Origin of the sequence: Mumia sp. Pv4-285, assembly GCF_041320275.1 — a bacterium.
Taxonomy (GTDB): Bacteria; Actinomycetota; Actinomycetes; order Propionibacteriales; family Nocardioidaceae; genus Mumia; species Mumia qirimensis.
The window spans coordinates 1,466,735-1,521,661 of record NZ_CP162023.1 but is presented as its reverse complement, the minus strand read 5'-3'; the positions used below and the strand labels follow the sequence as shown (position 1 = coordinate 1,521,661).

Sequence of the window (54,927 nt, the reverse complement as noted above, 5' to 3'; positions counted from 1 at the left end):
GAGCCCGACGGCAGCGTCCACGAGCGGCGCATCGACTCCGTCCGCCCGCGCGAAGAACCCCGTCGGGCGATGGCGCAACCGAGAGCTGCAGTGGGTCCTCCGGATCAAGGCGAGCGGCCGCTTCGTCGACGACTTCGCCGGCGTGAAGAACGTCAGGTCCGGCAAGTGGCGGCTCAGGGGCACCAGGACCATCGTCCTCGTCGGCGGCGACGGGGTCACCACCCGCGGGAAGCTGGCGGGCGACACGATCACGATCCGTGGGACCGTCCTCAAGCGCGTGCGCTGACGGTCGCTAGCCTGTCCGGGTGCGCCTCGTCATCGCTCGTTGCCAGGTCGACTACGCCGGACGGCTGTCCGCGCATCTGCCGATGGCCACCCGCCTCATCCTCGTCAAGTCGGACGGCTCCGTGTCGATCCACTCCGACGACCGCGCATACAAGCCGCTCAACTGGATGAGCCCGCCCGCCGTGATGCGCGAAGGCGTGACCGACGAGGGCACCGTCGAGTGGACCGTGTCGGCGACCAAGACCGACGACACCCTGCGGATCCTCATCGAGGAGCTCCTCCACGACTCCAGCCACGACCTCGGGGTCGACCCCGGGCTCCAGAAGGACGGCGTCGAGAAGCACCTGCAGGAGCTGCTCGCCGAGCACCCCACCAGCCTCGGCGACGGGATGTCGCTCGTCCGGCGGGAGTACATGACGGCGATCGGCCCCGTCGACCTGCTCTGCCGAGACGCCAGAGGAGCCTCGGTCGCGGTCGAGGTCAAGCGGCGCGGCGAGATCGACGGAGTCGAGCAGCTGACCCGCTACCTCGAGCTGATGAACCGCGACCCGCTGCTCGCCCCGGTCCGCGGCATCTTCGCCGCACAGGAGATCAAGCCGCAGGCCCGTACGCTCGCCGCCGACCGCGGGATCGAGTGCCGTCTGGTCGACTACGACGCCCTCCGTGGGATCGACGACCCGAGCCTGCGGCTGTTCTGACCTCGCTCAGGCGCTCGGCCAGTGGAAGGCGGGGTCGCGGGCGTACTCGTCCCGCCGCCACGCCAGCGCAGTCGCCACCATGTCGTGCGCTCCCGCACCGATGATCGCGCGGCGCGGCGGTGCCGGTTCGTCCACGATCGCCAGGATCGCCGCGGCAGCGACCTCCGGTTGCTCGTCAGTGGACTCCCCCTCGGCAGCGGCAGCGGCCATGGCAGCGTCGGGATAGCCGGGCATCCCGAGCACCGCCTCACGGACGGTGCCGTAGGCCGGCTCGGGCGACGCGGCGAACCGCATGCTCGACCCCGCCCAGTCCGTGGCGAAGCCGCCCAGCTCGGCGAGCGTCACGTGGATGCCGAACCCGGCGACCTCGTCGGCCATCGCGCCGCTGAAGCCCTCGAGCGCCCACTTGCTCGCGTTGTAGGCGCCGAACAGCGGCAGCGTCCCGACCGCGCCGACGGTCGAGATCTGCACGATGTGGCCCGATCCCTGCGCGCGCAGGAACGGCAACGCCGCCTGCGACACCCAGATCGCGCCCAGGAGGTTGGTGTCGATCTGGGCCCGCACCTCGTCCTCGTCGAGCTCCTCTATCGCGCCGATCTGCCCGTAGCCGGCGTTGTTGACGATCACGTCGAGCCGGCCGAACCGTCCGTGAGCCTCGGCCACCACCGCGCGTACGGCGCTTCGGTCGGTGACGTCGAGCTCGACGACCGCGAGCGCGCTGCCGTACGCCTCGGTCAGGTCGTCGAGAGCGCCGGGCGTGCGGACGGTGGCGGCAACATGGTCGCCTGCCGCCAGCGCCGCCTCGGCGAACGCCCGCCCGAGGCCTCGTCCCGCTCCCGTGATGAACCAGGTCCTGGCAGTCGTCATACAGTTCCTCCTCGTCTAAACGAGACGGTGCGTCTCGTCTCGTCAGAGAGTACACTAGTGGCGTGCCCGAACGCGAGCCTGATTCCACGCCACCGCGACGCCGCAGCGAGCGCGCTCGAACGGCGGTGCTGAACGCCACTGCAGCGCTGATCGAAGAAGTCCCCTACCCCAGGCTGACCATCGAGGCGATCGCGGCGCGCGCCGGCGTCGGCAAGCAGACGATCTACCGTTGGTGGCCGTCGCGGGGCGCGATCGTCTTCGACAGCCTCCTCGAGCGTTCCGGCGGGGCGGACGCGTCCCTCCCTGACAGCGGCGACTTGCAAGCGGACCTGTCGGCCTTCCTCCGCGCGTCGGCGGACGAGATGGCGTCACCCTCGACCGGCGCCTTCCTGCGCGCCGTGACCGTCGAGATCCTTCAGGACGACGGCGTGGCCCAGCAGTACCGTGACCGGCTGCTGACACCGCAGAGGTCGGCGGTGCGGCGCCGGCTCGCGGTCTCCCAGGACGCCGGCATGCTCCGCGACGACCTCGATCTGGACGTGCTCGTGGAGTGCCTGCTCGGGCCGCTGGTCGGTCGGTGGCTTCTCGGCCCGGGCCCGCTCGAGGTCGACTTCGCCGACGCCGTCGTCGACGTGGCCCTCCGGGGCGCGATCAGGTAAGCAGGAAGCATGCTCCGCATCGAGGTCGTCCAGGGCGACATCACGACGGTCCGGGCCGACGCGATCGTCAATGCCGCCAACAGCTCGTTGCTCGGCGGAGGAGGCGTCGACGGCGCCATCCACCGGGCCGGAGGTCCAGAGATCCTCGACGCGTGCCGCGAGCTGCGCGCGACGAGTCACCCCGAGGGCCTCCCGACCGGCGACGCCGTCGCCACCTCGGGTGGTCGCCTCCCTGCCCGCTGGGTCATCCACGCGGTCGGCCCGGTCTGGTCGCCGCACGAGGACCGGACTGATCTGCTGCGCTCGGCGTACACCCGCAGCCTCGCTGTCGCCGACGAGCTCGAAGCGCGCGTGGTGGCGTTTCCCCTGATCTCGGCCGGAGCGTACGGGTGGCCCCTCGAGGAGGCGGTGGCCGTCGCCGTCACGACGTTGCACGCGGCCGACAGCGCGGTCGAGCGCGCCCTCATGGTCGCGTACGGAGAAGCCCCCGACCGGCTGCTCCGCGCAGCGGTCGGCTGAGGCGCACGGCGCCCGCTCAGCCTCCGGAACCGGGCCCCTGCTCGCGGACCCGCCGGACGTTCTCCAAGGACTCGCGCAGCTCGTCCAGCCACGTGTCCTCGTGGCGCTGCACCAGGCGCACGCACCATGCCAAGGCGTCGCTGCGGCTGCGTGCGACGCCTGCCGCGATCAGGGTGTCGAGGACCTGACGCTCGGGCTGGCGCAGGCGGGTCATCACCGGCGACGCGAGATGCGTGAACAGGGCCTGCTCGCCGTCACACTCGACGCCCCACGACACCGTGCGCCCGAACCGGTGCTGAGCTTCGCGAGCGACCGCCATCCGAGTCTCTCGCGTCCGCTCGCGGAACTCCTGCACGCGACCCTGCACCGCGCCGCGTCGCTCGGCCTCGGACACTCCGTCCGCAAGGCTCGGCGGCGCGATACAACCGATGACGACGATCTCCTCGCGATCGACCGTCACGCTCTCAAGCGCGTCGAACAGGCCCTCGGGGAGACGACCGGTGAACCATCCTCTGATCTCGTCCACATCGTTTGTAATCATGTAATTAGGCTTACGCGCATTCACCCACCTTCGCAAGGGCGTACGCTCCCAGCGAATCCGCGACCACTCTGACCGCAGCATGGGACGACCTCGCAAATCGCGTCCCCTCCGCCGCTGGTGTCGCTAGCATCCGACTCCGTGTGGACCTATCGCGGCAACGAGCCGACCGTTCTCCAGTGGCTCGACGCCATCAGCGTCGGCCACGAAGCCCACCAGCTCGCCGCCCGCGTCCGACGCCGTCGTTCTCGGGCGCTCGGCGCGGCGACCGTCATCCTCGCCGCGCTCTCCGCCGCGTCCGCGTTCGCCGCCACCTCGGTCGACGACGGCAGGTGGCTCACGGTCGCAGCCGGCGTGCTCGCCGGCTTCGCTGCCGCTGTCGCCCTCCTTCAGACGGTCGCCGATCCCGCTGACGTCATCGCCGCGCACCAGCGCGCCGCCGCCGAGTACGGCACGCTCCGCCGAGAGCTCGAGCAGGCGATCCTGTCCGAGCGCATCACCGACGACCGCCTCGCGGAGATCCGGCAGGAGTGGACCCGGGTCGAGAGTGCCGCTCCGAGCCTGTCGGCACGCGCCTCGCGCGCGGTCGCGTACGCGCGCACGGCTCCGACGGTCACCGCCGACGCGTCTGTCCCCGTGGCCGCTCCCATCGTCGACCAGGAGCCCGAGACGACTCCCCCGGCGATCGAGACCACCGACGACACGGTCAAGGAGCTCACCGCGAGGTGAGCCCGTCACGGAGCTCACCACCGAGTGACCTCGGTCAGCCTTGCGCCTCCAGCAGCGAGGCGACCTCGTCGGCGCAGCCCCACGACGTCGTGATCCCCGCACCACCGTGGCCGTAGCAGTGGACCACGGGACTCGCGTCCGTGCGCGCCTCCCGCTCGAGCCGGACCATCGGCCTCGCCGGACGGAGCCCGACCCGGACGCCGAGCACCGGGGCACCCTCCAGCTCGGGGACGATGCGGATCGCACGCGTGAGGATGGCGGCCGTGTCGGCGTCGCGGGGTGCAAGGTCCCACACCCCGGACTCGCTCGTGCCGCCGACGATCACGTCGTCTCCCCGCGGGATCACGTAGGTCGTGGTGTCGGCGTCGTCCGCGAGCACCACGTCGTCGACCCCGGCGATCGCGGGGAGCCTCAGGACCTGGCCGCGGACAGGAGTCGTCGACGCGTCGCCGGCGAGCAGACGGCTCCCGAGTCCTGAGGCGTTGACGACGACGTCGGCACCGACGGGGAGCGTCGAAAGTGCCATACGCGTCAGCGTGCCGCCCGAGGAGGCCAGCCGGCGTACGAGGTAGTCGAGGTACGTCGGCATGTGGGCGACCGGCGCCTCGAACACCCGCCCGGCGTGGAAGCCGGCCGGGACCTCCCGCAACGCCTCGAGCGAGCGCACCGCTCCTGACCACCAGGGTTCCGGAGACGGCTCGGCGAGCAGCTCGACCGAGCGCCGCATCGTCACGCCCGCGCCTGTCTCGGAGTCGGAGAGGTCGGCCAGCACCTCGTACGTCCTCCGAGACCATCCGAGGACGCGGTCCACAGGCTCGGCGAGGTACGGGTACCACCAGGCGGCGGCGACCGCCGACGTCGTCTCGAGCGGGAGGTCACGCGCGAGCACGTCGACGTGGTGGCCGCGCTCAGCGGCCACCACGGCGCACGTCAGACCGGTGACGCCGGCGCCGACGACCAGCACACGCACGGGCCCGGCTCTCGCTCAGGCGCCGGCGATCGGAGGCGCCGTCGGGTCCGCCGCCTCGCCCCGCTCCTCGCGCGCGATCCAGTGCTCGATCGCCTCGAGGTCCTCAGACGAGCGCGAGACGACGGCGAGGAGGTCGCTCATCTTGGAGACCTCCTCGACCTGCTCCTTGATGAACCACTGCATGAACTGGTCCGAGGCGAAGTCGTTCGCGTCGCGGGCGACGCGGGTCAGCTCGTTGATCTGGTCGGTGACCCGCTTCTCCTGCGTCACGGCCAGCTCGACCGGGGCGACAACGTCACTGAAGTCGTTGATCGGGTCCGCGACGCCTGGGATGCGGACCGAGACACCCGCGTCGAGGAGGTACTGCACCATCATCATCGCGTGGTCGCGCTCCTCGACCGCCTGGTTGAAGAACAGCGCCGCCATGCGCGGCATGGTGAGGGCGTCGTAGTAGCACGCGATCGCGACGTACTGCTGGTGGGCGGCGAACTCGTGACCCACCTGCTCGTTGAGCAGCGTCGCAAACTTCTCCGATGCCATGGCTGACTCCTTAGCTGCGGGACTCACCCGCCATCGATGTCCGTGCCCCCGACGCTAGTCGGCGGCACGGGCGCCCACCACCAAGGAGTGGCTAGCCTTCGGGTGCCGTGATGACGGTCAGTCGAGGTCGTTCGCGCGCCGGATCACGCTGACGATGTCGTCCATGATCTGCGTCATGCCGTAGTCCTTCGGCGTGTAGACCGCCGCCACGCCGTCGTCGAGAAGGCGCCGCGCATCCGACTCGGGGATGATCCCGCCGACGACGACCGGGACGTCTCCGATCCCGGCCGCACGCAGCTGCGCCAGCACCTCCGGCACCAGCTCCATGTGCGAGCCGGACAGGATCGAGAGGCCGATGCAGTCGACGTCCTCGTCCACGGCGGCGGCGACGATCTGGGTCGGAGTCAGACGGATGCCCTGGTAGACGACCTCGAAGCCCGCGTCGCGTGCACGGACTGCGATCTGCTCAGCGCCGTTGGAGTGGCCGTCGAGCCCCGGCTTGCCCACCAGCAGCCGCAGGCGGCCACCGAGCTCCTCCCCCGTCAGGCGGACGCGCTCGCGCACCCCGGCGAGCTCTGCTCCTGCTTCGGCCACACCGACCACTCCCGTCACACCGGTCGGCGCACGGAACTCGCCGAAGACCTCGCGCAGCGCGCCTGCCCACTCGCCCGTCGTCGCACCCGCCCGGACGCAGGCGAGCGTCGCCTGCATCAGGTTGGCATCCGTCTTCGCGTCCGCCCGGAGGCGGTCGAGCGCCTCGGCGACCTCGGCCTCGCTCCGCTGCCCGCGCCAGACGACGACACGCTCGATCGCGCTCGCCTCGGCCAGCGGGTCCGCCGTCTGGATCGCGCCGTCGAGATCGGCGGTCAGCGGCGAGTCCTCGGACTCCGTGTACGCGTTCACGCCCACGACCAGCTGCTCACCGGCCTCGATCTGCGCGCGACGAGCCGCGTGCGACGCCACCAGCGCCTGCTTCATGTATCCGGACTCGACAGCGGCGACCGCGCCGCCCATGGCCTGGACCCGGTCGATCTCCTCCTTGGCACCTTCAACGAGCTCGGCGACCTTCGCCTCGATGACGTGGCTGCCGTCGAAGATGTCGCCGTACTCGAGGAGGTCGGACTCGAACGCCAGGACCTGCTGCAGCCGCAGCGACCACTGCTGATCCCAGGGCCGCGGCAGGCCGAGGGCCTCGTTCCAGGCGGGAAGCTGGATGGCGCGGGCTCGGGCGTTCTTGCTCAGGCTCACGCCGAGCATCTCGAGGACGATCCGCTGCACGTTGTTCTCAGGCTGTGCCTCGGTCAGGCCGAGCGAGTTCACCTGGACGCCGTAACGGAAGCGACGCATCTTCGGGTCCTGCACGCCGTAGCGTTCGCGGGTGATCTCGTCCCACAGCCGGCCGAAGGCGCGCATCTTGCACGTCTCCTCGATGAAGCGGACGCCGGCGTTCACGAAGAACGAGATGCGCCCGACGACCTTCTCGAACTCCTCCGGCGGGACCTGGCCCGCATCGCGGACGGCGTCGAGGACGGTGATCGCGGTCGAGAGGGCGTACGCGAGCTCCTGGACCGGCGTCGCGCCCGCCTCCTGGAGGTGGTAGCTGCAGATGTTGAGCGGGTTCCACTTCGGCATGTTGACGACCGTGTAGGCGATCATGTCGGTCGTCAGCCGGATCGACGCCTCGGGCGGGAAGACGTACGTCCCGCGCGAGAGGTACTCCTTGATGATGTCGTTCTGGGTCGTGCCGGTGAGCTCACCGACCCAGTCGCCCGGGTCCTCACCGGCGTCCCGGGCCTGCTCCTCGGCGACGACCTGGTACATCGCGAGCAGCCACATCGCGGTCGCGTTGATCGTCATGGAGGTGTTCATCGTCTTCAGCGGGATGCCGTCGAAGAGCCGACGCATCTCGCCCAGGTCCGGCACCGGGACACCGACCTTGCCCACCTCGCCCTTGCTGAGCTGGTGATCGGGGTCGTAGCCGGTCTGGGTCGGCAGATCGAACGCCACCGAGAGCCCGGTCTGGCCCTTGGAGAGGTTGCGACGGTAGAGCGCGTTGGAGTCAGACGCCGAGGAGTGCCCGGCGTAGGTGCGCATCACCCAGGGGCGATCGCGGTGAGTCGAGTCGGCCATGCGCACAGGTTAGTTCCTTGTGACCGTCGGGTAACAGGCACGTGAGCGGAGTCACGTTGGTCACATTCGGGCCGCGCAGGTGCACACTGGAGAGATGACAGGAGGTGGTTCGACGGTGGGATACCTCTTCGTACCCTTGGTCAGCGCGCTCGCCATCATCGGGCTCGCGCTCATCCTCCGCTGGGCGCACTCCCCCGGCAAGCGCATCACGCTGCCGTCGTACGGGATGCTCGTGCCGGTCGCCCGGTGCAAGGACCAGCACGGCGCCGAGATCACGGCGGCACGGCTGCGCGCCGACGGTATCCGCGCCTCCGTCACCCACGACGTACGCGGCTGGCTGGTGCTGGCGTGGTCGGCACAGGCGGACGTCGCGAGGGCCTGGGTCGCCTCACGACAGACACCTCACCAGCCCTGACCGCGAGTCACCTCTCGCCGCCGGGCACCCACAGCACGTCGCCGTTCTCGCGGTTCGAGTAGCGGGCGAGGATGAACAGCAGGTCCGAGAGCCGGTTGAGGTACTTCGCCGTCAGCACGTTCATCGAGTCGCCGTGCTCCTCGATCGCCGCCCAGGCGCTGCGCTCCGACCGCCGGCACACGGTCCGCGCGATGTGCAGCACCGACGCCGACGGCGTACCGCCCGGCAGGATGAACGACCGCAGCGGCTCGATCGCGGCGTTGTAGTGGTCGCACCACGCTTCGAGGCGATCCACGTACGACGGCTCGACACGCAGCTGCGGGTGCTCGGGGTTCTCGACGACCGGCGCGCCCAGATCAGCGCCGACGTCGAAGAGGTCGTTCTGGATCCGTGCGATCACCGCATCGACGTCCTCGTCGAGCGCCCCGAGCGACCTCGCGTAGCCGAGATGGCTGTTGAGCTCGTCGGTGTCGGCGTACGCGGCCAGGCGCAGGTCGAGCTTCGACGTCTTGCTCATGTCGACCAGGCGGGTCGTGCCGTCGTCGCCGGTACGCGTGTAGATGCGGGTGAGGTTGACCATGGCGTCACCCTAGATGACGTTGTTGACCTCGCGGCCGGGCGGAGACGACTCCAGCCAGGCGAGCAGCCCGGTCAGCGCCTGAGGGCTCAGGGCGAGCTGGATGCGAGCGCCGTCGTCGAGCGAGCACTCGACGATCGTGTTGCCCGCGTGGAGCGCGTACGTCTCGGAGCCGACCGGCTTGCGGCGACGCTCGACCTCGACGTGACCGCGCTCGAAGCGCAGGACCGGGCGGGGCGAGAACGAGAACGTGCGGAACCACTCGAGGTGGCTCGCGTTGTAGCGACCGACGCCGAGCGTCCATCCCCGCGGGTCGCCCTCCTCGCGGGGCGGATCGACGCGGCGGTTGACGCTGAGGTCGAAGGTGCTCCCGCCGCGCGCGAGGTAGCGCCGGCGGCCGCCCAGACCGAGGACCGCGAGGACCGCCAGGAGCAGAAGCACGCCGAGGGAGTCGAGCACCCACAACCAGATCGGCATGTGTGCCCTCCTCCCTCGACGTAGCGTTCGACGTTCTGTGAACGACCTAGGACGACGCGAGCTCGACGGCGCGGATGCGAGCCTCGAGGCGGCGTACCTCGTCAGCTGCCTCCACGTCGTCAGCGCCTTCAGCCTTGACCCGCGCCAGATCTTGCTTCGCCCGCTCGAGGTCGATGTCGTGCGACATCTCCGCGCTCTCGGACAGGATCGACACGCGATCCTTCGCGACCGAGAGGAATCCCGAGTCGACAGCGGCGACCCAGGTCTCGTTGTCCTCGGTGTCGATCTCCACCACGCCCTCGGCGAGCAGCGACATCACCGGGGCGTGCCCCGGCAGGATGCCGATGTCACCGTCGAGGGTGCGCGCGAGCAGCGACGTGGCCTCGCCCGACCACAGCAACCGATCAGCGCTCACGAGCTCGACGTGCAGTGTGCCTGCCATCAGACGACTCCTTCTCTCCGCGGTCGCTCGATCAGGAGCTCTTCTGGATCTCGGCCCACTTCTTCTCGACGTCGTCCAGACCGCCGCACATGAAGAACGCCTGCTCGGCCACGTGGTCGTACTCGCCGTCCGCGATCTTCTTGAACGCGTCCACGGTCTCGTCGAGCGGAACAGTGGAGCCCTCGATGCCGGTGAACTGCTTCGCGACGTAGGTGTTCTGCGACAGGAAGCGCTGGATGCGACGGGCGCGCGACACGACCGTCTTGTCCTCCTCCGACAGCTCGTCGACACCGAGGATCGCGATGATGTCCTGCAGCTCCTTGTTGCGCTGGAGGATCTGCTTGACGCGCGTCGCGACCGCGTAGTGGTCGGCGGCGATGTAGCGCGGGTCGAGGATGCGCGACGTCGAGGTCAGCGGATCCACGGCCGGGTAGATGCCCTGCGACGCGATCTCACGGCTGAGCTCGGTCGTGGCGTCCAGGTGCGCGAACGTCGTCGCCGGCGCCGGGTCGGTGTAGTCGTCGGCAGGCACGTAGATCGCCTGCATCGAGGTGATCGAGTGACCACGGGTCGACGTGATGCGCTCCTGGAGGACGCCCATCTCGTCGGCCAGCGTCGGCTGGTAGCCCACCGCGGACGGCATGCGGCCGAGCAGCGTCGAGACCTCCGAGCCGGCCTGCGTGAACCGGAAGATGTTGTCGATGAAGAGGAGCACGTCCTGCTTCTGGACATCGCGGAAGTACTCCGCCATCGTCAGCGCCGACAGGGCGACGCGCAGACGCGCGCCCGGCGGCTCGTCCATCTGGCCGAAGACCAGCGCGGTCTGGCCGAGGACGCCCGACTCGTCCATCTCGACGATGAGGTCGTTGCCCTCACGGGTGCGCTCGCCGACACCGGCGAACACCGACACACCACCGTGGTCGCGTGCGACTCGGGCGATCATCTCCTGGATGAGGACGGTCTTGCCGACGCCCGCACCACCGAAGAGGCCGATCTTGCCGCCGAGGACGTACGGGGTCAGCAGGTCGATGACCTTGATGCCCGTCTGGAACATCTCGGTCTTAGGCTCGAGCGAGTCGAACGACGGCGCCTTGCGGTGGATGCCCCACCGCTCCTTGATGTCGAGCACCTCGCCCTCTTCGAGGTTCAGGCACTCGCCGATCGTGTTGAACACGTGGCCGAGCGTGACGTCGCCGACGGGGACCGAGATCGGCTCCCCGGTGTCGCGCACCTCCGCACCACGGGTCAGGCCGTCGGTGGGCTGCATGGAGATCGCACGCACCATGCCGTCACCGATGTGCTGCGCGACCTCGAGCGTCAGAGGACGCCCGTCGGCGTCCAGCGCCGAGTTCACGTGGAGCGCGCTGTAGATGTCGGGCATCTGGTCCGTCGGGAACTCGACGTCGATGACCGGACCGATGACGCGGGCGATACGACCCGTCGTCGTGGTCTCGTTGACAGTGGCAGTCATGGTTTCACTCACTCCCGGCGTTCGCGTCGGCAAGGGCGTTCGCGCCACCGACGATCTCACTGATTTCCTGGGTAATACCGGCCTGGCGGGCCTGGTTGGCGACTCGCGTGTACTTCTGGATCAGATCCTCGGCGTTGTCCGTGGCGTTCTTCATCGCCTGCTGGCGCGCCGCGAGCTCCGAGGCCGCCGCCTGGAGGAAGCAGAAGTAGAGCCGGTGGTTCACGTACTTCGGCAGGAGAGCGTCGAGGACCTCCGACGCCGACGGCTCGAACTCGTACAGGGGCAGGACGTCACCGTTGTCAGGCGCTTCCTCACCCTCGACGACCTCGAGCGGCAGCAGCCGGATGACCTCGGGCGTCTGGCTGATCATCGACCGGAACCGGGTGAAGACCACGTGCAGCTCGTCGACCTCGCGCGCCGGGTCACCCGTCTCGGGATCCTCCGGATCGACGAGGAACGCCGCCGTCAGCACGTCGCCCACCTCGCGGGCATCCGCGTACGTCGGCCGGTCGGAGAAGCCCGTCCAGGACTGGACGACCGGACGCTGGCGGAAGCGGAAGTAGGCCTCGGCCTTGCGGCCGGTGACGTACATGTCCACCTCCTTGCCCTCGGCACGGAGCTTCTCGATGAGACGCTCCGACTCCTTGAGGACCGCCGACGAGTAGGACCCGGCGAGACCCCGGTCGCTGGCGATCACCAGAACCGCGGCGCGCTTCGGCTCCGGGTTCTCGGTGAGCAGCTTGTGGTCGACGGCACCGAAGGTCGCGAGGGCCGACACCGCGCGCGTGAGCTCGCGGGCGTACGGCGTCGCCGCCGCGGCCTGCTGCTGCGCCTTGATGATGCGAGACGCAGCGATGAGCTCCATGGCGCGCGTGATCTTCTTCATCGACTGTGTCGACTTGATCTTCGCGCGGTACTCGCGCAGTGAGGTTGCCATGAGAGGTCAGCCTCGCTTCTGCGCGACGATCTGCTCCTGCGAGACGTCCTCGTCCGCGAGAGCCTCGTGCTCTTCCTTGCCCGGCTTGATCGAACCGCCGGTGCTCGTCTCGAACTGGTCGGTGAACGTGTCGTACGCCGACTCGAGCGAGGATGCGGTGTCGTCGCCGAACTTGCTCGTCTCACGGATGGAGTCGAGGATGCCGGGCTCGCTGCGACGCAGGTAGTCGAGGAACTCCGACTCGAAGCGCGAGACGTCCTCCACCGGCACCGGGTCGAGCTTGCCGGTCGTACCGGTCCAGAGCGAGACGACCTGCTCCTCGACCGGGAACGGCTGGTACTGACCCTGCTTGAAGAGCGCCATCAGGCGCTCGCCGCGAGCGAGCTGCTGCTTGGAGGCCGCGTCGAGGTCGGACGCGAACATCGCGAACGCCTCCATGGCGCGGTACTGGGCGAGCTCGACCTTGATCGAACCGGTGACGGCCTTCATCGACTTCAGCATCGCCGAGCCGCCGACGCGCGACACCGAGATGCCGACGTCGACCGCGGGACGCTGGTTGGCGTTGAAGAGGTCCGACTGCAAGAAGATCTGACCGTCGGTGATCGAGATGACGTTGGTCGGGATGTAGGCCGAGACGTCGTTGGCCTTGGTCTCGACGATCGGCAGGCCGGTCATCGAGCCGGCACCCAGCTCGTCGGACAGCTTCGCGCAACGCTCGAGCAGCCGGCTGTGGAGGTAGAAGACGTCACCCGGGTAGGCTTCGCGGCCCGGCGGGCGACGGAGCAGCAGCGACACGGCGCGGTAGGCCTCGGCCTGCTTGCTCAGGTCGTCGAACACGATGAGGACGTGCTTGCCCTCGTACATCCACTGCTGGCCGATGGCCGAGCCGGTGTAGGGAGCGAGGTACTTGAAGCCGGCAGAGTCGGACGCGGGGGCCGCGACGATCGAGGTGTACTCGAGGGCGCCTGCCTCCTCGAGCGCCGAGCGCACCGACGCGATGGTCGAGCCCTTCTGGCCGATCGCGACGTAGATGCAGCGGACCTGCTGCGTCGGGTCGCCACTCGCCCAGGCCTGCTTCTGGTTGATGATCGTGTCGATCGCGATGGCGGTCTTGCCGGTCTGGCGGTCACCGATGATCAGCTGGCGCTGGCCGCGGCCGATCGGGGTCATCGAGTCGATGGCCTTGATGCCGGTCATCATCGGCTCGTGCACGCTCTTGCGCTCGACGACGCTGGGCGCCTGGAGCTCGAGCGCACGACGCCCGCTGGTCTCGACCTCGCCGAGGCCGTCGATCGGGTTGCCGAGCGGGTCGACGACACGGCCGAGGTATCCGTCACCCACGGGGACGGACAGGACCTGGCCGGTCCGCTTGACCGGCTGGCCCTCCTCGATGCCGGCGAAGTCACCGAGGATGACCACGCCGATCTCGCGCACGTCGAGGTTCAGGGCGAGGCCGAGCGTGCCGTCCTCGAACTCGAGCAGCTCGTTGGCCATCGCGGACGGCAGGCCCTCGACACGGGCGATTCCGTCCATCGCCTCCGCGACGGTGCCGATCTCCTCGGTCGTCGCCTGCGGCTTGTAGTCGCTGACGAACTGCTGGAGCGCGTCGCGAATCTCGTCGGGACGGATCGTGAGCTCCGCCATGTCAGTGCCTGCCTTCTTCTCGATCGTGCTGGGGAAGTTCTCGGGAGGGGGTTGTGGGAGCCATCGTCAGCCGGCGAGGGCCCGTCGGGCGTCTGCGAGGCGGGTCGAGACCGTGGAGTCGATCCGCTCGCCGGCGATCTCGACGGAGATGCCGCCGATCACGTTCGGGTCCACGGTGACGTCCACGTGCACGTCTCGACCGTACTTGCGGGCCAAGGCTCCGGCCAAACGCTGCTTCTCGTCGTCGCCGAGCGCGTACGCCGAGACGACGCGAGCCTGGAGCCGGCCCTCTCGGGCGATGGCGTCCTGCGCGAACGCGGCGATCGCCGTCTCGTAGCTGCGCCCGCGTGACGCGACCGCCTGGCGAGCCAGCGCGAGCACGACGTCGTCGGCCTGGTCGCCGAGGAGACGGGAGACCAGCACCTGACGCCCCTCGACCGACGCGGTCCGGTCGTTGAGCGTCTGACGCAGCTCGGGGTCGCTGGTGGTGACGCGTGCGAACGCGAACAGGGTGTCGGCGACCGTGTCGAGCGAGCCTGCACTGTCGGCGGCGCTGAGGACCGCCTGGACACCGGCCTGCTCGAGCGCGTCGGACAGGTCGCGCCCGGCGCTCCACCGCCCGCGGGCAGCCGCGACGACGACGTCGACGGCGCCCGAGCCGATCTTGTCGCCGAACAGCGTGCCGACGAGACCTGCCTTCGCGTCCGACTCCGTGGCGGGGTCGGACAGGACCCGGCGAAGCACCGGGTTGGCGTCGAGCGCACCCACGACCGCGAACACGTCCGTGCCCACGGCGACGCCCTGTGCACCGTCCGCGGTCACGCCGCCGACGGTGTCCAGGACCTGGGCGAGCGAGGTCGCCGAGACGCCGCGCATCAGTTCGCCGATCCGTTCGACGAACCCTCGAGGTCGACGATGAAGCGATCGACCGTACGGCGCTGACGCGCCTCGTCCTCGAGCGACTCACCGACGATGCGCGAGGCCAGCTCGGTCGAGAGCTGACCGACCTCGCGGCGCAGGGACTGCACCGCCTGAGCGCGCTCGGCCTCGATCTGCTGGTGCGCGGCCGTGACGATGCGCTGCGCCTCTTCCTGCGCCTGCGTACGGAGCTCGGCCGTGATCTGCGCGCCCTGCTCGCGGGCTTCCTCGCGGATCCGCGCGGCCTCGTGGCGTGCCTCGGCGAGCTGAGCGTTGTACTGCTCGAGCGCCGCCTTGGCCTCCTCCTGCGCCTGTGCGGCTTCCTTCATGCCGCCCTCGATCGCGGACGTACGCTCGGCGTAGGCCTTCTCGAAGTTGGGCACGACGAACTTCCTGATCATGAAGACCAGGATGAGGAAGACGACGACACCGAGGATGATCTCGGGGACGTGCGGGACGAGCGGGTTGAGCTCCTCTGCCGCCAGGTTGGTGCTACTCATGGGCTGACCTCGTCATCGAAAGATGGTCGGTGGAACGCGTCGGCGTGCGTCAGAGGACGAACGCGAGCGCGATGCCGATGATCGCCAGCGCCTCGGCGAGCGCGAAGCCGAGGATCGCGATGGTCTGCAGGCGCGACTGCGCCTCGGGCTGACGTGCGACGCCGTTGATGTACGCGGCGAAGATCAGGCCGATGCCGACGCCCGGGCCGATCGCAGCCAGGCCGTAACCGATCATGTTGAGGGAGCCGTCCACGGCTGTTCCTTTCGTCGTGACGCGAGGTGCGTCGCTGTGGTGAACCTTGGTGGGTTCGCTACGGGGGCGGTATGAAGTTGTCGGTCGTGGAGCTGGTGGATCAGTGCTCGTCGGCGAGCGCGCCGCCGATGTACTGAGCCGTCAGCAGGGTGAAGACGTAGGCCTGCAGGAACATGACCAGCGCCTCGAGGAAGCTCACCGCGATGGCGAGGATCCAGGCGATGACACCGATCGGGGCGTACCAGAGGTTGCCCGAGTCGAACACCAGGTAGCTGCCGCCGAGGGTGAAGAGGATCAGCAGCAGGTGGCCGGCGAACATGTTGGCGAAGAGTCGAAGTGCCAGCGTGACCGGCCGGACCAGGATGTTCGACATGAACTCCAGCGGCACGATCAGCACGAGGATCACGCCGGTGACTCCGCTGGGGACCGACTGCAGCTTGAAGTAGCCGAGGAAGCCGTGCTTCGCGATGCCGACCCCGTTGTAGAGGATCCAGGTGAGCGCGGCGAGGGCGTAGGCGTATCCCGAGTGCGAGAACGTCGGGAACTGCAGCAACGGGACGAGCCCGTAGAAGTTGTTCACGAGGATCAGGAAGAACAGTGCCGTGAGGTACGGGACGAACTTCATGAAGTCGTGCGACCCGATCGAGTCGCGGGCGATGCTGTTGCGCACGAAGTTGTACGCGTACTCACCGGCGAACTGCATCTTGCCCGGGACGACCGCCGCGCGGCGCGAGGCGGCGTAGAAGAGACCGAAGATCAGCACGGCCGACAGCACGTACAGCACCATCGGCTTGGTGACGTCGCCGAAGATCGGCGGCAGATCGAAGTCGGCGGGTCCCGGCGGGTGGAACTCGGCGAGGACGGTCCGTCCTTCGGTGGTCACTCGATCACCTCATCTTGGGCACGGTCGCACCGTGGATCCACGGGCGTAGCGGGTACGTCGGGCATGGTGGCGGAGAGTGACTCGGTGGTCAGGACTTGTCCTGCAACGCTGCGAACACGGTGTAGATGCCGAGCGCCGCTCCGAGGACGATGCCGATCACCACCATGAACGAGGTGTGCCACCAAAGGTCCAACAGATAGCCGAGGGCTCCGTAGACCAGAACCCCACCGCCGATCCTCCCCACAGCGACCCAGGGGTCGTGGGAGGTGGGGGACGGTGAGGAGTCGCTCATTGCCATCCGAACGGTAGCACGTCTGATTCATCGTCCATCCCCCAGGTCCGAGGGGGTTCCGAGGTCGTACAGCGGGCGCCTGCTGGAGGTCGCGGCGACGATCTCGAGGGCCGTCACGACGAGCGTGCAGACGATGACGGTGACGCCGAGAGCTCCCCCGTCGATCGCGTCTCCGACGAGACCGGACTCCGCCAGGACGACCGCGGCAGCCACCAGGAGGAGGATCTTGGTGCCGTAGAGCATCAGCGCGACGAGCATCGTCCCGCCGGTGGCCGGACGGGTCAGCGGCCGGAGCACGGCGAAGGTCGCTCCGAAGAAGGCGAACACCACGCCGGCGCCGATCAGGGCACCGAGAGCCCCGGGCCATCCAGCGACGACAGCGGCCGTCACCACGCACACGGCACCGGCCGCGAGCGCGACGCCGACGAGCACGCGCGTGGTGCGAGCGCTGTGGCGATCGGATCGCTGGGTGGTCGTCATGGGGCGGCCGTCCAAACGTGCGGGGTGGATGTTTGTGAAAAGTAGCACAAGGTCTCCGACGCGCCCAAATCCGGGGGCAGCGCTACGGATTGGCACCGCTCGGACGGCCGACGCGAGGCAGCCAGAAGACCACGAACGCCGTCACGCCCACCATCACCAGTACCCCGATCACCGCACGCCATCCGCCGACGAGCCCGAGGGCTACGGCGCCGAAGGCGACGACCCCGGCGATCATGTACATCGCCAGCACGGCACGACGGTGCGAGTGCCCGATCTCGAGCAGCCGGTGGTGCAGGTGCAGCTTGTCCGGTGCGAACGGTGACCGGCCCGCGCGGGTCCGGCGTACGACGGCCATCAGCAGGTCGACGAAGGGCACCAGCAGGACCGCGAAGGGCAGCAGCAGAGGCAGCAGCGCAGGGAAGAGGGACGCTTCCGCGCCACCGAGGCCCTGGATCGCCTCCGCCGCCGAGAACCGGCCGGACAGCGAGATCGCCGAGCACGCCAGCACGAAACCGATCAGCATCGCGCCCGCGTCGCCGATGAACATGCGTGCAGGGTTGAAGTTGTGCGGCAGGATCCCGACGCAGACGCCGGCGAGCGCTGCGCAGAGCATGGCCGAGGCGATCGCGTTGGTCTGCCGGTTCTCGGCGACCAGCACGAAGGCGTAGATGAAGAACGCGATGGCGCCGATGCCGACGACGCCTGCAGCCAGGCCGTCGAGGCCGTCGACGAAGTTCACGGCATTGACGCAGATGACGATCGTGAGGACCGAGAAGAGGATCGACTGGATCGGGTCGATGGCCCAGGTCGAGCCCGGCAGAGGCAGGTAGACGAGCTGGACGCCCATCGAGACCGTGATGACGGCGGCGAGGACCTGGCCCGCGAACTTCGTCAGGGCGTCGAGCTCGTACACGTCGTCGATCACCCCGACGAGAGTGATCACCGAGGCGCCGACCATCACCGCGCCCGCATCGGCGAGGACGGCGTCCTCCGAACGCGACAGGAACGGCATCTGCGATGCCACCAGGTACGCGGCGAGCAGGCCGAAGAGCATGGCCAGCCCACCCAGGTACGGGATGGGGACCGCGTGGACGTCGCGGTCGCGCACCGGCGCGTACGCCCCGACCTTCATCGCGCCCTCCCGGGCCAGGACGGCCAGGAGGTAGGTGACCGCGACGGCGACCAGGAAGACGACGAGGTACTCGCGCACGGGTCAGTCGACCTCGACCCCGAGCTCGGCGATGCGGGTTGCCGTGATCGCGCCGGTACGGACGATCCGCGGACGCTCGCCGGTGCAGTCCACGATCGTCGAGGGAAGACCGCTGCCGGCCGGCCCGCCGTCGAGGTAGACGGCGACGCTGTCGCCGAGCTGCTCCTCCGCCTCCTCGATCGTGGTGGCGGCCGGATGGCCGGTGAGGTTGGCGCTGGAGACGGCGAGCGGGCCCGTACGACGCAGCAGGTCGAGGGCCGTCTCGTCGGCGGGCATCCGGATGGCGACGGTCCCCCGGGTCTCCCCGAGGTCCCACACCAGCGACTCCTGCTGACGGCAGATCACGGTGAGAGGTCCGGGCCACAGGGCGTCGGTCAACGTGTGGACGTACGGCTCGACCCGCGCGGCGAGGGCGTCCAGGGTGGTGTTCGAGGCGACGAGGACCGGCGGTGGCATGTGGCGACCGCGTCCCTTCGCCGACAGGAGCGCGGCGACCGCGGTCGGCTCGAAGGCGTCGGCCGCGATGCCGTACACCGTGTCGGTCGGCATCACGACCAGGGCACCGTCGCGCAGGGCCTCCCGCGCAGCCTCGAGGCCGGTCTCGCGTTCGTCGGGGTCGAGGCTGGAGAACCGTTCACTCACAGGGGCCATCGTGCCAGCCCGCTTCTCGGCACGAGCGCCGGACTCACCGGCGGACGCGGCGGGCGGTCACGAACCGTGGCCTGCCGGCAAGATCCAGCCGGTCGCGCACCTCGTCGAAGGCGCCGTTCGTGACGAACACCGCCGGCGCCGACTCCCCCTGCACGTCCGCGTGCTCCGCACCGACGGCACCGCCGTCACGCAGCAGCCGCGCGGCGGTGGCCGCAACGTCGTGCATCGCGTCGAGGCCGTCCTCGCCCGACCAGAGCGCGAGGGCCGGGTCGTGGTCGCGTGCCTCGACGGCCACGGACTCCCAGGCGGTCAGCGGGATGTAGGGCGGGTTGGAGAGCACCAGGTCGACCGTGCCGTCGAGGTCGGCGAACGCGTCGGCGAGGTCTCCGTGCCGAAGGTCGACGTCGAGCCCCGAAAGATTGCGCTCGGCGTAGGCGAAGGCCGCCTCGCCCAGCTCGACCGCGTGCACCCGGGCGTGCGGACGCTCCGACGCGACCGCGCCGGCGATCGCTCCCGAACCGGTCCCGAGGTCGACGACGACCGGGTGCGAGACCTCCAGGGCGTCGATCACGGACAACCCCCAGTCGACCAGCGACTCGGTCTCGGGCCGTGGCACGAACACGCCGGGCCCGACCGCCAGCTCCCGGTAGCGGAACGCCGCCGTCGTGGTCAGGTGCTGCAGGGGCTCGCGGGTCTCGCGCCGGGCGACGAGCGACTCGTACGCCGCCGCCTGCGCGTCGTCGAGCGCGTCCACGACCAGGAGCCCGGTCCGTGACGTGCCGAGGACGTGGACCAGCAGGAGCTCGGCGTCGATGCGCGGCGACGCGACCCCCGCGGCGTCGAACCGGCGCGTGGCCTGCGCCAGCGCCGTACGGACGTCGGTCACGCCCCGTCCTCGGTCGCAGAGCCCTCGACCGCGGCGAGACGGGCAGCGAGATCGGCCTCGACGCACGCCGTGACGACGTCGTCGAGGGCGCCGTCCATCACCTGGTCGAGGTTGTACGCCTTGAAGCCCACGCGGTGGTCGGAGATGCGGTTCTCGGGGAAGTTGTAAGTGCGGATGCGCTCCGAACGGTCGACCGTGCGGACCTGCGACCGGCGTGCGTCGGACGCCTCGGCGTGGGCGGCGTCCTGGGCCGCCTGGAGCAGCCGCGACCGGAGGATGCGCATCGCCGACTCCTTGTTCTGGAGCTGGCTCTTCTCGTTCTGGCAGCTCACGACGATGCCGGTGGGCAGGTGCGTGATGCGGACGGCCGAGTCGGTCGTGTTGACGCTCTGACCACCAGGCCCCGACGACCGGAAGACGTCGATGCGGAGGTCGTTGTCGTTGATCGCGACGTCGACCGCCTCCGCCTCGGGCAGCACCAGGACGCCGGCCGCCGACGTGTGCACGCGGCCCTGGGACTCGGTCACCGGCACTCGCTGCACGCGGTGGACCCCACCCTCGAACTTGAGCTTCGCGTAGGGCGCGTCGCCGGGGTCGGGCGTGCCCTTCGCCTTCACTCCCACCGTGACGGACTTGTAGCCGCCGAGGTCCGAGGCGTTCTCGTCGATCAGCTCGGTCTTCCAGCCCTGGGTCTCAGCCCACCGCAGATACATCCGGAGCAGGTCGCCCGCGAACAGGGCCGACTCCTCGCCGCCCTCGCCTGCCTTGATCTCGAGGATCGCGTCCTTGGAGTCGGCGGGGTCGCGTGGGACGAGCAGCCGCTCGAGCCGTTCGGCGAGCTGGTGCTCGCGGACGGACAGGGTCTCGACCTCGGCCGCGAAGTCGGGGTCCTCACCGGCGAGCTCGCGGGCCGCCTCGAGGTCGTCGACCGTCTGCTGCCAGTCGCGATAGGTGCGGACGACGTTGGTCAGCTCCGCGTACCTCTGGCCCAGCCGCTTCGCGAGCGCTGGGTCGGTGTGGACCGAGGGGTCGGCCATCTGCGTCTCGAGGTCGGAGTGCTCACGCACCAACGACTCGACGGCATCGAACCGCGTGCTCATCAACCCCTCCTCGTTCCGCTGGTCTCGCCTGCCGAGACCTGACACGACAACGGCGCCGGTCCACGCAGGGAGCGTGGCCGGCGCCGGGAGGTCGTTACTTCTTGCCGTAGCGCTTCTCGAAGCGGGCGACGCGGCCGCCCGTGTCCAGGATGCGCTGCTTGCCCGTGTAGAACGGGTGGCATGCCGCGCAGGTCTCGACGCGGATCACTCCGCCGGTCGCGGTGCTGCGGGTGGTGAACGTGTTGCCGCAGGTGCAGGAGACCTCGGTCGCCACGTACGTGGGGTGGATGTCGTTCTTCATGGTGTCCTCTCGATCGGCCGCTGGGTCGTCCCGCGGGTCGGGGCGTGAACCAGAGCCTTGTCCATTGTGCCATCGACGTTCTGTCAAACACGAATCGCCCGCCGCGCATTCCCGTGGACGACGGCGCCGGTCACGCCGTGATCATCGACCCGGCCACCAGGATGATCGACAGCCCGAGCAGTCCGACGCTCACCGTCAGGAACACGCCGAGCTCCGAGATCGGGACCCCTTTGTTGGCCTCGGTGAGCGCGAAGAGCACGGAGGCCGCGGCGAGTGCGTTGAGCAGCACCACCGTGACCAGCAGCGGGTTCACGTCAGGAGCTTCTCGATGTCGCCGGCGATGTCCTCGGGCTTCGTGGTGGGCGCGTAGCGGTCCACGACCTGGCCGTCGGCGTCGACGAGGAACTTCGTGAAGTTCCACTTGATCCGGTCGCCGAGCACTCCCGACTTCTGGTCCCGCAGCCACTGGTAGAGCGGGTGGGCGTCGGCGCCGTTCACGTCGATCTTGGAGAACATCGGGAACGTCACGTCGTACGTCAGGGAGCAGAACTCCTTGATCTCCGCGTCGTGGCCCGGCTCCTGGTTGCGGAACTGGTCGCACGGGAAACCGAGCACGACGAGGCCCTCGTCCTGGTACTTGCGGTAGAGCTCCTCGAGCCCCTCGTACTGCGGCGTGAAGCCGCACTTGCTCGCGGTGTTGACGACGAGGACGGCCTTGCCACGGAACTCGTCCAGGCTGCGCTCGTTGCCGTCGATGTCGACGGCACGGAAGTCGTATGCGGAGGTCATGGCGACAGAGTACGGCCACGACGAAGGCGGCCGGACCCTCCCGGGTTCAGCCGCCTCCGTGCCGTGCTCGTGATCAGTCGTCGTCGCTGCCGCGGCGCCCCGTCGACGGGGTCGACTGGTTGATCTGCATGAGGAACTCGACGTTGCTCTTGGTCGACTTCAGCTTCTCGAGCATCAGCTCGAGGGCCTGCTGACCGTCCAGCGCCGACAGCACGCGCCGGAGCTTCCAGATGATCGCGAGCTCCTCGCGGCTCATCAGCAGCTCCTCGCGGCGGGTGCCCGACGACTCGACGTCGATCGCCGGGAAGATGCGCTTGTCGGCGAACTCGCGGCGCAGGCGCAGCTCCATGTTGCCGGTGCCCTTGAACTCCTCGAAGATCACCTCGTCCATCCGCGACCCGGTCTCGACCAGGGCCGTGGCGAGGATCGTCAGGGATCCGCCGTCCTCGATGTTGCGCGCCGCGCCGAAGAACTTCTTGGGCGGGTACAGCGCCGACGAGTCGACGCCGCCGGACAGGATGCGTCCGCTCGCGGGAGCCGCCAGGTTGTAGGCCCGGCCGAGGCGGGTGATGCCGTCGAGCAGGACGACCACGTCGTGACCGAGCTCGACGAGACGCTTGGCCCGCTCGATCGCCAGCTCGGCGACCGTCGTGTGGTCGGTGGCGGGACGGTCGAACGTCGAGGCGATGACCTCGCCCTTGACCGTGCGCTGGAAGTCGGTGACCTCCTCCGGACGCTCGTCCACGAGGACGACCATCAGGTGGCACTCGGGGTTGTTCGTGGTGATCGCGTTGGCGATCTGCTGCATGACCATCGTCTTGCCGGCCTTGGGCGGCGACACGATCAGGCCGCGCTGGCCCTTGCCGATCGGCGCGACGATGTCCATGATCCGGCCGGTCATCTGGGTCGGCTCGGTCTCGAGGCGCAGCCGCTCAGAGGCGTAGAGCGGGGTGAGCTTGGCGAACTCGACGCGCTGCTTGGCCTCGTCGATCGTCATCCCGTTGACCGACTCGATCTTGACGAGCGGGTTGAACTTCTCCTTGCGCTCGCCCTCACGGGGCTGGCGCACCTGGCCGACGATCGCGTCGCCCTTGCGCAGGCCCCACTTGCGGACCATCGACAGGGAGACGTAGACGTCGTTCTCGCCAGGCAGGTAGCCACTCGTGCGGACGAACGCGTAGTTGTCGAGGACGTCGAGGATGCCCGCTGCCGGGATCAGGACGTCGTCCTCGCTCACGATCGGCTCGGACTCGCGGGACCCGCGCTCGGGCCGCTCGCTGCGCTGCTCCCGGTCGCCGCGGTTGCGGTTGCGGTTGCGGTTGCGGTTGCGGCGGCGACCGCCGCCCTCACCGTCGCGATCAGCGTCGTTGGCATCGCCACGGTTGGCATCGCCACGGTTGGCATCGCCACGGTTGCCGTCGCCGCGCTCGGTGCGCGCATCGCGCTCGGTGCGGTCGTTGCGCTCGGTGCGGTTGGCATCGCGCTCGCCACGCTCGTTGCGCTCGTTGCGGTTGTCGTTCTTCTTCTCGCCGCGGTCGCCGCGGCTTTCCTTCTTCTCACCGCGGTCGTCGCCGCGGTTGTCGTTCTTCTTCTCGCCGCGGTCACCGCGGGGCTTCTCCGCGCGGTCCTCGCGGGGAGCGTCGGCCTTCTCGCGGGGCTGCTCGCCGCCGCGGTCCGCGCGCGACTGCTGCACGCGCTCCTCGCGCGGCGCTTCGACACGGGGAGCGGGCTCGCGAGTGGGCTCGGCCGTCGCCGGCGCAGGGGCCGCGGCGGGGGCGGAAGCGGCCTGCGCGGCCGGAGCCGCGGTGCTCCCGCCGGCAGCGGGGCCGCCGCCCTGAGCGGCCTGGATGGCCTCGATCAGGGCGCCCTTGCGCATCTTGCCTACGCCCTTGATGCCCAGACCGGAGGCGATCTGCTGCAGCTCGGGGAGCACCATCCCGTTGAGGCCGGTGCCGCGTCGACGCGGGGTCTTGGCAGCCGCGGTCTCGACCGCGGGCTCGCCGGCGCCGCCGAGCAGGGTGGGTGTTTCGGTCACGTGAGGTCCTTCCCACGTCAGGCGGCGCTCAGGCACCGCTCGTTGTCAGCGGTCCGTACGATGTCGCGGACCACCAAGGCTCGACCTCGTGCCACGAGGCCGAACGAAGCATTGCGATTCCCACGCGGGTCCTGGAACTCTGAGCGTCGAGCGACGTCAGGAGGATGCGGGGATGAACGGAGATCGAGGGGGTTCGATCGAGTCGGACCCTCTCGGATCACCTGATCGACCATAACATCCGTCACCGTCCATCTGTTCCACGTGGGTGCAGCGAGTCACACAATCGTGACCTAACGCGCGGTCGCCGCGGGACGTGTCCCCCACTGGTCGACCTGCAGCGGAAGCACCGCCCACCCTGCCGGCGCCTGCGAGACCAGGCGCGCCTGGTCGTACGCGTCGGTGACGAACGCGAGCACCGTCGGCCCCGCGCCGGAGATGATCGCGGGGACCCCGGCGGCGCGCATCGCCTCGACGAGGGCGAACGAGTCCGGCATCGCGGGCGCGCGGTAGCGCTGGTGCAACCGGTCGTCGGTCGCTTCGAGGAGAAGCTCGGGATGCGCCCCGAACGCGGCGACGAGCAGTGCTGCTCGGCCGGCGTTGCGTGCCGCGTCCGCGTGGGGGACGGACTCGGGCAGCAGTCCGCGCGCGACCTCCGTCTTGACGCCCTCGCTCGGGACGAACGCCACGGCGGAGACCGGTGCCTCGAGCCGGACGGCGCGTCCGCCCTGGTCGTCCATCCACGCGATCGTCAACCCGCCGAGGAGCGCGGCCGCGACGTTGTCGGGGTGTCCTTCGATGTCGGTGGCGAGCCGGAGCGCTGCGGCGTCGTCGAACGCGACCTCCGGCGACGGCTCGTCGACGGCGAGCAGGGCACGGGCAGCGGAGATGCCGCCGACGATCGCCGCGGAGCTGGATCCGAGGCCGCGGGCGTGCGGGATGCGGTTGACGCAGTGCACGCGCAGGCCCGGCTGCGAGAGGCCGAGCCGCTCGAAGACCGCGCGCAGCGAGCGGACCACCAGGTGGGACTCGTCGAGAGGCACCTCGTCGGCACCCACACCGGTGACCGTGACCTCGACGCCGTCTCCGCCGACGACCTCGGCGGTCACCTCGTCGTACAGGGTGAGTCCGAGACCGAGGGCGTCGAAGCCGGGACCGAGGTTCGCGGACGACGCCGGGGTCACGACGGTGACCGGCCCGTCGACGAACCGGGTCGTGCTCTCGCTCATGCGAGACCGGCGAGCTCGGCCGCCTTGCTGACGTCGGCGTCGATGACGTTCTCCGGGATGACCCCGAGGTGCGCGAGTGCCGTGTCGATGTCCTTCAGGCCGTTGCCGGTGACGACCACGGCGATCGTCGCGCCACGTGGCGCCTCGCCCGCGGCGGCGGCCTTGAGGAGGCCGGCGACACCAGCGGCCGAGGCCGGCTCGACGAAGACTCCGTCACGACGGGCGAGCTCTCGCTGCGCGGTCAGGATCTCGTCGTCGCTGACGGCCGCGATCCTCCCCCTGGACTCGTCGCGGGCGGCGATGGCCAGGTCCCACGACGCGGGGTTGCCGATCCGGATCGCGCTGGCGACGGTCTCGGGGTCCGGCACCGGTGAACCGATGACGAGCGGCGCCGCACCCGCGGCCTGGAAGCCCCACATCTCCGGGGTGCGCGTGGCGACACCGTCGGCGGCGTACTCGCCGTAGCCGAGCCAGTACGCCGAGATGTTGCCGGCGTTGCCGACCGGCATGACGTGCAGGTCGGGTGCGTCGCCGAGGACGTCGACGATCTCGAACGCGCCGGTCTTCTGGCCCTGAAGCCGGACCGGGTTGACCGAGTTGACGAGCGCGACCGGGTACGCGTCGGCCATCCCGCGGGCCATCGCCAGGCAGTCGTCGAAGTTGCCGCGCACCTGAACGACGAGCGAGTCGAACATCAGTGCCTGGGCCATCTTGCCGGCGGCGATCTTGCCCTGGGGCACGAGCACGACGGGCTTGAGGCCGGCGCGGACCGCGTAGGCGGCCATCGACGCCGACGTGTTGCCGGTGGACGCGCACACGACGGCCTTGGCGCCCTCCGCGACGGCGACGGTGATCGCGGCGGTCATCCCGCGGTCCTTGAACGACCCGGTCGGGTTGCTGCCCTCGACCTTCAGCCACACGTCGCTGCCCGTGACCTCCGACAGCCACGTCGAGCGTACGAGCGGTGTGCCGCCCTCCCCCAACGTCACGGCCGGGGTGTCGCCGACCATCGGGAGGCGGTCACGGTACTCGTCGATCACGCCGCGCCAGGGGCGGGCGCCGTGCTGCTCGGTCACAGTCCTTCTCCTTCGACGCGCATGACGGACGACACCTCGCGGACCATCGGAAGGTCGCTGAGCTGCCGGACCGTCCGCGAGAGGGCGGCGTCGGTCGCGGTGTGGGTGATGACGACGAGCTGGGCGTCGTCGCCGTGGCCGTCCTGGCGGACGCCCGAGATGGAGACCTCGTTGTCGGCGAAGGCCAGGGCGACGGAGGCGAGCACACCCGCCTTGTCGTCGACGTCGAGGGCGATGTGGTAGCGGGTCCGGGCGTCGCCGATGCCCAGGACACGGCGACGGGCATGGGTCCGCTCCGGGGGCGCGGTCACCCCGAGCAGGCGGTTGCGCGCCACTGACACGAGGTCGCCCAGCACCGCGCTCGCGGTCGGCGACCCGCCGGCGCCCGGCCCGTAGAACATCAGCTGCCCGGCGGACTCGCTCTCGACGAACACCGCGTTGTAGGCACCGCGGACGCTCGCCAGCGGGTGCTCCTTGGGGATCATCACCGGATGCACGCGAGCCGACACGGCGCCGCCGTCGACGCTCTGGTCGCAGATCGCCAGCAGCTTGACCACGCACCCCATGTCGTCGGCCGACGCGATCTCGTCCGGGGTGACCGAGGTGATGCCCTCGCGGTGCACGTCGTCGATGGTGACGCGGGTGTGGAACGCGAGGCTCGCGAGGATGGCGGCCTTGGCTGCGGCGTCGAAGCCCTCGACGTCCGCGGTCGGATCGGCCTCGGCGAACCCCAGCCGCTGCGCCTCGGCGAGCGCCTCGTCGAATCCCTGACCGGTGGTCGTCATCGCGTCGAGGATGAAGTTGGTGGTGCCGTTGACGATGCCCAGCACACGCCGGACGTGGTCGCCGGTCAGCGACTCGCGCAGCGGCCGGACGATCGGGATCGCGCCGGCGACGGCTGCCTCGTACGACAGGTCGCGCTCGGCGGCCTCCGCGGCGGCGAACAGCGTGCTGCCGTCCTCGGCCAGCAGCGCCTTGTTGCCGGTGACGACCGAGGCGCCGTGCTCGAGAGCGGAGAGCACGAGCGAGCGAGCGGGCTCGATGCCGCCGATGAGCTCGATGACGACGTCGAGGTCGCCGCGGCGGACGAGACCGGCGGCGTCGGTCGTCAGCAGCGCCGGATCGAAGGCCGTCTGACGGTCGGCGCGGTCGCTGCCGACGGCGACGCCGACCAGCTCGAGGCGAGAGCCGACCCGCTGGGCCAGCTCGTCGGCATCACGGGTCAGCAGGCGTGCCACCTCGCTGCCGACGGCACCGTGGCCGAGCAGCGCGACGCGCAGCGTGCGGGGTTCGTGCGGGTGGGAGGTCACCGGTCCAGCCTAGTCGTGGTCGGGGATGTCGGACCTCGATGTCCGAACTGGGGCAGTGGTCGTCAGTCGACGTCGAGGCGCAGCAGGTCGTCCTCGGTCTCGCGCCGCACGATCAGCCGCGCCTGTCCGTCCTTCACCGCGACCACGGCGGGTCTCGGCACGTGGTTGTAGTTCGAGGCGAGCGAGCGGCAGTACGCTCCCGTGCCCGGCACCGCGACGAGGTCGCCGGGCGCCACGTCGGCCGGGAGGAACTCGTCCTTGACGACGATGTCTCCGGACTCGCAGTGCTTGCCGACGACGCGGCTGAGGACCGGCGGCGCGGTCGACGCGCGCGAGGCGAGCGAGCAGGAGTAGTCCGCGTCGTACAGCGCCGTGCGGACGTTGTCGCTCATACCTCCATCGACGGCGACGTAGCGTCGCGAGGCGCCGCCGTCGAGGGCGACGTCCTTGGTCGTGCCGACCTCGTACAGGGTGAACGTCGACGGGCCGGCGATCGCGCGACCCGGCTCGATGGACAGCCGCGGCACCGCGATGCCGAGCCCGCGGCACTCGCGCTCGACGATCTCGCGCATGCCGTCGGCCAGCCGCTGCGGGGTGGAGGGGTCGTCCTGGGTCGTGTACGCGATGCCGTAGCCGCCGCCGAGGTCCAGCTCCGGCGCGACGTAGCCCAGCTCGTCGGCGATCCTCGCGTGGAGCGTGACCACACGGTGCGCGGCGACCTCGAAGCCGGACGTGTCGAAGATCTGCGAGCCGATGTGCGAGTGCAGGCCGAGCAGGTGCAGGGACGGCTCGGCCAGCACCCGGCGTACGGCCTCGAAGGCGTCGCCCTCGGTGATCGAGAGGCCGAACTTCTGGTCCTCGTGCGCCGTGGCGATGTATTCGTGGGTGTGCGCCTCGACGCCGGCCGTGACGCGCACCATGACGTGAGCCGTCACGCCGAGCTCGGCGGCGAGGCTCGCAACGCGCTCGACCTCCACGAACGAGTCGACGATGATCTTGCCGACGCCCACCTCGAGCGCCCGACGGAGCTCCGCGACGCTCTTGTTGTTGCCGTGGTGGCCGATCCGGGACGGGTCGACGCCGGCCCGGAGCGCGACGGCGAGCTCCCCGCCGGTGCAGACGTCCATCCGCAGGCCCTCGTCGGCGATCCAGCGGGCCACCGCCGTGCACAGGAACGCCTTGGCCGCGTAGTAGACGTCCCAGCCGGCGAACGCCTCAGCGAACGCCCGGGCGCGCCCGCGGAAGTCGTCCTCGTCGACGACGTACAGCGGGGTGCCGAACTCGGCGGCCAGCTCGCGGGCGCTCACGCCCGCGACGGCGACCTCACCGTCGGCGCGACGCTCGACGTGCGTCGACCACAGGTGTCCGACCAGGGCGTTGATGTCGTCGGGCTCCCGCAGCCACGCGGGGCCTCGGCTGCCGGCCTGGCCGTGAAGGGCCCCGGCCTCGTGCGAGCGCACCGCCGGTCACATCCGCTCGGGCGCCGAGACGCCGAGCAGCTCGAGGCCGTTGGCGACGACCGTACGGGTGGCGTCGACGAGAACCAGCCGTGCGCGGTGGATGTCGCCGATCTCCTCGTCGCCCTGCGGCAGCACCCGGCACACGTCGTAGAACTTGTGGAACACCGACGCGGTGTCCTCGAGGTAGCGCGCGATGCGGTGCGGCTCGTGGTACTCGGCGGCGCGCGCGACGACCCGCGGGAACTCGGCGAGCGCCCGCAGCAGGGCTCCCTCGCGATCGGTCGAGAGCAACGTGAGGTCGGCGGAGTCCGGGGCGGGGACCAGGCCGAGGTCGGCGGCGTTGCGCAGGATGCTCGACAGCCGCGCGTGGGCGTACTGGACGTAGTAGACCGGGTTGTCGTTGCTCTGCCGGGTGACCTCGGCGACGTCGATAGTCAGCGGCGAGTCGACCGGGTGCCGCGACAGCGTGTAGCGGAGCGCGTCGACGCCGATCATCTCGACGAGCTCCGTCAGCGTCACCAGCGTGCCGGCACGCTTCGACAGCTTGACCTCCTCGCCGTCGGACAGGATCTTCACGAGCTGACCGATGAGCACCTGGAGGTTGTAGCCGGCCTTGTCGCCCGCGCACGCCGCCATCGCCTGGAGCCGTCCCACGTAGCCGTGGTGGTCGGCGCCGAGCAGGTAGAGGCACTGCTCGAACCCACGCGCCCGCTTGTCGAGGTAGTAGGCGGTGTCGGACGCGAAGTAGGTGAGCTCGCCGTTCGACCGGACCAGCACACGGTCCTTGTCGTCGTCGAAGTCGGTCGTACGCATCCACGTCGCGCCGTCGGACTCGTACAGGTGGCCCTCGGCCGCGATGATCTCCAGCGCGCGGTCGACGGCGCCCGAGCCGACGAGCGCCCGCTCGGAGAACCAGACGTCGAAGAGCGTCCGGAAGGCGGCGAGGTCGGCCTGCTGCTTGGCGAGCTGGAACTCGTAGCCCTTCTCGCGGAAGGCGGCCAGCTGCTCGACGAGGGGCAGGTCGAGGATGCCGGGCTCCGCCGCGACCACCTCGGCGGCCAGGTCGACGACGTAGCCGCCGTGGTAGCCGTCCTCGGGAACGCTCTCACCGCGCGCGACCGCCATCAGCGACGCGCCGAACTTGTCCATCTGGCTGCCGCGGTCGTTGATGTAGAACTCGGTCGAGACGTGGGCGCCCGCAGCGGTGAGGACACGAGCGATCGCGTCGCCGACCACCGCCCACCGCGTGTGGCCGAGGTGCAACGGACCGGTCGGGTTGGCGGAGATGAACTCGAGGTTCACCGCCCGGCCCGCGAGGGTGTCGGAGCGACCGTACGCGCTGCCGGCGCGGACGATCTCGCCCGCGAGCGCACCCTGCGAACCCGTGTCGACCCGGACGTTGAGGAACCCTGGTCCGGCGACCTCCACGGACCCGATCCCCGGCGACTTCGCCAGCTGCTCGGCGAGCGCGGCCGCAAGGTCGCGCGGGGCCATGCCGGCCTTCTTGCCCAGCTGCAGCGCGACGTTCGTCGCGTAGTCGCCGTGCTCCTTGACCTTCGGTCGCTCGACGACCACGGTCGTCGGGAGCTCGGCCAGGACAAGGGTCCCCGAAGCCGCGAGGGACTTCAGGGCGTCGACGATCGCGTCCGACAGCTGTTCGGGAGTCACCTACGAATCGTATCGAGAGCCGTCAACGTCAATGACTACGCCTGGACGCCGTTGCCCACGAGCACCTCGCGCACGGTGTCGACGAGGACCGCCGGGTCGAACGGCTTGGTCACGTACGCGTCGACTCCGACGTCCTGGCCGCGCTGGAGGTCGTGCGCCTGGACCTGCGTCGTCACCATGACCACAGGGATGTCGCGGGTGCTCGGCGAGCGGCGCAGCGCCCGGACGGTGTCGAGACCGTCCATGCGGGGCATCACGACGTCGATCGTGACCACGTCGGGGCGCGTGTCGACCACCACGTCGAGGCACTCCAGCCCGTCGGCGGCCTCGAGGACCGTCCACCCCTCCAGCTCGAAGTTCGTCCGCAGCAGCAGCCGGATCGAGTCGGTGTCGTCGACCACGAGGACACGCGGCGGCCGGCCGTTCGGGAAGGGCATGTGCGCAACCGTACTCGGCGTGCGATACCGTTGTCCGGCTCGCTGCAAACAGCGAGCGCGCCCCCGTAGCTCAGGGGATAGAGCACCGCCCTCCGGAGGCGGGAGCGTAGGTTCGAATCCTACCGGGGGCACAGGCGTCGGGCCGCTGACCTGCAACGACAGGTCGGCGGCCCTTCACTTTTCGGCGGGCGTGGCTCGCGTCAGCGCGGGTACGAGTAGAAGCCCTCCCCCGACGCGACGCCGAGCTTCCCCTGGTCGATGAAGTCACGCTTCAGGATCTCGGCGAACTTCTGCTGCGACGGTTCGTCGGAGGTCCGCGCGATGTTGTACGGCGTGACCATGCCGATGACGTCGAAGATCTGGAACGGACCCATCGGTGCCCCGGTCGCGATGCGCCAGGTCTTGTCGATGGTCTCGACGTCGGCGACGCCTTCGACCCACAGGGCGGAGGCCGCGTTGAGCAACGGGACCAGGAGCGAGTTGAGGACGTAGCCGGCCTGCTCCTTCTTGACCTCGATCGGCACCATGTTGATCGAGCGGGCGAACTCCACGACGGTCTCGTAGACCGCCGGGTCCGTCTTGGCCGTGCCCATCACCTCGGCGGTGTTCTGGACCCAGATGCGGTTGGCGAAGTGGAGCGCCAGGAACCGGTCGGGCCGGCCCGTGGCCTCCATGAACTCGCTCGGCAGCAGGGTCGAGGAGTTCGTGGCGAAGATCGCGCGCTCCGGCGCGGACTCCCCCACCGTCTGCCAGGTGGCGCGCTTGATCTCGAGGCTCTCTGGCACGGCCTCGATCACGAGGTCGGCGTCCTTGACGGCCTCCGCGAGGTCCGCGGAGTACGTGATCCGGGCGAGCCCGTCCTTCGCTTTCCCGCCCGTCGCGCCCTCGACCTGCGCCTCGTACGTCGCGACGAGGACGTCGAAGCGCTCGCGCGCCTTGTCCAGAGCGGTCGCGTCGATGTCGTACGCGACGACGTCGAAGCCGGCGTACGCGGTGGCGTACGCGATCTGCGAGCCGAGGACTCCGGTCCCGAGCACGGTCACGGTCTTGATGTCTGTCATGTCGTTGCTCCCTTCCGAGCAGGGGTGGGCGCGGCAAGGTAGCCGCGCACGATGAGGGCGACCTGGGCGGCCAGGTCGTCGGCGAGCGGATCGGTGACGAGGTCCGGGCGGGCCGCGGTGAGGATCGCCACGTGCACCGAGGCGAACACCGCCTCGGCAGCAGCCCGTGACCCGGGCGTAGCGGCTCGGGGGTGGTCGCGGGACCAGGCGGTCTCCAGGGCGGCGCCGATGGCGGTGACGAACCCCTCGACCAGGGCGAGAGCCTCCCGACGGTAGGCGCCCTCGGCCCCGAACATCACCTCGCGCTGGTAGACGGCCGTGTTCTCGGCGCTCTCCCGGCTCTGCGCGAGCAGCGGGCCGACCAGCGCGATCACCGCGCGTACGCCGTCGTCCTCGTCGCGCGCCGCGGCCTCGCCGGCGGCGAGCGCGTCGGAGACCCGGGCGTTGGTGGCCATGAGCAGCAGCTCCGACTTCGTCGCGGCGTAGCGGAACAGGGTGCCCGCGGCGACGTCGGCCCGGTCGGCGACCCGCTGCGTCGTGACACGCGCGTAGCCGTGCTCGGCGAAGAGCGCCGAGGCGGCGTCGAGGATGCGCTCGCGCTTCTCCTGCTTGTTGCGCTCACGTCGGCCGGTGTCCGCCATGCCGTCACCTCGTATCACCCGTTTGAACTCCACTCATAAATGAGCGTACTCCGTTTCGTTCGAGAACCCCAGGGCGGCCGCCCGGCGTCGTACGCTGGTCCGCATGCGAGCCGAGCGTGGCAACCGGGTCCCGAGCTGGGCGGCGTGGCTCTCTGTCGCCGCGCTCGCCGGTCTGACGATCGGTCCCGTCCTCGCCGTCGTCGCTGCCGGCGCCTGCGCCGCGGCGCTCACGGCCGAGGAGGTCGGCTATCGGCGACGGGCCCGCGCCCACTTCGCACGGCTGCACCGCACGACCCAGCGGCGCCACGACGAGATCCTCGACGCCTGGATGGAGATGCGCGAGGGCGATGTCGACCGTCCGTCGTCGCAGCTTGCCGACGACGTCCTGCGGACACCCACCGCCCGGTTCGTGACAGTCGCCGGGCAGTGCACCGACGCGCGAGGGCTGGTCCGCGCCCGCGACTACGCGACGGTGATCGCCTACCGCGACGCCGTACGCGACCTCGAGGTGGCGTGGCGCCGCCTCGAGCTCCACGCGCGCAGCATCGACGCCTGGAGCGACGCGCGCCGCTGGGGACGCGACCACCTCCCCGAGTCCGCCGCCGCCCTCGTGACACCGCTGGTGCCCGTCGTCCGGGCCGCCGCCATGAACGCCTGGCGTGCCGCCGAGTCCCGTTTCACCGCGTCGCGCGCACGCTAGACGCGGCGCCCGTGCGCCGCGAACGGTGAGGGTCGTCACTGTTGCGTGCCGTCTGTGGCGACCCTTCGGTCGGGGTCTACCCTGGTACGCGTATGCCCTGTGGGCGTGGGAGACATTCGGACAACCCGGAAGAGGCGATCGAGGCCGTGGCCGAGAGCGACAGCCCCCTGCCAGATTTTGGCACCAACCAGTGGCTGGTTGAGGAGATGTACGAGCGCTACAAGACCGACCCCGCGTCGGTCGACGCGTCGTGGACGCGACTCTTCGAGGGAGGTGGAACGACGCCGGCCAGCCCGCCGACCGGGACGGCGACGGCGACGAAGACGAAGGCCGCCCCTGCCGCGACGGTGAAGGCGCCGGCGAAGCCCGTGCCCGATCAGGCAGCGGCGAAGCCCGCTGACACGAAGCCCGCTGCGAAGCCCGCGGCAGCCAAGCCGGCAGCCAAGCCCGCCGCGAAGCAGGCGACCGCCTCCGCACCGCCGGCGAAGGCCAGCACCCCCGCCCCGGCCGCCACCGACGTCGAGAAGGTCGTCCTGCGCGGCGCCGCGGCCCGCACCGCGCTCAACATGGACGAGAGCCTCACGGTCCCCACCGCGACGAGCGTCCGGTCGGTCCCGGTGAAGCTGCTGATCGACAACCGCATCGTCATCAACAACCACCTCGCCCGCGCACGCGGCGGCAAGGTCTCGTTCACCCACCTCATCGGCTACGCGCTCGTCAAGGCGCTCCGGGCGATGCCGGAGATGAACGCCGGCTTCGAGGTCGTCGACGGCAAGCCGCACCTCCTCAGGCCGGAGCACATCAACCTCGGCCTCGCGATCGACCTCGCCAAGCCCGACGGCACGCGCCAGCTGCTGGTGCCGTCGATCAAGCAGGCCGACACGATGGACTTCGCCGGCTTCTGGACGGCGTACGAGGCCGTCGTGGACAAGGCCCGCAACAACAAGCTCACGGTGGCCGACTTCCAGGGCACCACGATCAGCCTCACCAACCCGGGCACGATCGGCACCAACCACTCGGTCCCGCGCCTGATGAAGGGGCAGGGCGCCATCATCGGCGTCGGCTCCATGGACTACCCGCCGGAGTTCCAGGGCGCGTCCGAGCACACGATCGCGACCCAAGCGATCTCCAAGATGATGACGCTGACGTCGACCTACGACCACCGCATCATCCAGGGCGCCCAGTCCGGTGACTTCCTGCGTCGCGTCAGCGGTCTCCTCCTCGGCGAGGAGGGCTTCTACGACGAGATCTTCGCCGCGCTCAGGATCCCGTACGAGCCCATCCGGTGGGCACGCGACATCGCGGTCAGCCACGACGACGAGGTGCACCGTCAGGCGCGCGTCCTCGAGCTCATCCACGCGTTCCGCGTGCGCGGGCACCTGATGGCCGACACCAACCCCCTCGACCACTCCCCCCGCAGCCACCCCGACCTCGAGATCTCCTCGCACGGTCTGACGCTGTGGGACCTCGAGCGCGAGTTCGCGACCGGCTCGTTCGGTGGCCGCGAGCGTCGCTTCATGAAGCTGCGCGAGATTCTCGGCATCCTCCGCGACTCGTACGCCCGCACGTCCGGCATCGAGTACATGCACATCCAGGACCCGGAGCAGCGTCTCTGGATCCAAGAGCGCGTCGAGCGCCCGCACACCAAGCCGCCCCGCGAGGAGCAGCTGCGGATCCTCCACAAGCTCAATCAGGCCGAGGCGTTCGAGACGTTCCTGCAGACGAAGTTCGTCGGTCAGAAGCGCTTCAGCCTCGAGGGCTCGGAGACGACGATCCCGCTCGTCGACGAGATCTGCGAGGCTGCCGCGGCCGACTCGCTCGACGAGGTCTGCATCGGCATGGCGCACCGCGGACGCCTCAACGTCCTGGTGAACATCGCCGGCAAGAACCCCGGCTACGTGTTCCGCGAGTTCGAGGGCAACATCGACCCGCGCACCGTCCAGGGCTCGGGTGACGTGAAGTACCACCTGGGCGTCGAGGGCGAGTTCACGGCCGCGAGCGGCGACACCATCAAGGTGTCGGTCGCTGCGAACCCGTCGCACCTCGAGGTCGTCGACCCGGTGCTCGAAGGCATCACGCGCGCCAAGCAGGACCGCCTGAACCGCGGCGAGGAGTTCCCGATCCTCCCGCTGCTCATCCACGGCGACGCGGCGTTCGCGGGGCAGGGCGTGGTCGCGGAGACGCTCAACCTCTCCCAGCTGCGCGGCTACCGCACCGGCGGCACCATCCACGTCATCGTCAACAACCAGGTGGGCTTCACCACCTCGCCGAGCTCGTCGCGGTCCTCGACGTACGCGACCGACGTCGCCCGGATGATCCAGGCGCCGATCTTCCACGTCAACGGCGACGACCCGGAGGCGTGCCTCCGCATCGCCCAGCTGGCCTACGAGTACCGCAAGGCGTTCAAGAGCGACGTGGTCATCGACCTCATCACGTACCGCAAGCGAGGTCACAACGAGGGCGACGACCCGAGCTTCACGCAGCCGCTGATGTACGACGTCATCGAGAACAAGCGCTCGGTCCGCGTCCTCTACACCTCCGCGCTCGTGGGTCGTGGCGACATCACGATCGAAGAGGCGGAGGGCGCGCTCAAGGACTACCAGGACCAGCTCCAGCGGGTGTTCGCCGAGGCGAGCACGGTCAGCGACTACCAGACCGCCCCCGAGTACCCGGAGAAGCCGGAGCTGGAGCGCGTCGAGACGGCCGTCTCCATGGAGACGCTCAAGTCGATCGCCGAGGCGTACACGGCCGTTCCCGACGGCTTCACCGTCCACCCGAAGGTGCTCCCGCAGCTGCAGCGTCGCGCCGCATCGATCACCGCCGGCCCCATCGACTGGGGCACCGGCGAGATCATCGCGATCGGCTCGCTCCTGCTCGACGGGCGCCCCGTGCGCCTCGCCGGCCAGGACTCGCGCCGCGGCACCTTCTCGCAGCGGTTCGCGACCATCATCGACCGCAAGAACGGCAACGAGTGGACACCGCTCACGCGGATGTCCGAGGACCAAGGCACGTTCTACATCTACGACTCGCTGCTCAGCGAGTACGCCGCCCTGGGCTTCGAGTACGGCTACTCGGTCGCGCGTCCTGAGGCACTCACGATGTGGGAGGCGCAGTTCGGCGACTTCGTCAACGGCGCTCAGTCGGTCATCGACGAGTACATCTCGGCGGGCGAGGCGAAGTGGGGCCAGAAGTCGGGCGTCGTCCTGCTCCTGCCGCACGGGTTCGAGGGCCAGGGTCCCGACCACTCGTCCGCACGCATCGAGCGCTTCCTGCAACTCGCTGCCGAGGACGCGATGGTCATCGCCCAGCCGTCGACGTCTGCCTCGTACTTCCACCTGCTGCGCCAGCAGAACCTCGAGAGCGAGCACCGCCCGCTCATCGTGTTCACGCCCAAGCAGCTGCTCCGCCTGAAGGCCGCCGCGTCGCAGCCCGAGGACTTCACGTCGGGCACGTTCCAGCCGGTGCTCGCGGACCCGTCGGAGTCGAGCATCGCCGCGGACGCGGTCGAGCGCGTGATCCTGACCTCCGGGCGCGTCGCGTACGACCTCCTCGCGAACCGGTCGACGGTGGAGGCGGACGGCATCCGTACGGCGATCCTGCGTGTCGAGCAGCTGTACCCGGTCCCGGTCGACGAGATCAAGGCCGAGCTCGCGAAGTACCCGAACGCACGCGAGCTGCGCTGGGTCCAGGACGAGCCCGCCAACCAGGGGCCGTGGCCGCACATGGCGCTCAACCTGGCGCCGGAGCTGGACCTGCCGCTCGTCCGTGTCTCGCGTGACGCGTCGGCCGCCCCGTCGGTCGGCAGCCACAAGCGTCACGTCGAGGAGAACAAGGCGCTCATGGAGCGCTCGTTCGCCTGAGGACCGACCGTGTACTTCACCGACAGAGGGATCGAGGAGCTCGACTCGCGCCGCGGCGACGAGGAGGTCACGTTCGCGTGGCTCTCGGAGCGGCTTCAGGAGTTCGTCGACCTCAATCCTGAGTTCGAGGTGCCGGTCGAGCGGCTGGCCACCTGGCTGGCACGCCTCGACGACGAGGACGACTGAGACCACGAAGGCCCGCCGATCCTGGATCGGCGGGCCTTCGTCGTGCGCGTCGGCGTCAGCGGGTGAGGACGATCTTGCCGAACACGTCGCCCGACGCCACGGCGGCGAATCCCCGCTCGGCCTCGGTCATCGGGATGACCTGATCGATGAGCGGGCGGGTGCCGGTGACGTCGAGGAACTCGACGAGCTGAGCCAGCTCCGTACGCGTGCCCATCGTCGAGCCCTGGATGCGTAGCTGGAGGAAGAAGATGCGCGTGAGCTCGGCCTGCGACGGGTTGTTGCCCGACGTCGCGCCCGCGATCACCAGAGTGCCGCCGGGCTTGAGCGCCTTGATCGAGTGCGACCACGTCGCAGCGCCGACGGTCTCCATGACGGCATCGACCCGCACGGGAAGGCGCGCACCGGACTCGAAGACGTCGTTCGCGCCGATCTCGAGGGCGCGGGCGCGCTTCGCCCCGTCACGGCTGGTCGCGAACACCCGGATCCCCGCCGCGCGTGCGAGCGTGATCAGCGCGGTCGAGACACCACCTCCGGCGCCCTGTACGAGCACGGTGTCACCCGGCTTGAGCCCCGACTGGGTGAAGAGCATCCGGTACGCCGTCAGCCACGCCGTCGGGAGGCACGCGGCCTCCTCGAACGAAAGGCCGGCAGGCTTCGGGACGACGTTGCGACGCGGCACGACGACCTGGTCCGCGAACGTGCCCTGGTAGCGCTCGGACAGCAGCGACCGCTTCGGGTCGTGCGTCTCGTCACCCGACCACGACGGGTCGCTGATCACGGCGTGGACGACGACCTCGTTGCCGTCCTCGTCGTAGCCAGCGGCGTCACAGCCGAGGATCATCGGCAACGACTCCTCGCGCAGGCCCACCCCTCGCAGGGACCACACGTCGTGGTGGTTCAGCGACGCAGCCTTGACGGTGACGGTGGTCCACCCGTCGGGCGCCTCGGGGTCTGGTCGCTCACCCACCACGAGGCCGGAGAGCGGATCGTCGTTGCTGAAGGACTCGGCGTACACGGCAAACATGTCCGCACCTTACCGACGGCTGCTCGCGGGCTCCGGCGGGGTCCGGCGCGGGGCGTGACGTTGCGGTGAGTTGGGGTCTCGATCCTCCGCTGGCGCTCCGGCCTCGACCAGCGGGAGCGTCGCCCCACCGACGCGCGACACCGTCGCCCCACCGACGCGCGACACCGTCGCCCCACCGACGCGCGACACCGTCGCCCCACCGACGCGCGACACCGTCGCCCCACCGACGCGCGACACCGTCGCCCTACCGACGCGCGACACCGTCGCCCTACCGACGCGCGACACCGTCGCGACGAGCCGCCGCCATCACCGCCCCCGCCACCGCCGGCGCCACGCGATCGTCGAAGGGCGACGGGACGACGTACGACTCGGACAGTGCGTCACCGACCAGGTCGGACAGCGCGCGCGCTGCGGCGACCTTCATGCCCTCGGTCACCTTCGAGGCGCGGACGTCGAGCGCACCGCGGAACAGGCCGGGGAACGCGAGCACGTTGTTGATCTGGTTCGGGTAGTCCGACCTGCCGGTCGCGACCACCCGCGCGTGCCGCCGGGCGATGTCCGGGTGGACCTCAGGCGTCGGGTTGGCCAGCGCGAAGATGATCGCGTCGTCGGCCATCCGCTCGATGGCGGACTCACCGACCGTGCCGCCCGACACGCCGATGAACACGTCCGCGCCGTCGAGGGCGTCGGGCAGCTGCCCCGTACGACCCCACTCGCTCGTCTCGAACGCGATCTCCGCCTTGATCGGCGTCAGGTCCGTCCGTGCAGGGTGGACGACGCCCCCGCGGTCGACGACGGCGAGCTTGCGGATGCCGCTCGCGAGGAGGATGCGCGCGATCGCCACTCCGGCGGCGCCCGCACCCGAGATCACGACCTTGGTGTCCGCGGCGTCACGGCCGGTGAGGCGCAAAGCGTTGAGGAGGGCGGCCAGCGTGACGATCGCCGTACCGTGCTGGTCGTCGTGGAACACCGGGATGTCCACACGCGCCTGGAGCGCCCGCTCGATCTCGAAGCACCGGGGCGCCGCGATGTCCTCGAGGTTGATGCCACCGAAGCTCGGCGCCATCCGGACGACGGTGTCGACGAAGTCATCGGGGTCACGCACGTCCAGCGCGAGCGGGATGGCGTCCACGCCGCCGAACTGCTTGAACAGGATGGCCTTGCCCTCCATCACAGGCAGGGAGGCCGTCGGACCGATGTCACCGAGCCCGAGCACGGCGGAGCCGTCGGTGATGACGGCGACGGTGTTGGAGACCCAGGTGTAGTCGTCGGCGACCGCGGGATCCTCGGCGATCGCCTCGCAAACGCGGGCCACACCCGGCGTGTACGACAGCGACAGGTCGTCGGCGTCCCGCAACGGCGCGGTGGCCGCGATCTCCATCTTGCCGCCACGGTGTACGTCGAATACCGGATCTCCCGCGAACTGTGACGAGAACGGGAAACGGTCGACTGACTCGGCAACCACGACGAAACCTCACTGGGAGCTGGGAAGGAAGGGTCCACATCGGCACGGACGTGCCCTGTGATCTGGACGAACCGGTCAAGAACGGGACCGGACACCGGAGCCCCACGCACGGCCGGTCTGGCCGCGGGAGCGGTGACGAGGGGGTGACCCCGTCGGCAATTCAACCACACCGCTCACGACGGTGAGTCGTGCGCCGCCTCGTCGACCTCACGGAGGAGGGTGCTGGTGCCGGGCGAGAGGGTGCCCCAGAGCACGACCGCGGCTGTCACGGCGAGAACACCTGACAGTGCCGGAGAGGCGTCACGGAGGTTCCAGGCGATGCCGAGCTGGATGAGCTGCGTGAACGCAATCGGGGCGCGGACCCAGACCTGGAGGCGCCAGAGTCCGCGCGCGCTGGCCAGCAGGAGGGACGCGTAGGCGAAGAAGAACAGCGACGTCACGACGGCCAGGACGACACGGTCACGATGGAGGTCGAGGAGGTCAAGCACACCGAAGGCCGCGATGGCAAGTCCTTCGACGGCGACGAGCAGTGCAGCGGTCCTGATCCTCGGGGTCGGCGAGGGTGTTGTGTGACCCACGAGACAGGCCCCTTCCGTTCTATTGCTCTTGTGTTAACCCAGGTTTCTTGCGACGATCTTAGTGCTGCTGCGCGGCGCGGAGATTGCCCGGCGTGAACCGCCAGATTCCGGGCCGCGAACGGCAGATCGGAAGCTCGGACCAACCCCCACTCCACGGTTTGGGATGGTCCGTCTCCACCCTATTCGTGAAGCGATTCACAACGCGAGATCGTGCTTAGCCCCACGGTCAGAAGAAAGGACGTTTCGCCATGGACTGGCGTCACCACTCTGCCTGCCTCGACGAGGACCCGGAGCTGTTCTTCCCGATCGGGAGTACGGGACCGGCGATCTCGCAGGTCGAGGATGCCAAGGTGGTGTGCCGCCGTTGCGACGTCCGCGAGCAGTGTCTCACGTGGGCGCTGGAGTCCGGACAGGACCACGGTGTCTGGGGTGGCATGAGCGAGGACGAGCGTCGCGCGCTCAAGCGCCGTACGGCTCGCGCCCGCATCCGCACTGCCTGACCGGCGCGGCCGCGCAGGCCGTACGCCGTCGTATCCAGGTCCCGTTCCCGCACCGCGGGGGCGGGACCTTCGTACGTCCGCCCCCGGATGCCGGCCCGTGGAGCGCCGCCGTCAGCGACCCGACAGCGGGACCTCGATCCGGACCCGCGTCCCTCCCCCGCCCGTGGCGGGGTGCCGCGGCCCGAACGACAGCACGCCACCCAGCTCCGACTCGACCAGCGTGGCGACGATCGAGACCCCGAGGCTCGTCGTGGCGCGCGGGTCGAACCCCGCCGGCAGCCCGACCCCGTCGTCCAGCACGGAGATGTCCAACCGGTCGCCACGGCGCCGCACCTCCAGCACGACGTGCCCACGCTCCTCCTCGCCGAAGGCGTGCTCGGCGGCGTTCTGGATGAGCTCGGTCAGCACCATCGCGAGCGGCGTCGCGATCTCGGCCGGGAGCTCGCCGAAGGCGCCGACCCGCTCGGTGGTCACGCTCCGCGCCGCCGACGCGACCTCCGCGACCATCGTCCTCAACCGGTCGGCCACCTCGTCGAACTGGACCATGTCGTCGAAAGCCTGGCTCAGGGTCTCGTGGACGACGGCGATCGACTCGATCCGGCGCACCGCCTCCTCGAGGGCCTCGCGTCCTGCACCGGAGTCCATCCGCCGCGCCTGGAGCCGCAGCAGAGCCTGCACGGTCTGCAGGTTGTTCTTGACACGGTGGTGGATCTCGCGGATCGTCGCCTCCTTGCTCATCAGCTCCCGCTCCCTGCGCCGCAGCTCGGTGACGTCGCGCAGCAGCACGAGAGCTCCGGACGGATGGCCGGAGGAGCGCAAGGGGATGGAGCGCAGGCTCAGTGAGGCGTCGCCGTTCTCCAGCTCCGCCTCGGCGCCGCTGCGGCCGGTCAGCGCCGGACGCATCGCCTGGTCGGTCGGTCGGTTGGGGGCTGCGATGAGCACCCTGGCCACCTCGGCGAGATCCGCGCCCTCGAGATCGCCGGTGACGCCGAGCCGTCGGAAGGCCGACACGCCGTTGGGGCTCGCGTACACCACGCAACCCTCGGCATCCGTACGGATCAGGCCGTCGCCGACGCGTGGGGAGTGTGAGAGGTCCGACTGCTCGCCGGAGAGCGGGAACGCGCCCTCGGAGATCATCTCGGTCAGGTCGTCGGCCATCGACAGGTAGGCGAGCTCGAGACGGCTGGGCGTACGCACCCCCAGCAGGTTGGTGCTCCGGGCGATGACCGCGATGACGTTGCCGTCCCGGCGGACCGGGATGGTCTCCAGCCGGACCGGGATGTCGTCACGCCACTCAGGATCGCCCTCGCGTACGACGCGGCCGTCGCGGTAGGCGGCATCGATGGTGGGACGGCGGTTGCGCGGGACGAAGTCGCCCACGACGTCGTCGAGGTGTGCGGTGACGCCGGTGGTCGGGCGCATCTGCGCGCCCGCCCAGAAGCCCTTGCCCTCGGCGTCCGGGAGCCACAGGACGAGGTCGGCGAACGAGAGGTCCGACAGGATCTGCCAGTCGGCGACGAGCTGGTGGAGCCACTCCATGTCCGCAGCGTCGAGGCTGGTCTGGTGGCTGGCGACGTCGTCGAGTGAGGGCACGGATCCAGCGTATCCAGCGTCGAACCGGGCCAACCGCCCGCTGTCGGACAGTTGTCGGCCCGACTCCCCTTCCGACTCCCGACCGTGCGACGATAGCCCCGTGTCCGAGGCGTACTGGCGTTCAGTGATCGACGCCGGGATGACCGTCCCGAGCGATCGGTCCCTCAACGACCTCACGCTCGAGCTCGTCGACATGCTGGCGAGTCCCGATGCGGAGACCCGCGACGGCATCGCCTTCCCGCTGCTCGCGACGTGGATCAGCACGGGCGAGTACGACGGGCTGCTGCGGGGGTTCGGCAACGGTGTGGTGACCGGTCTGCGTGCCGGGCTCGGCAACCAGGGCGACCTGACCGTGCTCCGTCGCTCCTACACCGCTCTGGTCCTCTCCGAGATCATCGGCCGCGACAACGAGATGCAGCTCCTTCCGGCGGCGACCGTCATGGGCTGGGGCGACCAGGCCACCTCCTGGCTGGTCCGCGAGAAGGACCTCCGGGGCTGGATCCCTGACGCGGGCTGGGCGCACGCGCTCGCGAACGGCGCCGACCTGCTCGGGGCTCTCGCCCGTTCGCCGCACTTCGACATGCTGGAGCTCACCGTCCTCCTCGACGTGATCGCGGACCGGCTCCTGATCCCCACCGAGCACGTCCTGCACCACGGTGAGGACGACCGCCTCGCCTACGCCGCGATGGCCGTCCTCCACCGCGGCGTCGTCTCCCCCAACGTCGTCGAGCCCTGGCTCGCGCGCCTCGGCGCCGGGACGCAGCGCCCGCGCACCCGCGGCAGCTCCGCCGGCGAGTGGCCCACGCCGGCGGCGTACAACACGTCGCGCTTCCTGCGAGCGCTCTACATCCAGCTCGCCCTGGGCGTGAAGGGGCGGGCCGGGGTTGCCGGCGACGACGAGCTGTTCGCCGCGCAGCCGCCGCACCGCGCCGACCTGCTCCTGGCAGCGATCGAGCAGATCCGCAGCGAGACCCCCTGGCTGTTCGCCACGACGACCAGCGGACGCAGGACGGTCACCACCGGACGGTGACGGGTTCTACCGGTAGGTAACCTAGGTCACATGACCGCTGAGACCCCCACTGCCGCCGACGCTCCCGCCCCCGAGGGCCGCGAGGGCCACGGCGGAGACCATGCCCTCGACGCCGCACGCGCGCACGGCGTCGAGACGATGTTCACGCTGTCCGGAGCCCACGTCTTCCCGTTGTACGACGCCGCCGTCAAGGCCGAGGAGCCGACGCGGATCATCGACGTCCGTCACGAGCCCTCTGCGGTCTTCGCGGCAGAGGCGACCGGCAAGCTGACCCGTACGCCCGGGCTCGCCGTCCTGACGGCCGGACCGGGTGTCACCAACGGGGTGAGCCCGATCGCCCAGGCACACTTCGCGGGGTCCCCCCTCGTGACGATCGGCGGTCGAGCGGCCACCCACACGTGGGGCATGGGAAGCCTCCAGGAGCTCGACCACCCGCCGATCGTCTCGACGGTCTCGAAGTGGGCCGGGACCGCGCAGACCACCGACGAGATCGCACCCACGGTCGACCGGGCGTTCGCACTGGCCGGCTCGTCGCACCGTGGCCCGACGTTCCTCGACGTGCCGATGGACCAGCTCTTCAGCAGGACGACGGTCAGCGGGGCCGACTACGGCAGGCTTCCCGACGCGATCGAGCCGGATGGCGACCAGGTCACCCAGGTCGCACGGCTGATCGCCCAGTCGGAGCGCCCCGTGCTCGTCCTCGGCACCGACGTGTGGGCGGACCGCGCCGAGCAGGCCGCGCTGCGCTTCGTCGAGGAGACCGGCATCCCCGCCGTCACGAACGGCATGGGACGCGGCGTCATCCCCGGAGGCCACGACAAGCTCGTCACCAAGGCGCGCTCGCAGGCCTTCGGCAAGGCGGATCTCGTCGTCGTCATCGGCACGCCGCTCGACTTCCGCCTCGGCTACGGCGTCTTCGGCGGCAAGGACGGTGCGCCGCACGCCGGTGTCGTCCACATCACCGACAGCCCCGGCCAGGTGTCGTCGTCGGCGAACCTCGCCGCCTCGCTCTCGGGTGACCTCACCCGCTGCTTCGACGAGGTCCTGCACGCTCTGCAGACGACGAGTGGCGCCCGCCCGTCGTGGACCGGGTGGGCCGACCAGCTCCGCGACGCCGTCTCCGCAGCGGTCGCGCGCGACGCCGACCTTCTCAACGCCACGGCCGACCCGATCCACCCGGCCCGCATCTACGGCGAGCTCATCCCCCGCCTGGCCGAGGACGCGGTCGTCATCGGTGACGGTGGAGACTTCGTGTCGTTCGCCGGCAAGTTCCTCGAGCCGGCACGCCCGGGCTGCTGGCTCGACCCCGGCCCGTACGGCTGCCTCGGCGCGGGCCTCGGCGCCGCGATGGCCGCACGCATCGCCCGCCCGGACAGCCAGGTCGTGGTCCTCTTCGGAGACGGAGCAGCCGGCATGTCGCTGATCGACGTCGACACGCTCGTACGCCACAACCTGCCGGTCGTCATGGTCGTCGGCAACAACTCGGCCTGGGGGCTCGAGAAGGCGCCGATGCAGTTCCTCTACGGCTACGACGTCGCGGCGGACCTCGCTCCCAACACCCGCTACGACGAAATCGTCACTGCGCTCGGCGGCGGTGGCGAGACCGTGACCGATCCGACGCAGATCGGCGTCGCGCTCGACCGCGCCTTCGCCTCCGGCATCCCGTACCTCGTCAACGTCATGACCGACGTCAACGCGGTCTACCCGCGGAGCACGACCGGCGTCTGAGCGGTGCCCTGAGGTCGCGTACGGGCCGGTTGGCCGGGCATGCGACCATGGAAGCAGCACAGTTCGAGGAGGACCCATGGGCAAGACTGGCCGCAAGCGCCGGGCGCGTCGCAAGAAGGGCGCGAACCACGGCAAGCGTCCCAACGCTTGATTCACGCGAAAGGGCCTCGTACCAGACCGGTACGAGGCCCTTCGTCATGTCCGGCGCCGTTGCCACTCTGCGTGGGGCCCACCGCAGACTCCACGCCCCACCGGAAACGTCCGGTGGGGCCGGCACTCTGCGTGGGGCCCCACGCAGAGTGCCGGAGAGCGACGCTCGGCTGCGGTCAGTCGATGGTGCGGCTGAAGCCGATGAGCTGGGTGCCCGGGACCGGTGACCAGTCGAGGTCCTCACGGCGTACGAATCCGTGCTGTGCGTAGAGACGGTGCGCGGGGACCATCTCCGGGAGCGAGCTGATGAGCACCTCGCGCAGCCCGTCGGCCCGGGCGCGGTCCAGGCACCACCGCACCATCGCCGTACCGACGCCGAGGCCGGCCGCGGCCGGGTCGACGCCGAGCATCCGGAACTCGCCCTGGTCGTCGCGCGTCGCCCGCTCGCGCATGGTCGAGCCCGCCGCACACCAGGTGACGGTGCCGACGATGCTGCCGTCGAGCTCGACGACGAGAACCTCGGAGTCCTCGGCCCGGGTCGCGACGTCGGCGAGCTTCGTGGCGTAGGCGTGGTCCTCCGTGCCGTCGGGGAAGGTCAGGTAGCCCTCGGCGCGGTAGGCCGCGACCACGACGTCACCCGCCCGTTCGTACTCGTCGGGGCGGACCGGTCGGACGAGCAGGCGGCCCGTGCCGATCGACTGCGAGGACGTCATGCGCCGACGCGGGCGAGGAAGCGTGCGGAGTCGACGACCACGCGGCGCACCTCACCCTCCGCCAGGAGCCTGCCGTCGGAGTCGGTGGCGACGACCTCGAACGAGACAAGACGGCCGTCGACCGCGGTCACGGTCGCGACCACGGCCACCGTGGCGCCGACCGGGCTCGGCGCGAGGTGGTCGAGCCGGACCCGGGTGCCGACCGAGGTCGCGCCGTCAGGGATCTGTGCGGCGATGGCCGCACACGTAGTCTCCTCGCACCAGGCCAGCACGCGAGGCGTCGCCAGCACCGGAAGCGACCCGCTGCCGAGAGCGGCCGCGGTGTCGTCGTCGCCGACCGTCCGGGTCAGAGTCGCGGTCAGGCCCTTGTCGATGCTGCTCACGCGTCGGGCTCGGCGCGGCGCTCGGTCGTGGTGACCGTGACCGTCGTACGGATCGAGGTCAGCACACGCGCCCGCAGCATCTCGGGAGCCTTCTCACGACACGACCGTGCGACGAGCTCCTTGACGATCCGCTCGACGTCGAACTGCGTCAGGCACGGAGCACAGTCGGCGATGTGGGCGTGGACGGCGTCCCAGTCGCCCTCGGCGAGCTCGCGGTCGAGGAAGAGGTACAGCTTGTCGACCGCCTGCTGGCAGTCGGGTTCGAGACGGATCTCGTCACTCATGCCTGGTCACCTGCCGAAACCATCCCGCGCTCGCGCGCGTAGTCGGTGAGCAGCTCTCGCAGCTGCTTGCGTCCACGGTGGAGTCGCGACATCACGGTGCCGATCGGGGTCTCCATGATCTCGGCGATCTCCTTGTAGGGGAATCCCTCGACGTCCGCGAGGTAGACCGCGTAGCGGAAGTCCTCGGGGAGCTGCTGAAGTGCCTGCTTGACGTCGCTGTCGGGCAGGTGCTCGAGCGCCTCCATCTCCGCGGACTTCAGCCCGCTGGAGGTGTGGGCCGCTGAGCGCGCGAGCTGCCAGTCCTCGATCTCCTCCGTCATCTGCTGCTGCGGCTGCCGCTGCTTCTTGCGGTAGGAGTTGATGTAGGTGTTCGTGAGGATCCGGTACAGCCACGCCTTGAGGTTGGTGCCGGGCCGGAACTGGTGGAACGCCTGGTAGGCCTTCGCGAAGGTCTCCTGGACCAGGTCCTCGGCGTCGTGCGGGCTGCGGGTCATCCGCAGCGCGGCGGAGTAGAGCTGGTCGAGGAAGGGCAGCGCGTCACGCTCGAACCGGGCGGTGCGCTGCTCGGGGGTCTCGCTCGCCTCTGCGCGGTCCGTCCCCTCGTCGGGGACGACCGTTGCGGCGGTGTCGCTGGAGTCGCTCATCGTCGTCCAGCCTACTCCGGAAGGCCCCGCCGCAACGGGGTCGGCAGTCGTGGAGCCGGCAGGACGGGTCAACGTGGCCAGCACGCGCATCCTCCTGTGGTCGTCGGTCCGCCGGGCTCGGCGGCACTGTCCGGTCCAACGCCCGCGGCGGTGGCGTCATTCCCCCGACGGGACCTCGCGACCGACCCGGCGACGCACGAACTCGTGCACGCCGTCGACCAGCAGCGCGTCGACGGCGGCCTGCCCGGGGTCGGCCCGCTTGGCGACCTTCAGGGCGTGGTCCGCCCCCGGCAGCACCACCATCGTGGTCGCCGACGGGAACTCCGCGGGCGTACCGAAGGGGTCGTTGGCCCCCTGTACGACCAGGGTGGGGACCCCGGCTCCGAGGAGCTCGTCGACGCGGGAGCGCTCCGGCCTGCCGGGCGGATGGAGCGGGAACGCGAGCGCCACGACGCCGACGGCACCGAGCGCGCGACCGCGCCGACACGCGACACGTGCCCCCGCGCTGCGTCCACCGACGAACAGCGGCACGCGGGGTCGCAGGTGGTCGGCCAGCGCGGTGAACGAGGCGTCGAGCACCGACGGCGCCGAGGCGATGCGCTTGCCCGCCGTACGCCAGGGCATCTCGATGCGTACGACACCGATGCCGAGCTTCGGGAGCCCGCGCGCGAGCACCTCGAGGTCACGGCTCTCGATGCCGCCACCCGCACCGTGAGTGAGGACGAGGGTCGCCCACGGGTGGTCGGACCGCCGCGAGACGATCCTGCCGGGCCCGTGCGGCGTGCCGTAGGTGCGCTCGGAGATCGTCGGCATCAGAGGTCTCCGAGCGTCGGCTGGGCGCCGTTGTCGCTCGGTTCGCCCTCGACGGCGATCGGCTCCATGAGCTCGGGGCCGTTGTTGCGCACGTTGTTGACGGACGTGGAGACCGGGTACGCCTCGAGCGCTCCTGGAGCCGCGGGGACGAGGAGCCGCCCGAGCGCCTCCTTGTCGTCCGTCTCGGGATCGAGCCAGGTGCTCCAGCGGTCACGGGGTACGAGCATGGGTGCGCGGTCGTGGATGCGTCCGACGTCGTCGGTCGCCGTCGTCGTGATGATCGTGAAGGTCCACAGCCACGCGGCGTCGTCGTCCTCGGGCAGCGAATGGTCCTTCCAGATCTCGTACAGCCCCGCCATCGCGAGCGGGCTGCCGTCCGGGGAGTGGATGAAGAACGGCTGCTTCACGGGCTTGCCCTTGGCGTTGAGCTTGTCGCTCGTGTACCACTCGTAGAAGCCGTCGGCGGGGACGATCGCACGCCGCTTCGCGAACGCCGCCCGGAACGACGGCTTCTCGGCGATCGTCTCGGCGCGCGCGTTGATCATGCGGTTGCCGATCGCCCGCTCCTTGGCCCAGCTCGGCACGAGGCCCCACGTGAGGCCCTTCACGAGCCGCCGCGGGGTCCCGGGCTCCTCGCTGGACCGGCGCTCCAGGATGAGCGGGACGACCTTGGTCGGTGCGACGTTGTAGTCGGGTCGCAGCTCGGGGAGGTCGTCGGCGGGCTCGGCTTCGAACTCCGCGCTCAGGTCGGCAGACGATCGGGTGGTGGCATAGCGGCCGCACATGACCCCAGCGTTCCACAGATCACCCGACCGCTTCTCGCGGACGGACGTGCTGATCGTCCTCGGCGTCCGCCCGTCCCGAGAGCGAGCGGACGTCGAGGACGATCAGCCCAGCTCGGTCGCCGACGCTCCTCGGCCGAGCTCACCGAGCAGCCGCGTCGCCGCGTCGCTCGTCGCGGGAAGACCCTCGACCCAGACGCGCAACGGGGGCAGGTCGACGGCCCGCTCGAGGAGGTCGCGCAGCGCGCGGTATCCCCGGATCGCGTCGGAACGGCGGACCAGGGCGACCGCCCTGTGCTCACCGACCCGGGCGATGGTCTCGTCGCCGTCGAAGCACGTCCGCATGGCGTCCGCGAGCACGAGCATCGACAACGAGCGAAGCAGGCCGACATCGGGTCCGGATCCGGCAGCGATCTCGACGACGACGAACGCCGCCGTCTCGGAGGCGCTGACACCGGACCGCTCGGCGAGACGGTAGGCGTCGTCGAGGCGGGAACGCAGGTGCGCCGCCGACGCCAGCCCGGTCAACGGGTCCTCGCACGACGTCTCGTAGGCGTCGTGGATGGCCGTCTCGGTCCACGCGATGCTCATCGCGCGGACCACCTCGTACGGAGGGAGCGAGCCCGAGACGCTGCGACAGACGTCCTCGACGTCGCGCAACAGCTCGCTCCAGCCGATCCCCTCCGTGGCTGCGGCCGCCCCGAGCTCGACCGCAACCCCTTCCGGGTCCTCACCACTGCGAAGCACGTCCCGCAGCGCCACCAGGTGGCGCGTGGGGACGAGGAACAACGACTCCGCCAGTGCACCGGGTGCCCCCACCTGGTGCGGGACGGATCCGTTGCGGCCGGTCGTGGTTGCCGCGCCGGCCCACGGTTCGTCGTGCTTCATGACGGTGAGACGGACGGCATCGCGGTCCATGACGCGACTTCGCAACTTTTTCTCAGGACCTGTCTGCCGACCGCCGTTCTCGCCTACGGTGGTAGGCGCTATGGAAGACCAGACCGCTGACTCCACCGTGCCGAGCGACGCCGAGCTGATCTCGGCCGTCCGTGCCGGTGACAACGCCGCGTACGGGGTGCTGTTCGAGCGCCACCGCGACGCGGCGCAGCGGATGGCACGCCAGCTCGTCCGCGGTCCCGATGCGGACGACCTGGTCTCGGAGGCGTTCATCAAGGTCATGGACCAGCTGCGGGCCGGAGCGGGTCCGGACGTCGCCTTCCGCGCCTACCTCCTCACGGCGATCCGCCGGCTGCACATCGACCGCGTGCGCGCTCAGCAGCGCACGCAGCCGACCGACGACCTCGAGCGGTACGACAGCGGCGTGGAGTTCGACGACACGGCCGTCGCGCAGTTCGAGAACTCTGCCGCGGCCAAGGCGTTCGCGTCGCTGCCCGAGCGCTGGCAGCTGGTGCTGTGGCACCTCGACGTCGAGGGCGCCAAGCCCGCCGACATCGCCCCGATCCTCGGCATGACGGCCAACGGGGTCTCGGCCCTCGCCTACCGTGCACGCGAGGGACTCCGCCAGGCGTACCTTCAGGTCCACCTCGCCGACACGGCCGCGGAGGAGTGCCGGTGGACCACCGAGCACCTCGGTGCCTACGTCCGGCAGGGGCTCGGCAAGCGCGACAACGCCGCGGTCCGCGAGCACCTCGACGGCTGCGCGCGCTGCACCGCGGTCTACCTCGAGCTGGTCGAGGTCAACTCCGGCCTCCGCGGGCTGCTTGCGCCGGTGCTCCTCGGCACCGTCGGACTCGCGTACGTCGCCGACATCAGCGGGCAGGCCGCCGTGGGCGCGGCGTCGGGCGCGACCGGGTGGGTAGGCAGCACCGCCGGCCGCGCACGTGACTGGGTCGTGTCCGCCCCGACGCACGGCCTCGCGGCGGCGGGCGTCACGCTCGGCGTCGTCGGCGCCGCCGTGACGGGCACGCTGCTCTTCATGACGCTCGGGCTCCCCACGACTCCGAGCTCGGAGCAGGCCTCGGACACCCCGTCGCTGTCGCTGCCTGGCCCGTCGCAGCTGTCCCCCGACGACACCGCGCCGTCGGCCGCTGCACCGCCCGCGCCCCCGACCGCCGTCGTCCCGCAGGCCCTCCCGCAGGTCCTCCCCCCGGCGCCGCTCCCGTCGCAGGTGCCGGCGCCGGTGCCGGACGATCCGCCGGCAGGCGACCCGCCGGCGGACGGCCCCGTACCGGACGATCCGCGGCAGGACGAGCCTCCGGCAGACGACCCCGGCACGGACGATCCCGGCACCGACGATCCGACGCCCACCGATCCCGGGCCCACGGAGCCCACGCCGACCGAGCCGACGGAGCCACCGGTCGTGCCGAGTGCGCCGAGCGACCTCGCGATCAGCGACGAGCCCGACGGCGTGACGTTGCGCTGGTCCGCCGTGACGGGCGCCGACGGCTACCAGGTCTACCGCACCACCAGCACCACCACGGCAGCGATCGGGCGTTCGGCCGCCCTGGCCGTCTCGGGTGAGCTCGTCTCCGGGCCCACCCCGCTGACGACCACGTCCTTCGTGGACCGTGACGCCCCGAACGGAGGTCGGGTCCTGTACGAGGTGGTCGCCCGCAACGCCCACGGCGACTCCGAGGCCGCCACCCTCGGCCCGATCAGGCTGCCGAGCACCGGCATCCTCTCCGTACGCCCCATCGGCTTCGGCACGCAGTGCGTCCTCGCCGACGGTCGCGGCTCCTCCCCGGTCCGCCTGACCCGCGACTGCGGGTCCGCGACCGTCTGGCGGGTCTGGGACGACGGGAACGGCTCCGGCTGGACGACGATGCGCGCCGCCTCCGGCAACGGCGCGGGGAGGTGCATGACCTCGGCGTCCAACCCGCTCATCTCCATCGTCTCCCTCAGCGCGTGCGGGAGCACGGTGCAGCAGCAGTGGGGGCTCGATCCGTCCTTGACGACCACCCAGCAGATCGCGAGCCGCGCACGGCAGAGCCAGGTCCTCGATGCGACCACCGCCAGCCTCGGGGGTCCGCTCGTCGCCACCCTCCGCATCAACCACGGCGAGCTCGACCGCAACCAGCGGTTCACGTTCGTCCTGACCGAACCCGTCTCCGAGGCGCGCAGCCGGTAGCGCGAGCGCCTCGGCAGGCGTACGGTCGCCGTCATGGCAGACGAGACGTACGTCGTGGTCGGTGGCGGTCTGGCGGGCGGGAAGGCGGCCGAGGTCCTCCGCGAGGAGGGCTTCGAGGGCGACATCGTCCTCCTGACCGCCGAGGACCGCCCTCCGTACGAGCGGCCCGTCCTGTCGAAGGGCTATCTGCTCGGGTCGGACCCTGTGGAGTCCGCCTACGTCCACGAGTCGTCCTGGTGGGACGCGCACGACATCACCCTGCGCACGCGGACCACGGCGACCGGGCTCCGGCTCGAGGACCGGCTCGTCGAGCTCGACGACGGCACGACCCTCGGCTACGACAAGCTCCTCCTCGCCACCGGGTCGTGGCCGCGGGCCCTCGACGTCACCGGCGCGGACCTCGACGGTGTCGTCTACCTCCGCACCATGCCCGAGGCGGAGCGCATCAAGGCGATCCTCGACGCCGGCGGCCCGCTGGTCGTCATCGGCGCGGGCTGGATCGGTCTGGAGGTCGCCGCAGCCGCGCGCAGCCACGGCGTCCCCGTCACGGTCCTCGAGACCGCCGACCTGCCGCTCCAGCGAGTGCTCGGCGACCGGGTCGCCGAGGTGTTCGCGACGCTGCACCGCGAGCACGGTGTCGACCTGCGGCTCGGCACCGGGGTCGCCGAGATCCGGGGAGACGGCCACGTCGAGTCGGTGCTCACGACCGACGGTGACGAAGTGCCGGCCGCGGCGGTCCTGATCGGGATCGGCGCGACTCCGCAGTGCGAGTGGGCGCTCGCCGCGGGCCTCGCGGGTGACGGAGGGGTCGACACCGACGCCTCGATGCGGACGTCGGACCCGGCCGTGTGGGCGGCGGGCGACATCGCGGCCGCCGACAAGCCGCGCCTCGGGCGCCGGGTCCGGGTCGAGCACTGGGCGATGGCGAACGACTCCGGGCCGGTCGCCGCACGCTCGATGCTCGGGCAGGACGTCACGTACGACAAGCTGCCGTTCTTCTACACCGACCAGTACGACCTCGGCATGGAGTACGTCGGGCACGTGCTGGACCCGTCGTCGGCCGAGGTGGTCGTACGCGGCAACGCCGACAGCACCGCCGGAGGGCTCGCGTTCCACGCGTTCTGGCTGGAGGACGGCGAGGTCGGCGCGGCGATGCACGTGAACATGTGGGACGACGGCCTCGATCCGCTGAAGGCCCTCGTCGGCACCCGCGTCGATCCAGCACGCCTCGCCGACACCGGCGTACCCCTCACCGACCTCGTGTCCGACTAGTCCGAACCGTACGAAGCCCCGAGAAGCACCGAGAGGAACCGGATTCCATGACCCTGCTGCGCATCGCCGCCCGTCCGCTGCTCGCCTCGATGTTCGTCTACGGCGGAGTCAACGCGCTCCGCAACGCCCCCGCGATGGCTGCCCGCGTGCAACCGGTCACCGACCGCATCGCCGAGCTCGTGGAGTCGGTCGCACCAGGAGTGCCCATCCCGACCGATGCCGAGTCGATGGTGCGGATCAACGGCACCCTTCACGTCGCGTTCGGGACGACGCTGGCACTCGGTCGCTTCCCGCGCCTGTCTGCGCTGGTCCTGGCAGGCACCATGCTCCCGACGACCGTCGCGGGCCACCCCTTCTGGAAGGAGTCCGACCCGGCGATGGTCGCCAACCAGAAGATCCACTTCACGAAGAACCTCTCCATCCTGGGCGGCCTCCTCATGTCGATGCTCGACCCCGACCCCCACAAGAAGCTGCTCGCGCGACGCGCGAAGGACAAGGTGGTCCAGGTCTCCGAGGCCGCGCAGGAGACGCTGCAGGACACGGCGTCGCACCTGCGGGACGCACTCCCCGGCTGATGCAGGCACCGGCCGCCTTCGTACGGCGTCGGCCATGCCGGAGACGGGTGAACCGATAGGCTCGGGTGCGATGACGTCACCACTGTGGGCTGCCCCTTTCCGTCCCGACCCCGTCGACGCGACCGTGTCGCTGCTCGGGTCGAAGTCGCAGACGAACCGCGTCCTGATCCTGTCCGCGCTGGCCGACGGGCCCTCGCGCGTGAGCCGCCCGCTGGTCTCTCGCGACACGGTGCTGATGGCCGACGCCCTGCGCTCGCTGGGCGCGTCCGTCATCGAGGACGGTGACGGCTGGACGGTGACTCCTGCGGCGTGGGGAGAGCGGCAGGCGCCGGTCACGATCGACGTGGGGCTGGCCGGCACCGTCATGCGCTTCGTGCCGCCGGTCGCCGCCCTGGTCGACGGCGACGTCGAGGTCGACGGCGACGAGTACGCCCGTCAGCGTCCGATGTCCACGACGATCAGCAGCCTCCGTGCCCTCGGAGTC

61 protein-coding genes and 1 tRNA gene (2 of these 62 only partly in view) are annotated in these 54,927 nt (G+C 70.3%); 18 read left to right on the top strand and 44 right to left on the bottom strand.

What is annotated here, in order from left to right; genetic code table 11:
* Both AB3M34_RS07335 and nucS read left to right on the top strand, forming a co-directional pair.
* On the top strand, window positions 1–286 hold the 3' portion of the coding sequence (locus tag AB3M34_RS07335) for a hypothetical protein (protein WP_370618623.1). 260 nt of this gene lie to the left of the window's left edge; only the last 286 of its 546 coding nucleotides appear in the window; its start codon lies off the left edge, out of view; its stop codon occupies window positions 284–286.
* Window positions 287–305: 19 nt separating this feature from the next.
* A complete protein-coding gene (gene nucS / locus AB3M34_RS07330; protein WP_370618621.1) occupies window positions 306–983 on the top strand; it encodes an endonuclease NucS in 678 nt (225 codons plus the stop codon).
* A 6-nt stretch (window positions 984–989) separates the two neighbouring features.
* Here the strand turns inward: nucS and AB3M34_RS07325 are convergent, their stop codons facing one another.
* The gene (locus AB3M34_RS07325; RefSeq protein WP_370618619.1) at window positions 990–1,850 is read right to left on the bottom strand and encodes an SDR family NAD(P)-dependent oxidoreductase; all 861 of its coding nucleotides are present in this window, start codon (window positions 1,848–1,850) and stop codon (window positions 990–992) included.
* A gap of 62 nt (window positions 1,851–1,912) precedes the next feature.
* Here AB3M34_RS07325 and AB3M34_RS07320 point away from each other — a divergent pair, with 62 nt between their 5' ends.
* Both AB3M34_RS07320 and AB3M34_RS07315 read left to right on the top strand, forming a co-directional pair.
* On the top strand, window positions 1,913–2,509 hold the full coding sequence (locus AB3M34_RS07320) for a TetR/AcrR family transcriptional regulator (protein WP_370618617.1): 597 nt from the start codon (window positions 1,913–1,915) through the stop codon (window positions 2,507–2,509).
* A gap of 9 nt (window positions 2,510–2,518) precedes the next feature.
* Window positions 2,519–3,028, top strand: coding sequence for an O-acetyl-ADP-ribose deacetylase (locus AB3M34_RS07315; RefSeq protein ID WP_370618615.1), 510 nt, complete (start codon window positions 2,519–2,521; stop codon window positions 3,026–3,028).
* 16 nt (window positions 3,029–3,044) lie between these two features.
* Here the strand turns inward: AB3M34_RS07315 and AB3M34_RS07310 are convergent, their stop codons facing one another.
* Complete coding sequence (locus AB3M34_RS07310; protein WP_370618614.1) at window positions 3,045–3,569, bottom strand: hypothetical protein; 525 nt, start codon at window positions 3,567–3,569, stop codon at window positions 3,045–3,047.
* Window positions 3,570–3,707: 138 nt separating this feature from the next.
* On the opposite strand from AB3M34_RS07310, the gene AB3M34_RS07305 reads away from it, so the two are divergent.
* Entirely contained in the window at window positions 3,708–4,295 is a 588-nt protein-coding gene (locus AB3M34_RS07305) for an SLATT domain-containing protein (protein WP_370618612.1), read from the top strand.
* A 34-nt stretch (window positions 4,296–4,329) separates the two neighbouring features.
* Here the strand turns inward: AB3M34_RS07305 and AB3M34_RS07300 are convergent, their stop codons facing one another.
* From AB3M34_RS07300 to AB3M34_RS07290, 3 genes are all read right to left on the bottom strand, one after another.
* Window positions 4,330–5,265: an NAD(P)/FAD-dependent oxidoreductase gene (locus AB3M34_RS07300; RefSeq protein WP_370618610.1), complete on the bottom strand. Its 936-nt coding sequence runs from the start codon at window positions 5,263–5,265 to the stop codon at window positions 4,330–4,332.
* A 15-nt stretch (window positions 5,266–5,280) separates the two neighbouring features.
* Window positions 5,281–5,805 (bottom strand): ferritin, encoded by a 525-nt coding sequence (locus tag AB3M34_RS07295; RefSeq protein ID WP_370618608.1) that lies wholly within the window; start codon window positions 5,803–5,805, stop codon window positions 5,281–5,283.
* Between the two features lie 117 nt (window positions 5,806–5,922).
* On the bottom strand, window positions 5,923–7,935 hold the full coding sequence (locus tag AB3M34_RS07290) for a protein meaA (RefSeq protein WP_370618606.1): 2,013 nt from the start codon (window positions 7,933–7,935) through the stop codon (window positions 5,923–5,925).
* 94 nt (window positions 7,936–8,029) lie between these two features.
* Here AB3M34_RS07290 and AB3M34_RS07285 point away from each other — a divergent pair, with 94 nt between their 5' ends.
* Window positions 8,030–8,350, top strand: coding sequence for a hypothetical protein (locus AB3M34_RS07285; RefSeq protein WP_370618605.1), 321 nt, complete (start codon window positions 8,030–8,032; stop codon window positions 8,348–8,350).
* A 7-nt stretch (window positions 8,351–8,357) separates the two neighbouring features.
* Here the strand turns inward: AB3M34_RS07285 and AB3M34_RS07280 are convergent, their stop codons facing one another.
* From AB3M34_RS07280 to AB3M34_RS07155, 26 genes are all read right to left on the bottom strand, one after another.
* On the bottom strand, window positions 8,358–8,930 hold the full coding sequence (locus tag AB3M34_RS07280) for a cob(I)yrinic acid a,c-diamide adenosyltransferase (RefSeq protein ID WP_370618603.1): 573 nt from the start codon (window positions 8,928–8,930) through the stop codon (window positions 8,358–8,360).
* A gap of 9 nt (window positions 8,931–8,939) precedes the next feature.
* The gene (locus AB3M34_RS07275; RefSeq protein WP_370618601.1) at window positions 8,940–9,404 is read right to left on the bottom strand and encodes a DUF2550 domain-containing protein; all 465 of its coding nucleotides are present in this window, start codon (window positions 9,402–9,404) and stop codon (window positions 8,940–8,942) included.
* A gap of 46 nt (window positions 9,405–9,450) precedes the next feature.
* Complete coding sequence (locus tag AB3M34_RS07270; RefSeq protein WP_370618599.1) at window positions 9,451–9,846, bottom strand: F0F1 ATP synthase subunit epsilon; 396 nt, start codon at window positions 9,844–9,846, stop codon at window positions 9,451–9,453.
* A gap of 31 nt (window positions 9,847–9,877) precedes the next feature.
* Window positions 9,878–11,317, bottom strand: coding sequence for a F0F1 ATP synthase subunit beta (gene atpD, locus AB3M34_RS07265; RefSeq protein ID WP_149769328.1), 1,440 nt, complete (start codon window positions 11,315–11,317; stop codon window positions 9,878–9,880).
* 4 nt (window positions 11,318–11,321) lie between these two features.
* Window positions 11,322–12,254: a F0F1 ATP synthase subunit gamma gene (locus AB3M34_RS07260; RefSeq protein WP_370618596.1), complete on the bottom strand. Its 933-nt coding sequence runs from the start codon at window positions 12,252–12,254 to the stop codon at window positions 11,322–11,324.
* A 6-nt stretch (window positions 12,255–12,260) separates the two neighbouring features.
* The gene (atpA, locus tag AB3M34_RS07255) at window positions 12,261–13,898 is read right to left on the bottom strand and encodes a F0F1 ATP synthase subunit alpha (RefSeq protein ID WP_370618594.1); all 1,638 of its coding nucleotides are present in this window, start codon (window positions 13,896–13,898) and stop codon (window positions 12,261–12,263) included.
* 66 nt (window positions 13,899–13,964) lie between these two features.
* Window positions 13,965–14,774: a F0F1 ATP synthase subunit delta gene (locus AB3M34_RS07250; RefSeq protein ID WP_370618592.1), complete on the bottom strand. Its 810-nt coding sequence runs from the start codon at window positions 14,772–14,774 to the stop codon at window positions 13,965–13,967.
* Window positions 14,774–15,316, bottom strand: a complete 543-nt coding sequence (locus AB3M34_RS07245; protein ID WP_370618591.1) for a F0F1 ATP synthase subunit B — start codon at window positions 15,314–15,316, stop codon at window positions 14,774–14,776. The genes AB3M34_RS07250 and AB3M34_RS07245 overlap by 1 nt, the downstream gene beginning before the upstream one ends.
* A gap of 49 nt (window positions 15,317–15,365) precedes the next feature.
* A complete protein-coding gene (gene atpE / locus AB3M34_RS07240; protein ID WP_179428207.1) occupies window positions 15,366–15,551 on the bottom strand; it encodes an ATP synthase F0 subunit C in 186 nt (61 codons plus the stop codon).
* A 118-nt stretch (window positions 15,552–15,669) separates the two neighbouring features.
* Window positions 15,670–16,452: a F0F1 ATP synthase subunit A gene (atpB, locus tag AB3M34_RS07235; RefSeq protein ID WP_370618589.1), complete on the bottom strand. Its 783-nt coding sequence runs from the start codon at window positions 16,450–16,452 to the stop codon at window positions 15,670–15,672.
* Between the two features lie 88 nt (window positions 16,453–16,540).
* The gene (locus AB3M34_RS07230; RefSeq protein WP_370618587.1) at window positions 16,541–16,744 is read right to left on the bottom strand and encodes an AtpZ/AtpI family protein; all 204 of its coding nucleotides are present in this window, start codon (window positions 16,742–16,744) and stop codon (window positions 16,541–16,543) included.
* Window positions 16,745–16,771: 27 nt separating this feature from the next.
* A complete protein-coding gene (locus tag AB3M34_RS07225; RefSeq protein ID WP_370618585.1) occupies window positions 16,772–17,224 on the bottom strand; it encodes a hypothetical protein in 453 nt (150 codons plus the stop codon).
* 82 nt (window positions 17,225–17,306) lie between these two features.
* Window positions 17,307–18,434: an MraY family glycosyltransferase gene (locus AB3M34_RS07220; protein ID WP_370618583.1), complete on the bottom strand. Its 1,128-nt coding sequence runs from the start codon at window positions 18,432–18,434 to the stop codon at window positions 17,307–17,309.
* Between the two features lie 3 nt (window positions 18,435–18,437).
* Window positions 18,438–19,076 (bottom strand): L-threonylcarbamoyladenylate synthase, encoded by a 639-nt coding sequence (locus tag AB3M34_RS07215; RefSeq protein WP_370618582.1) that lies wholly within the window; start codon window positions 19,074–19,076, stop codon window positions 18,438–18,440.
* A gap of 43 nt (window positions 19,077–19,119) precedes the next feature.
* A complete protein-coding gene (prmC, locus tag AB3M34_RS07210; protein WP_370618580.1) occupies window positions 19,120–19,971 on the bottom strand; it encodes a peptide chain release factor N(5)-glutamine methyltransferase in 852 nt (283 codons plus the stop codon).
* Complete coding sequence (gene prfA, locus AB3M34_RS07205) at window positions 19,968–21,071, bottom strand: peptide chain release factor 1 (protein WP_370618578.1); 1,104 nt, start codon at window positions 21,069–21,071, stop codon at window positions 19,968–19,970. The genes prmC and prfA overlap by 4 nt, the downstream gene beginning before the upstream one ends.
* A gap of 94 nt (window positions 21,072–21,165) precedes the next feature.
* Window positions 21,166–21,372, bottom strand: a complete 207-nt coding sequence (gene rpmE / locus AB3M34_RS07200; RefSeq protein WP_370618577.1) for a 50S ribosomal protein L31 — start codon at window positions 21,370–21,372, stop codon at window positions 21,166–21,168.
* Window positions 21,373–21,502: 130 nt separating this feature from the next.
* Window positions 21,503–21,685 carry a hypothetical protein gene (locus AB3M34_RS07195; RefSeq protein WP_370618575.1) on the bottom strand — a complete coding sequence of 61 codons (183 nt, stop codon included), beginning with the start codon at window positions 21,683–21,685 and terminating at the stop codon, window positions 21,503–21,505.
* Complete coding sequence (locus AB3M34_RS07190; protein WP_370618571.1) at window positions 21,682–22,161, bottom strand: glutathione peroxidase; 480 nt, start codon at window positions 22,159–22,161, stop codon at window positions 21,682–21,684. The genes AB3M34_RS07195 and AB3M34_RS07190 overlap by 4 nt, the downstream gene beginning before the upstream one ends.
* Before the next feature lie 73 nt (window positions 22,162–22,234).
* Window positions 22,235–24,097, bottom strand: a complete 1,863-nt coding sequence (gene rho, locus AB3M34_RS07185; protein WP_407070176.1) for a transcription termination factor Rho — start codon at window positions 24,095–24,097, stop codon at window positions 22,235–22,237.
* Window positions 24,098–24,486: 389 nt separating this feature from the next.
* Window positions 24,487–25,422 (bottom strand): homoserine kinase, encoded by a 936-nt coding sequence (thrB, locus tag AB3M34_RS07180; protein ID WP_370618567.1) that lies wholly within the window; start codon window positions 25,420–25,422, stop codon window positions 24,487–24,489.
* Window positions 25,419–26,498: a threonine synthase gene (gene thrC / locus AB3M34_RS07175; protein WP_370618565.1), complete on the bottom strand. Its 1,080-nt coding sequence runs from the start codon at window positions 26,496–26,498 to the stop codon at window positions 25,419–25,421. The genes thrB and thrC overlap by 4 nt, the downstream gene beginning before the upstream one ends.
* Window positions 26,495–27,808, bottom strand: coding sequence for a homoserine dehydrogenase (locus AB3M34_RS07170; RefSeq protein ID WP_370618563.1), 1,314 nt, complete (start codon window positions 27,806–27,808; stop codon window positions 26,495–26,497). The genes thrC and AB3M34_RS07170 overlap by 4 nt, the downstream gene beginning before the upstream one ends.
* 62 nt (window positions 27,809–27,870) lie before the next feature.
* Entirely contained in the window at window positions 27,871–29,268 is a 1,398-nt protein-coding gene (gene lysA / locus AB3M34_RS07165; protein ID WP_370618561.1) for a diaminopimelate decarboxylase, read from the bottom strand.
* Window positions 29,269–29,274: 6 nt separating this feature from the next.
* Window positions 29,275–30,936, bottom strand: coding sequence for an arginine--tRNA ligase (argS, locus tag AB3M34_RS07160; protein ID WP_370618560.1), 1,662 nt, complete (start codon window positions 30,934–30,936; stop codon window positions 29,275–29,277).
* Between the two features lie 35 nt (window positions 30,937–30,971).
* Window positions 30,972–31,373: a response regulator gene (locus AB3M34_RS07155; RefSeq protein ID WP_370618558.1), complete on the bottom strand. Its 402-nt coding sequence runs from the start codon at window positions 31,371–31,373 to the stop codon at window positions 30,972–30,974.
* 59 nt (window positions 31,374–31,432) lie between these two features.
* On the opposite strand from AB3M34_RS07155, the gene AB3M34_RS07150 reads away from it, so the two are divergent.
* A tRNA-Arg gene (locus tag AB3M34_RS07150) sits at window positions 31,433–31,504 on the top strand.
* Window positions 31,505–31,573: 69 nt separating this feature from the next.
* Here AB3M34_RS07150 and AB3M34_RS07145 read toward each other — a convergent pair.
* Both AB3M34_RS07145 and AB3M34_RS07140 read right to left on the bottom strand, forming a co-directional pair.
* Window positions 31,574–32,434, bottom strand: a complete 861-nt coding sequence (locus tag AB3M34_RS07145) for a 3-hydroxyacyl-CoA dehydrogenase (protein ID WP_370618556.1) — start codon at window positions 32,432–32,434, stop codon at window positions 31,574–31,576.
* Window positions 32,431–33,075, bottom strand: coding sequence for a TetR/AcrR family transcriptional regulator (locus tag AB3M34_RS07140; protein WP_370618554.1), 645 nt, complete (start codon window positions 33,073–33,075; stop codon window positions 32,431–32,433). The genes AB3M34_RS07145 and AB3M34_RS07140 overlap by 4 nt, the downstream gene beginning before the upstream one ends.
* A gap of 103 nt (window positions 33,076–33,178) precedes the next feature.
* Between AB3M34_RS07140 and AB3M34_RS07135 the strand changes: the two genes are divergently transcribed.
* The 3 genes from AB3M34_RS07135 to AB3M34_RS07125 all read left to right on the top strand — a co-directional run bounded on the left by AB3M34_RS07135 (window position 33,179) and on the right by AB3M34_RS07125 (window position 37,821).
* The gene (locus tag AB3M34_RS07135) at window positions 33,179–33,775 is read left to right on the top strand and encodes a hypothetical protein (RefSeq protein ID WP_370618552.1); all 597 of its coding nucleotides are present in this window, start codon (window positions 33,179–33,181) and stop codon (window positions 33,773–33,775) included.
* 92 nt (window positions 33,776–33,867) lie between these two features.
* Entirely contained in the window at window positions 33,868–37,635 is a 3,768-nt protein-coding gene (locus tag AB3M34_RS07130; RefSeq protein ID WP_370618550.1) for a multifunctional oxoglutarate decarboxylase/oxoglutarate dehydrogenase thiamine pyrophosphate-binding subunit/dihydrolipoyllysine-residue succinyltransferase subunit, read from the top strand.
* 9 nt (window positions 37,636–37,644) lie between these two features.
* Window positions 37,645–37,821: a DUF6104 family protein gene (locus tag AB3M34_RS07125; protein ID WP_163695435.1), complete on the top strand. Its 177-nt coding sequence runs from the start codon at window positions 37,645–37,647 to the stop codon at window positions 37,819–37,821.
* A gap of 55 nt (window positions 37,822–37,876) precedes the next feature.
* On the opposite strand, the gene AB3M34_RS07120 is transcribed toward AB3M34_RS07125, so the two are convergent.
* From AB3M34_RS07120 to AB3M34_RS07110, 3 genes are all read right to left on the bottom strand, one after another.
* A complete protein-coding gene (locus AB3M34_RS07120; RefSeq protein ID WP_370618548.1) occupies window positions 37,877–38,845 on the bottom strand; it encodes a zinc-binding dehydrogenase in 969 nt (322 codons plus the stop codon).
* Window positions 38,846–39,113: 268 nt separating this feature from the next.
* Window positions 39,114–40,226, bottom strand: a complete 1,113-nt coding sequence (locus AB3M34_RS07115; RefSeq protein WP_370618546.1) for an NAD(P)-dependent malic enzyme — start codon at window positions 40,224–40,226, stop codon at window positions 39,114–39,116.
* A 257-nt stretch (window positions 40,227–40,483) separates the two neighbouring features.
* A complete protein-coding gene (locus AB3M34_RS07110; protein WP_370618544.1) occupies window positions 40,484–40,888 on the bottom strand; it encodes a hypothetical protein in 405 nt (134 codons plus the stop codon).
* 248 nt (window positions 40,889–41,136) lie between these two features.
* Between AB3M34_RS07110 and AB3M34_RS07105 the strand changes: the two genes are divergently transcribed.
* Window positions 41,137–41,388, top strand: a complete 252-nt coding sequence (locus AB3M34_RS07105) for a WhiB family transcriptional regulator (protein WP_149769357.1) — start codon at window positions 41,137–41,139, stop codon at window positions 41,386–41,388.
* Window positions 41,389–41,499: 111 nt separating this feature from the next.
* Here AB3M34_RS07105 and AB3M34_RS07100 read toward each other — a convergent pair whose 3' ends face one another.
* Window positions 41,500–42,981, bottom strand: a complete 1,482-nt coding sequence (locus tag AB3M34_RS07100) for a sensor histidine kinase (protein ID WP_370618542.1) — start codon at window positions 42,979–42,981, stop codon at window positions 41,500–41,502.
* A 100-nt stretch (window positions 42,982–43,081) separates the two neighbouring features.
* Here AB3M34_RS07100 and AB3M34_RS07095 point away from each other — a divergent pair, with 100 nt between their 5' ends.
* The 3 genes from AB3M34_RS07095 to AB3M34_RS07085 all read left to right on the top strand — a co-directional run bounded on the left by AB3M34_RS07095 (window position 43,082) and on the right by AB3M34_RS07085 (window position 45,890).
* Window positions 43,082–44,011 carry a DUF2785 domain-containing protein gene (locus AB3M34_RS07095; RefSeq protein ID WP_370618541.1) on the top strand — a complete coding sequence of 310 codons (930 nt, stop codon included), beginning with the start codon at window positions 43,082–43,084 and terminating at the stop codon, window positions 44,009–44,011.
* Between the two features lie 30 nt (window positions 44,012–44,041).
* Window positions 44,042–45,739 (top strand): acetolactate synthase, encoded by a 1,698-nt coding sequence (locus AB3M34_RS07090; protein WP_370618539.1) that lies wholly within the window; start codon window positions 44,042–44,044, stop codon window positions 45,737–45,739.
* 76 nt (window positions 45,740–45,815) lie between these two features.
* On the top strand, window positions 45,816–45,890 hold the full coding sequence (locus AB3M34_RS07085; RefSeq protein ID WP_369797015.1) for a 50S ribosomal protein bL37: 75 nt from the start codon (window positions 45,816–45,818) through the stop codon (window positions 45,888–45,890).
* Between the two features lie 175 nt (window positions 45,891–46,065).
* Here AB3M34_RS07085 and AB3M34_RS07080 read toward each other — a convergent pair whose 3' ends face one another.
* The 7 genes from AB3M34_RS07080 to AB3M34_RS07050 form a co-directional block, all read right to left on the bottom strand.
* Window positions 46,066–46,602 carry a GNAT family N-acetyltransferase gene (locus AB3M34_RS07080; protein ID WP_370618537.1) on the bottom strand — a complete coding sequence of 179 codons (537 nt, stop codon included), beginning with the start codon at window positions 46,600–46,602 and terminating at the stop codon, window positions 46,066–46,068.
* A complete protein-coding gene (locus tag AB3M34_RS07075; protein WP_370618535.1) occupies window positions 46,599–46,985 on the bottom strand; it encodes a thioesterase family protein in 387 nt (128 codons plus the stop codon). Before AB3M34_RS07075 ends, AB3M34_RS07080 begins: the two co-directional genes overlap by 4 nt.
* Window positions 46,982–47,269: a mycothiol system anti-sigma-R factor gene (gene rsrA / locus AB3M34_RS07070; protein ID WP_370618533.1), complete on the bottom strand. Its 288-nt coding sequence runs from the start codon at window positions 47,267–47,269 to the stop codon at window positions 46,982–46,984. The genes AB3M34_RS07075 and rsrA overlap by 4 nt, the downstream gene beginning before the upstream one ends.
* Window positions 47,266–47,913 (bottom strand): sigma-70 family RNA polymerase sigma factor, encoded by a 648-nt coding sequence (locus AB3M34_RS07065; RefSeq protein ID WP_370618531.1) that lies wholly within the window; start codon window positions 47,911–47,913, stop codon window positions 47,266–47,268. Before AB3M34_RS07065 ends, rsrA begins: the two co-directional genes overlap by 4 nt.
* Before the next feature lie 156 nt (window positions 47,914–48,069).
* On the bottom strand, window positions 48,070–48,726 hold the full coding sequence (locus AB3M34_RS07060; protein WP_370618529.1) for an alpha/beta family hydrolase: 657 nt from the start codon (window positions 48,724–48,726) through the stop codon (window positions 48,070–48,072).
* Window positions 48,726–49,511 (bottom strand): SOS response-associated peptidase, encoded by a 786-nt coding sequence (locus AB3M34_RS07055; RefSeq protein ID WP_370618527.1) that lies wholly within the window; start codon window positions 49,509–49,511, stop codon window positions 48,726–48,728. The genes AB3M34_RS07060 and AB3M34_RS07055 overlap by 1 nt, the downstream gene beginning before the upstream one ends.
* Before the next feature lie 102 nt (window positions 49,512–49,613).
* Window positions 49,614–50,426, bottom strand: coding sequence for a hypothetical protein (locus AB3M34_RS07050; protein WP_370618525.1), 813 nt, complete (start codon window positions 50,424–50,426; stop codon window positions 49,614–49,616).
* A gap of 70 nt (window positions 50,427–50,496) precedes the next feature.
* Here AB3M34_RS07050 and AB3M34_RS07045 point away from each other — a divergent pair, with 70 nt between their 5' ends.
* The 4 genes from AB3M34_RS07045 to aroA all read left to right on the top strand — a co-directional run.
* Window positions 50,497–52,596 (top strand): sigma-70 family RNA polymerase sigma factor, encoded by a 2,100-nt coding sequence (locus tag AB3M34_RS07045; protein WP_370618523.1) that lies wholly within the window; start codon window positions 50,497–50,499, stop codon window positions 52,594–52,596.
* Window positions 52,597–52,629: 33 nt separating this feature from the next.
* Window positions 52,630–53,868 (top strand): NAD(P)/FAD-dependent oxidoreductase, encoded by a 1,239-nt coding sequence (locus AB3M34_RS07040; RefSeq protein WP_370618521.1) that lies wholly within the window; start codon window positions 52,630–52,632, stop codon window positions 53,866–53,868.
* A 47-nt stretch (window positions 53,869–53,915) separates the two neighbouring features.
* Entirely contained in the window at window positions 53,916–54,443 is a 528-nt protein-coding gene (locus AB3M34_RS07035) for a DoxX family protein (protein ID WP_370618520.1), read from the top strand.
* A gap of 70 nt (window positions 54,444–54,513) precedes the next feature.
* On the top strand, window positions 54,514–54,927 hold the beginning of the coding sequence (gene aroA, locus AB3M34_RS07030) for a 3-phosphoshikimate 1-carboxyvinyltransferase (protein ID WP_370618518.1). Its footprint extends 861 nt past the window's final position; only the first 414 of its 1,275 coding nucleotides appear in the window; the start codon lies at window positions 54,514–54,516; the stop codon falls past the right edge of the window.

Excerpts from the sequence above, each read along its gene's own strand:
- AB3M34_RS07325 (WP_370618619.1), bottom strand. The coding sequence starts at position 1,850 with ATGACGACTGCCAGGACCTGGTTCATCACGGGAGCGGGACGAGGCCTC.
- AB3M34_RS07315 (WP_370618615.1), top strand. The coding sequence starts at position 2,519 with ATGCTCCGCATCGAGGTCGTCCAGGGCGACATCACGACGGTCCGGGCC.
- AB3M34_RS07310 (WP_370618614.1), bottom strand. The coding sequence starts at position 3,569 with ATGATTACAAACGATGTGGACGAGATCAGAGGATGGTTCACCGGTCGT.
- AB3M34_RS07295 (WP_370618608.1), bottom strand. The coding sequence starts at position 5,805 with ATGGCATCGGAGAAGTTTGCGACGCTGCTCAACGAGCAGGTGGGTCAC.
- AB3M34_RS07290 (WP_370618606.1), bottom strand. The coding sequence starts at position 7,935 with ATGGCCGACTCGACTCACCGCGATCGCCCCTGGGTGATGCGCACCTAC.
- AB3M34_RS07285 (WP_370618605.1), top strand. The coding sequence starts at position 8,030 with ATGACAGGAGGTGGTTCGACGGTGGGATACCTCTTCGTACCCTTGGTC.
- AB3M34_RS07280 (WP_370618603.1), bottom strand. The coding sequence starts at position 8,930 with ATGGTCAACCTCACCCGCATCTACACGCGTACCGGCGACGACGGCACG.
- AB3M34_RS07275 (WP_370618601.1), bottom strand. The coding sequence starts at position 9,404 with ATGCCGATCTGGTTGTGGGTGCTCGACTCCCTCGGCGTGCTTCTGCTC.
- AB3M34_RS07270 (WP_370618599.1), bottom strand. The coding sequence starts at position 9,846 with ATGGCAGGCACACTGCACGTCGAGCTCGTGAGCGCTGATCGGTTGCTG.
- atpD (WP_149769328.1), bottom strand. The coding sequence starts at position 11,317 with ATGACTGCCACTGTCAACGAGACCACGACGACGGGTCGTATCGCCCGC.
- AB3M34_RS07260 (WP_370618596.1), bottom strand. The coding sequence starts at position 12,254 with ATGGCAACCTCACTGCGCGAGTACCGCGCGAAGATCAAGTCGACACAG.
- atpA (WP_370618594.1), bottom strand. The coding sequence starts at position 13,898 with ATGGCGGAGCTCACGATCCGTCCCGACGAGATTCGCGACGCGCTCCAG.
- AB3M34_RS07250 (WP_370618592.1), bottom strand. The coding sequence starts at position 14,774 with ATGCGCGGCGTCTCGGCGACCTCGCTCGCCCAGGTCCTGGACACCGTC.
- AB3M34_RS07245 (WP_370618591.1), bottom strand. The coding sequence starts at position 15,316 with ATGAGTAGCACCAACCTGGCGGCAGAGGAGCTCAACCCGCTCGTCCCG.
- atpE (WP_179428207.1), bottom strand. The coding sequence starts at position 15,551 with ATGATCGGTTACGGCCTGGCTGCGATCGGCCCGGGCGTCGGCATCGGC.
- AB3M34_RS07230 (WP_370618587.1), bottom strand. The coding sequence starts at position 16,744 with ATGAGCGACTCCTCACCGTCCCCCACCTCCCACGACCCCTGGGTCGCT.
- AB3M34_RS07225 (WP_370618585.1), bottom strand. The coding sequence starts at position 17,224 with ATGACGACCACCCAGCGATCCGATCGCCACAGCGCTCGCACCACGCGC.
- prfA (WP_370618578.1), bottom strand. The coding sequence starts at position 21,071 with ATGAGCACGCGGTTCGATGCCGTCGAGTCGTTGGTGCGTGAGCACTCC.
- rpmE (WP_370618577.1), bottom strand. The coding sequence starts at position 21,372 with ATGAAGAACGACATCCACCCCACGTACGTGGCGACCGAGGTCTCCTGC.
- AB3M34_RS07190 (WP_370618571.1), bottom strand. The coding sequence starts at position 22,161 with ATGACCTCCGCATACGACTTCCGTGCCGTCGACATCGACGGCAACGAG.
- rho (WP_407070176.1), bottom strand. The coding sequence starts at position 24,097 with ATGGTGCTCCCCGAGCTGCAGCAGATCGCCTCCGGTCTGGGCATCAAG.
- thrB (WP_370618567.1), bottom strand. The coding sequence starts at position 25,422 with ATGAGCGAGAGCACGACCCGGTTCGTCGACGGGCCGGTCACCGTCGTG.
- AB3M34_RS07155 (WP_370618558.1), bottom strand. The coding sequence starts at position 31,373 with ATGCCCTTCCCGAACGGCCGGCCGCCGCGTGTCCTCGTGGTCGACGAC.
- AB3M34_RS07145 (WP_370618556.1), bottom strand. The coding sequence starts at position 32,434 with ATGACAGACATCAAGACCGTGACCGTGCTCGGGACCGGAGTCCTCGGC.
- AB3M34_RS07140 (WP_370618554.1), bottom strand. The coding sequence starts at position 33,075 with ATGGCGGACACCGGCCGACGTGAGCGCAACAAGCAGGAGAAGCGCGAG.
- AB3M34_RS07135 (WP_370618552.1), top strand. The coding sequence starts at position 33,179 with ATGCGAGCCGAGCGTGGCAACCGGGTCCCGAGCTGGGCGGCGTGGCTC.
- AB3M34_RS07130 (WP_370618550.1), top strand. The coding sequence starts at position 33,868 with ATGCCCTGTGGGCGTGGGAGACATTCGGACAACCCGGAAGAGGCGATC.
- AB3M34_RS07120 (WP_370618548.1), bottom strand. The coding sequence starts at position 38,845 with ATGTTTGCCGTGTACGCCGAGTCCTTCAGCAACGACGATCCGCTCTCC.
- AB3M34_RS07115 (WP_370618546.1), bottom strand. The coding sequence starts at position 40,226 with ATGGAGATCGCGGCCACCGCGCCGTTGCGGGACGCCGACGACCTGTCG.
- AB3M34_RS07105 (WP_149769357.1), top strand. The coding sequence starts at position 41,137 with ATGGACTGGCGTCACCACTCTGCCTGCCTCGACGAGGACCCGGAGCTG.
- AB3M34_RS07090 (WP_370618539.1), top strand. The coding sequence starts at position 44,042 with ATGACCGCTGAGACCCCCACTGCCGCCGACGCTCCCGCCCCCGAGGGC.
- AB3M34_RS07080 (WP_370618537.1), bottom strand. The coding sequence starts at position 46,602 with ATGACGTCCTCGCAGTCGATCGGCACGGGCCGCCTGCTCGTCCGACCG.
- rsrA (WP_370618533.1), bottom strand. The coding sequence starts at position 47,269 with ATGAGTGACGAGATCCGTCTCGAACCCGACTGCCAGCAGGCGGTCGAC.
- AB3M34_RS07065 (WP_370618531.1), bottom strand. The coding sequence starts at position 47,913 with ATGAGCGACTCCAGCGACACCGCCGCAACGGTCGTCCCCGACGAGGGG.
- AB3M34_RS07060 (WP_370618529.1), bottom strand. The coding sequence starts at position 48,726 with ATGCCGACGATCTCCGAGCGCACCTACGGCACGCCGCACGGGCCCGGC.
- AB3M34_RS07055 (WP_370618527.1), bottom strand. The coding sequence starts at position 49,511 with ATGTGCGGCCGCTATGCCACCACCCGATCGTCTGCCGACCTGAGCGCG.
- AB3M34_RS07050 (WP_370618525.1), bottom strand. The coding sequence starts at position 50,426 with ATGGACCGCGATGCCGTCCGTCTCACCGTCATGAAGCACGACGAACCG.
- AB3M34_RS07045 (WP_370618523.1), top strand. The coding sequence starts at position 50,497 with ATGGAAGACCAGACCGCTGACTCCACCGTGCCGAGCGACGCCGAGCTG.
- AB3M34_RS07040 (WP_370618521.1), top strand. The coding sequence starts at position 52,630 with ATGGCAGACGAGACGTACGTCGTGGTCGGTGGCGGTCTGGCGGGCGGG.
- AB3M34_RS07035 (WP_370618520.1), top strand. The coding sequence starts at position 53,916 with ATGACCCTGCTGCGCATCGCCGCCCGTCCGCTGCTCGCCTCGATGTTC.